The sequence below is a fragment of the Sunxiuqinia rutila genome (genome assembly GCF_050589705.1).
Lineage (GTDB): Bacteria > Bacteroidota > Bacteroidia > Bacteroidales > Prolixibacteraceae > Sunxiuqinia > Sunxiuqinia rutila.
This window is the reverse complement of sequence record NZ_JBNGOT010000002.1, coordinates 344,989-402,659: the sequence shown is the minus strand read 5'-3', so window position 1 is coordinate 402,659 and position 57,671 is coordinate 344,989. Positions and strand designations below refer to the sequence as shown.

Below are 57,671 nucleotides of genomic sequence, written 5' to 3'. Positions count from 1 at the left end.
ACTCGCAATTCTTTGAGAAAGATTTATCCTTAGTGGACTGGTTAGGCCAATACAGTTCTGACACCAGCGAGCAGTACTTACGCGGTTATTTGGGCAAAATGTTGTTCTCAGGCGAAGAGATCTTTAAAAATACCAAAGTGTTGTCGGGAGGTGAGAAGATGCGTTGTATGATTGCCCGCATGATGCTGGCCAATGCCAACCTGATGATGTTGGATACGCCAACCAACCACCTTGACCTGGAATCGATTCAGGCATTTAATAACCGTTTGACTCAGTTTAAAGGAAATATCCTGATGTCGTCGCATGACCACGAGTTCATTCATACGGTGTGTAACCGGATCATTGAATTGACTCCAAACGGAATCATCGATAAGCAAATGGAATACGATGATTACATTACCAGCGAAGAAATCAAAGAGAGAAGAGCCGAAATGTACAAGAAATAAAATCCTTCGGGATTACAAAAAAGCCTCGCAATTGCGGGGCTTTTTTGTATGCTTCTTGTTAAGGTGGAGCTAATGATTTTCTATAATTAGCTCAGCTTATTTTTATAGTCGTCATAGCCGAACTGGCGTATCAATTCAAATTCGCCATTTTCCCGGATAATTCCGATGGATGGGTGTTGCACGCCATTGAAAAAAGTTGTTTTCACCATGGTGTAGTGAATCATATCTTCAAACAGAATGGAATCGCCAACCTGCAGTTCCTGATCAAAAGACCAGTAGCCCATATAGTCGCCACTCAGGCAGCTGTTGCCTCCCATGCGATAGGTGGGCTTGTTGCCTACCGGACCAAAGCTGGCGTGGCGAATTCGCGGTTGGTAAGGCATCTCCAGGCAATCGGGCATGTGTGCGGCAAACGAAACATTAAGCATGGCCGTTTGGATGCCTTTATTTTCAACTACATCGAGCACCGAAGCTTTCAAAAATCCGGTTTCCCATGCAAAAGCGCTACCGGGTTCCAGTATAACATGCAGATGCGGGTAGCGGCTTTTAAAGCCTTTTAGTAGCTCAATTAAGTGCTTGGTGTCGTAATCCTTGCGGGTCATCAGGTGTCCGCCGCCCATGTTCAGCCATTTGACTTGCTTCAGGTATTTGCTAAATTTTTCTTCCACGGCAGCCAGCGTTTTTTGCAGATCATAGGGGCCCGATTCGCACAAAGTATGAAAGTGCAGTCCTTCCAGTCCTTCCGGAAGCTGATCGGGCAATTGTTCGGCAATTACGCCCAGCCGTGATCCTGGAGCACAGGGGTTATACAGTTCAGTTTCTACTTCCGAAAATTCGGGATTGATGCGTAGTCCGGCTGAAATTTTATGTCCGGATTGTGCCAACTGAGGCTGAAAACGTTTCAACTGGCTCAGCGAATTAAAGGTGATGTGGCTGGAGCAATTCATCAGCTCAGTAAACTCTGCCGGATCGTACACCGGAGCATACGTGTGTGCCCGGCTGTTCATGTGTTCAAGGCACAAACGGGCTTCACTCAGCGAGCTGGCAGTGGCTCCTGCAATGTATTCTTTAACTACAGGAAAGGCGCTCCACATGGCAAACCCTTTGAATGCCAGGATAATTTCAACGCCGGCAGCATCCGCAACTGAGCGAATTAGCTTCAGGTTTTGACGAAGCAACTGCTCTTCCAACACAAAGCATGGGGAGGGTATATTTTTAAATTGAGTCATGTCAAACAATCAATGGTTATGGGCTGTAAAATAAGTAATTTTTTAGGGGATTCTTCAAGGCTTTTTATTGCACAGTACTTAAAAAGAAACTAGGGCAATAAGGAAAAATACCAATGCGTAAGAATGGCTGACCAACTTTTGGAAGCATCGGCTTAAATCCGGGCAGGAGGAGCCTTCGGTTGTTGATTCTTAGAACCGATAAAAAACCTTGTTTCTTCGAATCACTTTGTGCATCAATAGAAATAAGAGAGTTCCAATTGCTCCGCCAACAATTGTTCCGAGAATGTCTTTCCAGTCGAAAACACCTCTGGGAAGGATAGGTTGCACAATCTCATAAAGGATATATCCCAGTGTAAAAAAGGCAATTAGTCGCAGCCCTTTCTTTTGAGGTGGATTGAAGATGGCCAGCCCAAAAAATATTTGAACGATTATTCCTCCTAAATTTCCAATAGAATCTGCCAGTCCAAAATCATTGATGTTGTTTTCATAAATGTATGGCCGGTATATTTCACGTCCAATTTCAGTAATTGCAAAGACCAGCAAAAAAGCCATGAAACAGGCAATTCGGTGCGTGTCTAAGGTCTTAATTTTTTCGTAGTCGATGAAGTAATTATCCTTTGATTTCATGACGCAATTTTAACGTTCCAACATGATTGTATAATCGATAAAAACAGGTGTACGGCAAATCGAAAAGCATGTTTTAATCAATCTTTTTCATTTCAACCCAAAAAGGGAATATGTTTTTTGAACCAATAGCGTAAAATGGGATCAAATCGTAATCCATTTCTGAAAGGAAGACGTTTTTCATCTCGATGATATCTGTATCCTCCCTTTCATTGTGCATTTGCTTGACTATTGTATTTGCTTCCAGGTACATCCTCCCATTGGCTTTAACCGGTTTAATAAATTTGAATTTTATATCATAATGTCCTTGCTTGATGCTAACTCTCCATTTGCCATATATTTCTTCCTGCGCCCAAATGCCCCGCTGTCCCGACGCATCATTCCGATTGAGGATTATTGGATTTTCTTGTTCACTTCCAACAATAATTCGTGGCTGGTTTAGAAGGTTCTCAGAGCGAATCAATTCTTGATACGTTTTGTCAAGTTCCGTTTTAAGTTGCTTTGCGATACTTTCATTTTTCCCAATGATGTTATTTTGCTCATAGGGATCTTCTTCAAGATTGAATAGCTCAAAATTGTTAATGGTGGCGTTATAACCTGTTTTTCCAACCAGTTTGTAATTTCCTTGTCGTAAGGCCATATTGTAGTAAGGCTCGGGGTAGCGTCTTGTCCAGTAAAAAAATAAAGGCCTTTCTTCCCAGTTGGATTCGTTACCCATAATGAGGGGAAGCAGGCTTTTCCCATCAATAACTTTTTCTGGAGGCAAATCAACCTGGCATAGCTGTGCCAGGGTAGGCAAGATATCAATATGAGCGGCCATGGTTTCAATCTCCTTGTTTTTTTCAAACATTGAAGGATAACGAATGAAAAACGGCACTCGGACGCCTCCTTGGTAAACATCGCCTTTACGACCTCGCATGCCAGCAACATATCTTCTTTGCTGCGGCCCATTGTCAGTCATGAAAATAATTAGCGTATTATCTGAAATACCTAAGTCATCCAGTTTTTGCAGAAGCCTGCCAATATTATCATCGATGTTGGTGACCATGGCATATACTTTACGGGCATCTTCCTTATTTTGCTCACTCATTGGCAAAAAAGGCCGTTTGTCGTCTTCAAAATTAGCAGAGGGATCAATGTCTTTGTATTGCAAGTAATATGCTTCAGGAACCTGTAAAGGCGTATGTGGTGCATTAAAAGATAGGTAGCAGAAAAAAGGTGATTCTTTGTTTTGTTCAATGAAATTGATGGCTTGTTTTGTAAAGATATCGGAGCAATAGCCTTCGTAAGCTTCTTGTTTATTGTTGTGCCAAAGCACAGGGTCGAAATAACTTCTATCGCCTTTGAAGTAAGTGGTAATATCACCAACTTGTCCCATTCCTCCTGAAAGATGAATCAATGATTCATCAAAACCTTGATCGCTTGGTCGACTGGGGTAATTATCGCCCAAGTGCCACTTCCCAAATATCCCGGTTTTATAATTGGCTTGTTTCAGCATTTCAGCAATGGTGAACTCGCTTGATGCCATGATTGCTCCGCCATTATAAGTATCTCTTACACCAGTTCGTAATGAATAGCGTCCGGTCATCAAACTTGATCGGGTTGGCGCACATACAGGGGAAACATAAAAGTTGTTGAAGCAAATACTTTCTTGAGCCAATTGATCAATTACGGGCGTTTTAACGTGAGGATTCCCGGTGATGCCTAGGTCGCCATATCCCTGATCATCGGTTATGATTAGGATAATATTGGGTTGTGGATTCTCCTGAGCCATACTAACTGTATGAAGTAGGGACAAACAAAAGGATGTGGTTAAAAGAAAATTCGTAATTTCCATCGTTTGATTTTATTTACGGTTACTTGTTGGCTATTTGAATGTCATGGTAGCTGCTCCAAAAGCATTTTAGATTGCTATGGGGAGATAATTCAACGGAAAGTGAAGAATTTTTGTTGGTGTTAAGAGCAACAAGTAGTTGGGCACTTCGTTTTGGCATTGTGTTCGTTGTTTTTTCTATTTACTAAGGTAACGAATTTTGCTGTTCCCGAATTGACGTTGTTCGTTTTTTACCAGCTGCTTTAAAGGGTATCGCCGGGGCTCTCATTTAGAGTTAGGCTTGCTTACAGAGCCTATCAATCGTATTTGATAGCATTGCTTGACGGAAGTTCCCAATTGGAAATAGCCTCCAGAAGCGGAAAGCGCAGTATTATTTTGCAACTTACCAATTAAGTGTTGGCGCCAGAAAAAACTACTGCGTACTGCTTTAGAGATTATTTTTAAGCAGTATGAAGTAGTGCTTAAAATAAAGCAACACCGGACTTATAGAAAAAACAATTCCGGTTCTTTTCGCACGGAGCTGCAATTCTGAATTAATCGCTCAGAAAATTCGATGAAGATTTGGTGTGTGAATGATTTTGCCTTTTCCGGACAGTGCTTCACACAACTGTTACAGCGAATGCATTTTTCAGCATGAATCGTTCTGTTGTCTGTTTGATCAATCGCTTCCATGGGACAAATTTCAACACAAACACCACAGTCTGTACATTTTTCATTCGTTTCCGGAGTCATTAGGGGCATTGGTTTTCGTTCTTTGTAGGGAACGTTTCCCTTTACCGTTAGCCGATGATTCTTGAGCTTAGGCAGCTCGTCTAATGTGGCTTTGATTTTTTGTCCAAATTGAAAGGCCGCGCTTAGGTCTTCAGCATCAGGCCGGTTGGTAGCCACTTTTTCGGTATAGGAATGTTCGCCAATAAAAGCTCCCGCAGCAATACCTTTAAACCCCCTTCTTTCAAAGAGATCTTTCAGTTCGAGCAGTGCATCATCGTAGTCACGGTTACCATAAACAACGGTGAAAATAGCGGGGGTATTCTGCCCTTCAAATGTTGAAAAAAGCTCCTCCATAAATTCTGGAATACGGCCCGCATAAACCGGCACAGCTACCAAGAGCAAGTCATCGCTGTTAAAGCTGAGTTTACGGTGTTGGTTGCGATCCTTTTGAGCGGTTAAGTTGTAAGTAAGTGCGGGAACGTCCAGACCTGCAGTAATTTGTTTGGCTACTATAGCCGTTGTTCCGGTTGGACTAAAGAAGAGGGTATGAATTTGGGTTATCATTGTACAATTGATTTTTTTGCCAAAGTTAACCGTTTTCCTTGCTTATGTAGGTTTAAGGATAGTTTCCCTTGAAGTGATCCATTATGAACTGCCAGGGTTGACCTGGCCGGATTGGTAACTAAAAAATGACCGAAGATCTTTTCTTCGGTCATTTCTCTATTTAGCTTTTGAGATCAAATCTCTTTCAGCTCATCTCAGTATAACTGTATATTTTCAAAGGGATTCTTTAGTTATGCTGCTATTCAATTTTGTCAATTTTTAATACCCAGGCTTCGCTGTGGGTTTGTTTCTTTCGGATTGATTCTGGGATTTCAACCACAAAACCTTTGCCCACTTTCTCCCATTTAAGCTTTTCTTTACTGCCCAGTAAGCTGATGGTTGCCTGTTTGGCAGGAGCAATGGTGGACATCCAGATTTTAGAAGGGAGTGATGGTTCATCCTCGTCGGCCAGATAAATGGCATATACGGCTTTGGTGTGCCGGTTTTGGGTCAGCGCTACTTTGCCCTCTTTGTAAGGAGCAATGGCGCGCGAACTATAAATTGCCTCTCCGTTGATGGTCATCCATTGGCCAATTTGTTCCAACAATTCATAAGCTTCAGGATCAAATTCTCCTTCCGGGTTTGGGGCAATATTTAGCAAGAGGTTTCCTCCTTTTGAAACAATATCGACCATGGTGTGGATTACCTGATTGATGGATTTATATTCCCGGCTTTCGCGCCACGACCAGCCATCTGCTGAGGCTGTCAGGCAAGTTTCCCAAGGCACCAATAAAGCTTCTTCCGGAACTTTGTTCTCAGGAGTAATGTAATTCTGGTGAGGTCCTTCTACTGCGCGGTCAACAACAATCAACCCCGGTTGTTTTTTTCGTGCTTTGGCTGCAATTTCTCCCATCCGAAGGTCCTGGCTCTGCAGGTTGAACTGCTTAAAGCCTTTCATTGAGCGGTAGGCCCACAATTGCTGTTCGGTATAAGGCTGCACCCAGCCACCATCAAGCCAAAGGATGTCGATAGGCCCGTAGTTTGTCATCAACTCGTCAATCTGGTTGTGGGTGTATTGAACAAAGTTTTCCCAGCGTTCCGGATAGCGGGCAATGCTATAGTTTGGGTTGCGGTCGGCTGTGGCATTCTCCGGCCACCAGAAATAAGGCGAATTCCAGTCAGGTTTTGAAAAATAGGCGCCAATCATAAATCCTTCGGCACCAAATTCCTTGAAGATTTCCTGAGTAACATCGGCCTTGGGGTTGGTGTGAAAAGGCGTTTTAGTATCTGTGATTTTGTAATCCGAATATTGGGTGTCATACATGGCAAAGCCGTCATGGTGCTTGGTGGTGAAAACCACATACTTCATTCCGGCTTGTTTGGCCTTTTGCGCCCATCGCTTGGGGTTGAATTTTACGGGGTTGAAGGTCGTTTGAAGATTGTGATAGTCCTTTTTGTATTCTTCGTAATTGTCGTTGTTGCGAAAGCGTTTGATCCATTCTTCATCCTCGCCACAAATTGACCAGGATTCGATGATACCCCACTGGCTGTATGTGCCCCAGTGCATCATCAACCCAAACTTCAAATCCTGCCATTCTTCCAGTTTTTGAAGTACCAGCGGATCTGTTTCAGGGATGTATTTTTGTTTTTCTTCCTGGGCAAAAGCATTGGTTGTAAGGACAATTAAAGCCCCTAATGAGAGTTGTTGACAACGTTTTAAAAAGCTTCTGAATTTCGACATAATGAAAATCGTTAGATGAATTGATTAATAGTGGCGGACAAGGTATAAAATAAAGGTCATTTTGCTATGCTGCTCTGTCCTGAATTTTAAAATTTGAGTATTCAACTATTAATCGATAGGGGCTGCAAGTTGTCTGGAATTATCGATAGCATTGCTTCCGGCTGCGGTCAATCCTTTTAGTGACCGAGCCGGAAACAAATGCAGTCGTTTATTTTTCCTTCCGGTTCTTTCGGAACTTCTTCCAGAAATGACGAAAGACAAACACGATGATCCAGAATGGCCATAACTTGATCATAAGCAGGGTGAAATCAACAAATACGTACCAGCCCTTGGACAGCGATTGTTTGAAGCGTTCGAAAAACTTATCGCGGTTGGCCGGTGTGTATTTATAGGCCCTTTGCTTGGTAAGCTCCAAGTCAAGCGTACTGTAATTCACCTGGTCATTTAAGTACTTCAGCTGGCCGGTTGTACTTTCAATTTCTTCCTCCAAGCCACGTATCTTTTCTTCAATCTCCAGAATTTCTTTGACGTTTTGTGCTTGTTTCAACAAGTCCTGGTAACGATTCAGGTAATTTTGCTTGTTTTCCAAGCGCGTTTCCAGATCAATGAAGCGGGCTGTTACATCACGGGCATCAATGGCTTTGTATTGAACCTCGCCATTACCTTGCTCAAGGGCAGCAATGAAGTCCTCAAAATGTGCGCTCGGAATACGGATGGTCAGATTGTAGGACGATTCCCACTCGGAATTGTTAAAGCGCTCATTGGCGTAGTAACCGCCAAATGCTTTTACCGTAGTGTCTGTGCGTGTTTTGGCCGCTTCCAGGTCGTTAACCTTCAGGCCCAGGCGACCATCTTTAATGATTCGCTTTTTAACGACTTCCTGTGTAGCCTGTTCAGGCAGGGGAGTCGCAGGCGAACTGTTCAATTCTTGTTTGGCTACCGGCATGATGGCCTGTTCGGTATCCGCAAGTTCGTACACGGCCTGATCATGTTGCTGAAGGTTACAGGAAATCATGAAAAGAAGCAGAAAGGTGAATGACATAAAGGTTTTCATTGGGTATCGTTTTAAGTTGTTGTTCGTTTTTGTGGCCCAAAACCGTTGTTTTAAATTCGGGGACTTGCTTTTTTTATACTAAAATAGCGAATTGTGGCTTATAAATTTGAACCACCTTCAATTTTCGTTCTGTTAGGATAAGCATTCCTTATTTTAAGGAAAGAACGGAGGCTAATTAGCTTGTTCCTTTGTGGGTAAAATTCTATTTTAGCTAGCTAAAACTTGAAAATCAAGGTTCATGAGGCTGCGTTTCCTGCTGTTGTTGTCGGTTGTTTGCTTTACGGTGTCTGCGCTTAGTCAATCGGCAGACGATTTTAACGAGGTACTGGACATTCCTCTTTTCTATTCGGAAATGAATCCCGAGAGTCCGGTGGGCATTTTTTCCCTGGACCTTCCGATGTATTTTCCTTCTAAAATAACTGCGAAACATGAGTTGTCGGCAGCTTTTACCATGGCCAACAGCTGGCATCCGCAAGCCCGCTTTATGTATCCCAAAAATTTGACGCCAAGACACCAGCAAGACCTGGAAGAGATTTACATGTCTCAGCGGCCCGAGTACTTCGAGCTTATGGGCATTGAAACCGATGATAAGTTGTTTCAATCGGATGGGGTCTTGAATCATCTTAAACTGACGTACCTGACCACCTGGACCAGCAAGCACAGCCTGGTTGTTAATTTCAACATTCATCAGCTAACCGGAGGGCGGTCGCCCATTAACTTTTTCGTTAGCGATGGTTTTATTGAAGAATTTCATTCCAATGTGGCCATCGAAGATAACTACGGAAGGCGCTTGTATCCTTTCAACCGGGCTTCCATTCAGTTTGATGATGAAACCGGAAGGTCGTTTCGAATAGACAAGGGCGATGTGTTTGCCAGTGTGCTGGATGCCCATTATTACCGGCAGCTATTCAGCCGTGCAAATGAGCATTGGCGCTTTGATTCGCAGCTTGGCGCTCACGTATCGATCCCTTTAAACGAGTTTCATCCCTACCTGATTCCGGGGCTTTCGGCTGCTGTGCGCATGGACCTTCGGCTGGGGCTGAAAAGCTCGCTGAGCTATGCGGTGCAAGGGGGCTTAACGGACCAGACTTCATTTAAATTGGGCGAGGGAGTCCGGGCTATTGATAACCAGTACCGCAAGCATTGGCATAATTACCTCGCTTTAAATCTGATGTCGAAAAAGAAAAACACCCTGGTCATTGGCTTGCTGGTAAACTACCAGGATGCGCTGATGAAGGGAGGCTCTTATTCCTGGGATCAGACGGATTATGAGGAAATTGGGATAGATGTGCTGAAGGAGGGCGATGTTTGGGAGGGCGAGCCCATTGAACAGGAATTCTACTTGTCGAAAACCACGCCGGCAGCCCTTTACTATTACTCGCTGAAAACTTATTTTATGCTCGGTTTTCATAAGAATGGCAACGCCTTTACGATCTATTGCGGCGAAGACCTGTTTTCGGTGAATAATGCGCCTGATATTCAGTTCAGCTTTCAGTACCGCTTTTCTCCTTTTAAAAAGAAGGATTGAGAGGAGGTTTCAAGTTTCAAGTTTCAAATTTCATGAATGGTCGCCGCATGCGATGCAATTAATTGACCCCCAATGACAATTAATGACTACTAATGACGATTCTTGACCTTTTAGCCAGTGATAATGTCCAATTTGTTTGTCAAGTTGCTGTACCCGGAAGTTCCAGGTTCCAGGTTTCAAATTTCAAGTTCCAGAAATGACGGAGGCATACGATACAATTAAATGACAACGAATGCCCCCAAATGACAATTAATGACTAGCAACTCCCTTCTGCCTTTCTCCTGCAATCATCCCAACTTCTTTTTTTGAACAAGCCCGCACTTTCCATGTTAATTAGGTTTAAACTTATTTTGAGATGGCAGATATTAAGGATCGGAGGGAACGTTTACCCCGCTGGATGAAGTCGCCGCTTCCCAGTGGTGAGAACTACTCAAAAGTAAAGCGATTAATTGCAGAGCATCAATTAAACACCATATGTACCAGCGGAAATTGCCCGAACAAAGGGGAATGCTGGAATGCCGGAACCGCCAGTTTTATGATTTTAGGGGACAAGTGTACCCGGAACTGCCGGTTTTGCTATGTGAAAAACCTGATTCCTGATCCGGTGGATTGGGAGGAACCACAACGCCTGGCAGAAACCATTAAAACCCTGGGCTTAAAACATTGTGTGATTACTTCGGTTGACCGGGATGACTTGCCCGATGGGGGCGCTAAATTCTGGGCAACAACCATTTCGGCCATAAAACAAACAAGCCCGGGAACAACCATTGAAACGTTGATTCCGGATTTTCATGCGAAGAAAGAGCTGGTGCAACAAGTGATTGACGCCGGCCCCGAAGTGATTTCGCACAACCTGGAAACCGTGAAACGACTCACCCCGAAAATCAGAAGTACCGCCCGTTATGATCGGAGCCTGAAGGTGATTGCTTACATTGCTGAGGCCGGTTTGGTGGCTAAGTCGGGCATTATGCTGGGGCTGGGCGAGACACCGGATGAAGTGCTGGAAGCCATGGATGATTTGAAAGCAGCCGGATGCAAGGTGCTGACCTTGGGCCAATACCTGCAACCTGCGCCCAACCTGATGAAAGTGGTGGAGTACATCACCCCCGAACAATTTGAAACCTATAGAAAAGAAGCTTATAAACGAGGTTTTCGTTATGTGGAGAGCAGTCCGCTGGTCCGCTCTTCCTATCACGCAGAAAGGCACGTCAATGCCTGAAAAATTAGTTTATGGAAAAAAATCTACACCAGGTCCGGGAGATCGAACAGCTGACTCCGGAGACCTTCCTCATCCATTTGGATCGACAAAATTTTGAGTTTAAACCCGGACAATACGTCATTTTGCGTAATCCGGAGACCGGTGAAGGCCGGGAGTATTCAATCTACAGTTCCACCAGGGAAGACCGGCTATCCTTCCTGGTTCGGGAGATTAAAGACGGCGATTTTTCCCGTTTTCTGAAACACCTGAAACCGGGTAGTTCCTTGATGGTAGAAGGCCCCCGTGGTTTTTTTATCCTCGACGAGCAATCACTCAATGGGCATCCGCTGCTGTTTATTGCCACCGGAACGGGGATCAGTCCGTTTCATTCGTTCGTAAACAGCTACGACAAGCTGAACTACCAGGTGTTGCACGGCGTTCATTTTGCCGATGAAGCTTATGGCCGGAGCGCTTTTGCCGAAGATCGGTTTTGCTTGTGTACTTCGCGCGAGGATAAGGGCGATTACTTTGGCAGGGTAAGCTACTACCTGAAAGAAAAACCGGTTGATAAAGAGCTGATTTGCTATCTCTGCGGAAATTCGGATATGATTGAAGAAGTGACCAATATGCTGGAAACACACGGTATTTCGCCCGAAAATATTCGCACCGAAGTCTTCTTCTGATAAGATTGTTGGCTTACTTTAAGCCATTTTCATTCGCTTGCTGGCAGCTATTTTCTATTTTTGTTAGCGTGAAATCCTTTAGCAAGTATTCATGATAAACATTTCAATAGATGATTCGCTGAGGCAAGCTTGTCCGGCTATTCAGCTGGCTTGCATTTACAGCGAGGTGACTGTGCATGCGCAAAACCAGGCCTTGTGGCAGCTCATTGACCAGACCTGTGATGAGCTGGCTGCGCAAATGAAAACCGAAGAAATCCGGCATTTGCCGGCTATTGCAGCGGCGCGTCAGGCGTACAAAGCCTGTGGGAAAGATCCGGCGCGTTACCGTTTGTCGGCCGAAGCCTTGTTGCGCCGGGTGCTTAGTGGCAAAGGACTGTACCGGATCAACAATGTGGTTGACTTGTTGAACCTGGTGTCTATTCGAACCGGATTTTCCATTGGTGGTTACGATGCCGATCGGATTAGCGGAGCCATTCGGATGGGAATTGGCCAGGCCGGCGAACCCTACGAAGGACTGGGAAGGGGCGTGTTGAATATTGAAGGAATGCCTGTTTTTCGTGATGATATCGGGGCTTTTGGAAGCTCGACCTCCGATTCGGAACGTACCGGAGTGACCGAGCAGACCAAGCATTTTCTGATGGTGCTGGTTTCGTACGACACCAATACGAAGTTGCAGGAAGCCAGTGAAATGGCGCAGGCCTTTTTAGCCGATTTTGCCGAAGGTAAAGCAATTGAAAACACCCTGATTTCGTTGTGAGATGAAATACATTTGTAAGTTCTTGTTGAAATTGTGGGGCTGGAAAGCCATGAATGGCATAATGCCCCACAAAAAAGCCATCATTATTGGCGTACCGCACACCAGTGCCTGGGATTTTGTGATTTCCTATTTGTACTATACCTCTGTTGGGGGTGTGGCGCATGTGATGATTAAAAAAGAGTTTTTCTTTTGGCCATTGGGCTTTTTCCTCCGCAAGATGGGGGCTTTGCCTATCGACCGGTCCAAGGGAGCGACGGTGGTGAAGCAGGTGATTCATGAAATGAACAGCCGGGAAGAGATGCACCTGGCCATTACGCCCGAAGGCACCCGACAGCTGAACAAACGGTGGAAAGCCGGTTTTCATACCATTGCGCGTGCAACGGGAGCAACCGTATACCTGGGCTTTTTCGATTTTGGACGGAAAGAGATTGGCTGGCTGGAAACCCTGCCTTTAACCGATGACGCTCAGGCGGATATTCAGCGTATGAAAGCGTATTACCGCCAGCGCGGAGTTGTTGCCAAATACCCCGAACTGTTTACGGCCGAAGAGTAGAGGGCGAGGGCGGTTGTCAGTTTTCAGTTGTCGGTTGACGGTTTTCAGTAAAACCAGGACTGAGTTATTTCGACATAAAAAATAAAGGATTTGCCGGACGAACCGGACAAATCCTTTCCCAAACGTGCAATCTCTCCTCTAATCATCCTCTTCCTATGCACAACACTATGTTTTTAAGCCGTGGCTTTCTTTTTCTTTCGACGTCGTTTCACCGCTTCGTTGGTTGTTTCAATCACCTCGGCAATGCTGTTGACAAAATTGCCGTAAGTGCCGGCATCAACGGCTTGCATGGCCCGCAAGTAGGTAACCAGTTTCTGGTTAATCAGCTCAATAAGCTGCAACTTGAGGGTGGTGGCATTGACCTCGTTTGATTCGCGTGCTTTTTCGAATTCATAGGCTACGCGGGCTGTTTCAAAATTGGCTTGCGAATCGCTTAGGCGTGCAACACATTGGTCAAAGCCCGACAGTTTGGCCGCGGCTTCCTGAATTTCGGGTTTTGCCAAATCACCCAAAAGCGATTGAATCAGGCTTGATTCCGACCCGTAGTTTTCGGTAATAAGCGATGTGAGTCCGTAGTGTTCCAACACCTCGTAAACGACCGATGCTGGCTGGTTGATCTCCGGATTGGGGTGATGAACCAGCCCCAGTACCAGGTAGTGAAGCGAGCGGATATTCCCGTCGCGAATTTCATCCAGTCCTTCCAGTTCCGATTCGGTTTTCATGCGTTTAATGGCCCTTATAAGCCGATCGGATTCGGTTTGCAGGTCGCCAAAAATTGTAGCCAGGTGAGTATCTTGAGTAAGACCAGCATTTTGATACATGCTAATCATGCGTGAACTGGCGTCACTTACTTCAGTAGCGCGACTTTGATAGATTAGTTTTTTAATCATAAGTTGCTCTTTTGGTGGTCCATGCTTGCTTTCGGCTGTCTTTTCCTCGGGGTTTATTCCGGGTAAAAACACCCTACTGAATTTTTTTCTAATAAAAAGTTACAATAAAAATCATTATTGCATCTCATTATAATGAGGTGTTTTTCAGCATTAAATGAGTGTTCACAAGCTTTTTGTGCCCCAAAATGCCTTGGGTAACCGGCATCCATGCCCCAAAAATGGGGTGGGTGCGTGGATAAACATCCATGCGTTTCCTGCGCGGTGTTTCTTGCTTTAGATAAACATCTATAGCTTGCTTTGGTCTCATGGAGACAATGGACGTTCATCCATTTCTTGTTTGCTTCTTGTTTCTATCTTTGGATAAACGTCCAAAGCTTTCTTTTTGCTGGTTGGGGCATTTTACGTTTATCCATTGGCTCACCCAAGCCTGAAACCGCCTTTGGAGATGGGGTTATTCTGACGGAAAGCAACAGTATGATGATCTTTTGTTCAACAAGTAGCTCTGTAACATAAAATGGATGCTTTTTTGATCACTTGGTTTTCGTAAATTGTTCCTCCAAGAAGTTACCGCTGATAACCAGTAAATAAACCAGACTAAAACAAGCACCCTATGAAAAGACTGAAGTACGCCATGCTGCTGGCCTTGATTATTTTTTCGATCAACTCGCAAGGAGATATCATAATTACCGAGCAACCAACCAAGCATAAGCATATAATTACAAATTTGACGGATTATCCGGATGTTGTTGTTTTTGTAAAGTATGGACTTAAAGGTGTGCCGATACTTGCGAACATGGGGTTTGCCAGAGTCCCCAAAGATGGTGTGATTAAGAAACATCTTTATAGCGAAATGGAGCTTTACGCTGTCAAGAAGGAATATCTGGAGAATAGGGAGGATGAGGATATTGATTGGAAGGACAAGCAGAATGTAATGCGCTCAAGCATGACCATCTTACCAGACTATGAGAAAACTGGGTTGGAGAATATACCTGAAGTAAAACATGAATATGAAATCATGGGATTCAAGGATACTTCGATGGTGGTGTTTAAAACCAAAGAGATTTACCGGTATAATGAAAGTCTACATCAAGCGGATTCCATTCAATATTTTAAGTATGAGGGCGACTTAGCCAAGCTGCAAAAAAAGTTTAATTGATGCATTCCGCGAAGTTTTTCCCGCTCACAACTTTCGTAACCACATACGCTATTGCCCACTTGGTGGTCGATGCGGCCTGTGCATTCTTATTCATTGGCGTGCTTGAATTTAGTGAACACATTGTTTTCAGCATGTTGCTGTACAATGCGCTTGCCTTTGTTTTGCAGGCTCCATTCGGACTTCTGATTGATAAAAAGTTAAACCCCAAACTGGCTTCGATATTGGGGTTGTTGCTTGTCGCCTTGTCCTTTCTGTTCTGGAACAGGAGCTATGTGGCTTTAAGCATTATCAGTATTGGAAACGCCTTATTTCATGTCGGCGGTGGGAGTTTGGTTTTATCCCTGAGGAAAAAGAAAGCGACATTTTCCGGGGTTTATGTGGCTCCCGGTGGAATTGGTTTGGCTTTGGGTTCTTTTTTAGCCATCTCAAAGCCGGGAACAAACCTTGTGCTTTTTCCATTAATCTTGCTTATTCTTAGTTTCCTCCTGTACTTTATTAAAACTCCTGGTTTCAACCGTACCCGCAAGGAGCAAAGCCTTTCCAATTATGGTGTTTTACTGGTTGCACTAATAATGATTCCGATTGCAGTACGCTCACTGATTGGCTTATCGATGGAATTTCCATGGAAAGAAAATCAGTATTGGCTTTGGGGGCTTATTGCGGCACTAGCGCTGGGGAAAGTCTTTGGAGGGGTTTTGGCTGATCGTTTTGGACTGTTAAAAGTTGGAGTGGGAGGCTTGTTGGTTTCAACACCCCTGCTTGCTTTTTTCTCAACGGTGCCCTTGCTTGGACTTGCAGGGGGCTTTGTGTTTAATTTCACCATGCCAGTTACTTTGATTGCCATCTTAAGTGTTATGCCCCAAAATAAAGGCCTGTCGTTTGGATTAACCACCGTTGCGCTGTTTATTGGTGCTATTCCAACAATACTGGGCACCAACAGCTGGCTAAAAGATGATCTGGTTGTATTTGCATTCATAATGCTGTCTGCACTTGTGTTGTACGGGGTATTAAGCTTCTACGGAAGCATAAAGACACTAAAGGTTTAGCATATGGACTACAATTTCTTGTTTCTGAAAAGTTTGGCAATGACGGTTTTAATTGAAACTTCTGTGCTGGTAATCTTTTTCCGGTTGATCCTCCGGGCTGAACAAACTCGGATTTCCAGCTTACTGTTTACCGGATTTATTGCAAGCTTCGCAACATTACCCTATTTGTGGTTTATTATTCCGAACTATATCGACAATAACATTTGGTACATAACAATTGGTGAGTCTTTTGCTGTGCTGGTTGAAGCTTTAATCATTTGGGCAATACTGAAAAGAAAATACCCTACAGCATTGCTTGCCTCATTGGCCTGTAATACGGTTTCATTTGGAACGGGCTTACTGCTAAGCTGGCCATAAGTATTCAAGGGTATGAAAGAAGTTTTGTATAGCGTTCCGGCATCTTTGTTTGCGCCATCACCCGAGGCTTCAAAGCCGGGGGAGCTGCAACAAAAGAACACGGTTTTCGTTACTCGTACTACCTGGTTTTACAGGAATTGGAACAGGTTAAAGCAAGAAAGGAGTCAGTATGAAGTACCGGGTGCATCGGTTGGAGGTAAAGAGCAGCAACATGCAGGAAAAGCTGGAGCAGTTCCTCAATCAAATGGAGGGTGAGCTTGTTTCGGTGTTTCCCAATGTGCGTCCAACGTTTCAGCCAATGGGGGCTACCTCGAAAATTGATTTTCTGTTGATTGTAGAAAAGCTCAAGTAAGGAAGGTTTTATTGGGCTTGAATGAGCAGGCAAAAAAAAGCCCCGCTGGGCGAGGCTCTTTATTACTTGTTATGGTGTGGTGTCGGACTTAGTTGTTAAACCAGCCGTCAACCAACTCTTTGTGTTCGTTGTACCAAGCCAGGGCTGCTTCGTCTTCCTGTCCCGGGTTGCTTTCAATAGCTACCATCAAGGTTCCCAGCAAGTCATCGCTCATTTTGAAATTGCCGAAGAAAGTGGCCAGTTCCGGATTGGCTGCTGCCCATCCTTTGGTAGCAATTACCGAAATGGATTCTGCTTGTCCCATGGTTCCTTTCGGATCTTCCAGAATTTTCAGATCGTAGCGGGCAAATTTAGTATGAGGTTTCCAGCCGGTTACAGCAATCCATTCGCCTTTGTCGTAAGCTCTTTTCAGCGAGGCCAACATACCGGCTTCACTTGAAGTAACTAACTCGAAATCCAGGTTATAGTCTTCAATCACGTTTTTCGTGATGCCCATAATTCCGGCTCCGGGATCAATACCAATGATTTTACCATCGAATTTTTCTTTGACGCTGTTCAGCTCGTCCAGCGAGTTGATTTCAACATACTGAGGAACGACTAATCCCAGACGACCGTCGTCGTAAACCGCACCTAGGTGCTCCACTTTGTCGCCAAATTTTTCCATGTAGCTTTTGTGGGTAATGGGTTCCCACACTTCCATAAACAAATCGGCATCGCCTTTGGCCACTGCGGCAAACACCGGAGCTACATCGGCAGTGATGAGTTCCACTTCGTACCCTTTTTCTTCCAGCACCACTTTGGCCAGGTGAGTGTTGGCAATACACTCAATCCAGTTCACCATCGCAATGGTTACTTCCTTGTTGTCTTCTTCGCTGGCGTTATTTTTACTTCCGCCAGTACAGCTGGTGAAAAATACGGCTAATGCAAGAATAAATCCGAATAAACTAGTCTGTTTCATATTATTTCTTTTTTTGATTTTGACCTAAATTTTGTGTAATACGGTCGAGGATGATTGCCAGCAGTACCACTGCCAGTCCGCCTTCAAATCCAAGACCAATGCGTAGTTGGCTAATTCCCTGAAGAACGATTTCTCCAAGTCCTTTCGCTCCAATCATACTGGCAATAACCACCATGGAAAGCGACATCATAATGGTTTGGTTAACACCTGCCAAAATGGTTGGCATGGCCAGGGGTAATTGCACCTTTACCAGTAACTGGCGTGGGGTAGCCCCAAAAGCTTTGGTGGCTTCAACAATGTCTTCAGGCACTTGCTGAATCCCCAAAGAGGTGAGTCGTACCACCGGAGGCATGGCAAAGATGATGGTTGCAAAAGCTCCGGGCACGGTTCCCAATCCGAAAAATAGCACGGCCGGAATCAGGTAAACAAAGGCCGGCATGGTTTGCATAAAGTCCAGAATAGGCCGGATTATGCTGTTGGCCGTTTTGTTTTTGGCACTCCAAATTCCAAGCGGAATACCAATAGCCAACGCAATAATGGCTGAAGCCAGCACCAGCGAGAAGGTTTGCATGGTTTCTTCCCAAAAGCCGGTGAAATAGATAAATACCAGTCCCACCAAGGTGAGGACGGCGTTTTTGCGACCGGCTTTCCAAAGCGCCAGGGCCGTAAACAAGGCAATGGTAATGTAGAACGGAATACCGGTCCAGAAGGCTTCAATCAGCTCAATGAGTGAGCTCATACCGGTGTTAATGCCATCAAAAAGCCCTGAGAAATTATCCGTTAGCCAGTTGACCCCACTTTCAATGTATTGTCCTATAATCATAATTCAATTGCTTTTTGGATGATCTCGTTAATTTCTCCCTTATCCTTTCCGGTGGTCTCTGCAATCAGCGAGGTTGGAGAAACAACTCCAAGCAGGTGATTTTCTTCGTTGACAACCGGAATGGGCAGATTCGTTTTACTTAACAGCGGAAGCATGTCTTCCACAGTTTCATCCGGGTTAACCGTCATGACCGAGTCGCGAATGATGGATTCAATGGTTTTGATCTCTTTTTTCTTGAGGTCAACCACATCTTCAAGCTTTACGAAGCCCAGGAAAGTCCGGTTGGTACGAACGACGGGCATGGATGATAAGCCCAGGTCGCGCATGGTGCGTAAAACCACGGCCGGGCCATCTTTTTTCAGACGAGCCACCTTTGGTTTTTTAAACATGATGGAACCAGCGGTAACAATTTTACTGCGGTCCACATTCTCCACAAACGACTCCACGTAGTCATCAGCCGGGTTGGTGATGATCTCTTCGGAAGTACCTACCTGAACGATCTCACCATCTTTCATAATGGCAATGCGGTCGCCCAGCTTAATGGCTTCTTCCAAATCGTGGGTGATGAAGAGAATGGTTTTTTGCATCTTCTCCTGCAACAAGAGCAATTCATCCTGCATCTGCGAACGAATCAGCGGGTCAAGCGCCGAGAAAGCCTCATCCATCAGCAAAACCTCCGGTGAGTTGGCCAATCCACGGGCCAAACCAACGCGCTGCTGCATACCTCCGGAAAGCTCACTTACCTTTTGGTTTTCGTAGCCTTTCAGGCCAACCAGGTCAATGGTTTCCTGTGCTTTTACTTCGCGTTCTTCCTTCTCAATTCCCTGCAACTCCAAACCAAAAGCCACGTTGCTTAATACGGTTCGGTGGGGCAGCAGGCCAAAGTGCTGAAAGACCATCGCCAGTTCTTTGCGGCGAATATTCAGCAACTCTTTGTCGGACATGTTGGTAATTTCTTCGTTGTTAACAAAGATTTTACCCGTGGTGGGGTTGATCAATCGGTTGATGCAACGGAGCAGGGTTGATTTCCCGCTCCCCGAAAGCCCCATGATTACAAATATTTCACCCTCGTTGATGGTCAGGTTGGCATCGCGCACAGCCACATTACATCCGGTAGCATCCAGAATCTCGGCTTTGCTCTTCCCTTGGTCGAGCATCTTCAGCGCTTTGGCCTTTCCCTTTCCGAAAACCAGCGAGAGTTTTTCAATTTTAATTTTTTCCATACTTTTCTTTTAGAAATAATATCCAAAGTTGATGTTAAGACGCTTCATCCATTCAGCATCAGCATCGCCAACTCCCAGACCTTCTCCAAAGTTTGGAGTTAACCAAGGTTGGTTTTTTCCCATAGCGTAGTCGATGTACGTGTAAAGCGGTCCGGCAGAAATCAAGATTCCAGGAATCAGGTGGTGCATGTCGGCATAGTCTTCATTGACTTTGTCGATAAGTGTATAGTCTACGTGGGCTTGAATGCTGTTGATTGGTCCAAAGTCCACCGGGAAGCTTTTTGCAATACCAACGGCATAGGCATTGGCTTTGGCGGCTACATCATAAGGGGTACCATAAGCTCCCATTTGAACGATGTCCAGTTTCTCGCCGTTGTCCGCTTTCGCAGCGTAGTTGTAGTTGATGTAGGTTCCTTTGAAACTCCATCCTTTTCCCCAGCCAGCTAACACGTGAGCGGCAAAGGCAGTACTTAATTCGGCTTCGTCCAGCACGCTGTTGTAAATACCTCCAGCTTGTCCGGATAGTCCCACTTCAACCTGATCGCTGATGTGGTAGGCTGCACGTACGTTTACCTGGTTCAACTCACGAATGTGAGCCTCTACTGCAGTCGCACCAATTCTACCGGCACCGGGAATAATGTCATAAGAATAACGTCCTGGTCCTGAGTTTCCGTAAGTTACCGCTCCACCAGCAGTTGGGCCTTCGGGCTCTGCCTGGCGGTAGTAAGCAAAACTCAGGTCAAGTTTATCTATCCCCGTATAGTCAAATTTGATTCCCATGTCGTAGTCATCTTCCAGACCAACATAGTATTGACCCTGAAACCACCAAGAGTGTGATGCATACTTGGTAATACCAAAGGGGACTTGATTAACACCTAACTTCATGTATAAATCTTCGTTGATTTCATAGCCCAGGTAGCCATGGTGGATGAAGTGTGTTCCGAAGGTTGGGTAGAACCGATACTCAAAGCTCAGATCAATACCTCCTGCTGAACCATCCACGTTTAAGCGCCAAGTGTCCCAGGTAAACTCAGGTTGTGTTTTGTTTTCAACCCAGCTTTTGGCAAACACGTTGAAGCGAACAGCTCCACCTACCTTAAAGTAGGATTCTTTTTCTTGTGCCTGACCTGAAAAACTAAACGCAAAAAGACATAATAATAAAGCACTTAACTTCATCACAGACTTAAATGATATCTCCATAACTAATTTGAATAAAAATGATTTTTGATTTTTATAATAATTGTAAGTCGAATTCGTTGGGGATTGTTTCTGCACGACAAAAGTATAAAAAATAGGCAGTTTAGCAAACCAAATGGGAGGTCGGACAAGTTGAGCTTCTTATGCAGAGCCTTTGTTTTTACTAGCTTTTTATTTTTTGAAGTTTTCGTTTTGATCGGATGATCAGGTGTTTGTGATAATAGATTTGTAAAGCCTTAGGCGGAGTTATCCGAAAAAATGCTTTTGTAATCTTAATATGAAATTAAGATTGGGGTTAATTGGTTCTATAGAAACGATATTTCTGCAGGTATGGATTTTTGTTGAAATATTGCTTCATTAAAGGATATGAGCGGTTTACGATGAGTTCGGTTTTGATTGGTGAAATCGTACAGCGAGGACATATATAACAATGCCAGGTAATTCGCTGTTTGGGAACTACCCGGCATGGCCTGATTTAAAAAGAAAAGAAATGTGCGTTTGGGACTATTTGAGCGAACGTAATGTCAATTTACGGAATTCGACTTCGGCGCCTTCTGCCTGAATGGCCAAATGTCCTTTTTGGGCTGTGCAGTGGTAACCTTCATTCACCAAGTCGCCGTTCACCCACACCCGAATGCTGTCTCCCTTGCACTCGATCGTCATTTGGTTCCATTCACCCAAAGGGAGTTCCGAATCATCGGTCAGGTTTTTGATTCTTCGTTCTTTTCCTTCTGTAATTCCCCAATTTGCTTTGGGGCCTCTTCTACTTTCCATGTCAGGAACGCTAATATCTTCCACAATGCACCAAAAATCTCCGGCATCGCCGTGCTGCATTTGTACTTCCATCGATTGAGGGAACATTCCATACAAGGCCCGTGGCGTGGATGCATGAACCAATATGCCACAATTACCAGGCTTGCCGGCAAAACGGTATTCAACGTCTAATTGATAATCGGCATATTCGTCATCGCTTATCAGGTGTCCGCGCGGATCGCCAAGACTAACCAGCAAGCCATCGCGCACGATGAATGGAGCAATGGTATCGGGGTTGGTATCCATGGCCGGTACATCCATATGCCAACCGTCCAGGCTAGTGCCGTTAAAAAGTTGCTGGGGTTGATTGCAGGCTCCAAAAGCTATAACGAGAAAAAGTAAGATCAGGTGTTTAGTATTCATACGTTTCATTATTTTGATCCCTAAATTAAGGATTATAATTCAAGCCAACAGTTTTAAACAGCTGAAAATGATCTAGTCGCGCACACGAACTCGGGACAGTTCACGCGTAAAGTATTTGTTTTGGTAAATGAAAAAGCCGATGGCTGACAGCACTGCCACGGCAATTCCTGTGGGGTAGGCAATATCCTTTGATAATGAAAAGCCCTCTGGAGCAAGCAATAGATAAGTTACAATTACAGCGGTCATGAAAATAGCGGGGATCAGTGTTATCCAGTATAATTTGCGTTCCTGTAAAAGGTAGATGGAGATGGTCCACAAAACAACCGTTGCCAGGGTTTGGTTAGCCCAGGCAAAGTAACGCCAGATGATGCTGAAATCAATTTGAGTAAGCAAAAAACCAATGGCAAATAGCGGAACACTTACTAGCAGTCTGTTTTTGATGGGCCCCTGTTTGAAATTCATAAAGTCGGCAACAATTAAGCGTGCGCTTCGAAAAGCTGTGTCACCTGATGTAATCGGAGCAGCAACAACCCCTAAGAGGGCTAGCAGACCTCCCAAGGTGCCTAAAAGAGAATTGGATATTTCATTGACGATAAAAGCAGCATTGCCTTGATTTGCGGTCATAACTTCATTCAGTTCCCTAATACCTCCAAAGAAACTCATGCTGATAGCTGCCCAGATTAAAGCGACAACCCCTTCGGTAATCATGGCGCCGTAAAATACGCGGCGTCCGTATTTTTCATTAGTGACACAGCGAGCCATTAAGGGAGACTGTGTTGCGTGAAAGCCGGATATAGCACCACATGCAATGGTAATAAACAGCATTGGAAAGATGGGAAAATCATTGGCCTTAACATGAAAGTTTTGAAGGTTGGCTGTATTGAGTTCCGGTATATGATATCCTTTGACAAAAAGTGCAATAATGAGTCCAACAGCCATGAAAACCAAGGCAAAACCAAATACGGGATAGATCCGTCCAATGACTTTATCGATGGGCAGCATGGTGGCTAGCAAGTAATAGGCAAAGACCACCCATACCCAGAAGGTCATGGTTGCGATGTCGGGGGTTATATCCGCCAGAATCTTAGCTGGTCCCATAATGAAAACAGCACCTACAATTATCATGAGGAAGACTGTAAACAAGCGCATGAATTGCTTGGTGCCTTTTCCCATGTAGATGCCAACAATTTCGGTAATGCTTAATCCTTTGTGTTTGATCGAAAGCATGCCTGAAAAATAATCATGAACGGCTCCGGCGAAAACAGAACCTAACACAATCCAGATGAACGCAACAGGTCCCCACATGGCCCCGGCAACAGCTCCAAAGATGGGCCCAAGTCCGGCAATGTTCAAAAATTGAATCAGGAATATTCGCCACCAGGGAAGCGGCATGTAATCAACACCATCATTCATGGTGTATGCAGGCGTTTTCCGTTGCGGATCAATACCTGCAATTCGTTCAATTAGTTTGGAATAAAAGAAATAGCCAATGAGCAGGACTGCCAAGGAGATAAAAAAGGTAATCATAGAAATTGTTAGTTAGGTTCTTGTATTATCAACTGCCAAAATTAGCAAAAATATTGCTGCCTCATCTGCTGTCCGGGCTGTTTTAGCAAGGTTTTCCGAACCCCATGAAGCAGCAATACTCCATGCAGGATTAAGGAGCTTTTGTTAATACCTGTTTCTTGGCTAGTAACTGTCTTTCTAACTTCGAGTAGGGAACTTCCTGAACTGCGTGGTTTCCGTCGATAGCCATTACGGCAGCGACTGCAGCCGACTGTCCCAGGATCATAAAGACCGGTTCCATACGGATGGAGCCAAAAGCAATGTGGCTGGAAGACAAACAAACCGGAACCAACAAGTTGGTGCATTCTTCTGGCTTGGGCGTGAGTGATCCGTAAGAGATGGAATAGGGGCCTGGAGGATGAACGCCAATGTCGCCTTCGTTTTGAACAAAGCCTTCCGGTGTAATGTAGCGCTGCACATTATGCGAATCCATAGCGTAAGAGCCCATACCTACAGGCTTGGGGACTTCTCGTTTTAGGAGCACGTCATTCTCGGTGGTTACATATTCCCCAATCATCCGGCGGGCTTCTCGAATATAAAGCTGATGCGGCCAGTTGTCGTTGTCTGTGAATTCATCTTTAGCCAATCCCCAGCTTGCCATTTCTGTCCGTATTGCTTCAGGGACGCGAGGATCATTAGCAACAAACCATAGTAAGCCCATTTGGTAGTCATTGTGTTCCTGGATGATTTCACGGCGACGCTCGTAGCTTCCTTCTGGATAATCATAGTTCATTCCAATATTATCGCTGCTAAAAGGACCGTGGTTGTTGGTGTCGGTTTTTTTGTTTGGAATGGGATCGAACTTGTTGAACCAATCCTTACGTCCCGTTTCAAAAACACGCAGGAGCAGTTCATATTGGCTTGGATCGTAGTTGTCCGGTTTAGGAAAAGGGAGGCGGTTTTCGTCATGGTTCGTCATACACATTCTAAAACAGTAGGCTTGGATTTTATCATCACCCGCTCCATATTCTCCGGGCGGCTCTGTTGAAATGCGGGGAAGCACGCCACTGTTTGGATCATCCGGAATTTTGTAGGGCGAAATGTTTGCTTTAAACCAGTGCTGGTGGTGCAAAACTCCGGTTTGCACACCGTTCCATCGCTCATTGTAAGTGTCTTTGCTTTCGCGGCCAACATGATAACTCACTCCGGCTTCGGCCATCAGATCACCTTCGTAGGTGGCATCAATAAAGACTTTCCCTTTAAACGTTTTTCCGGATAAGGTTTTAAAGCTGATGATTTGCTGGCCGTCTTTGTTTACGCCATTTTCCCGGTCAAGCCATTCATCCCGATAGACGGTTAAGTTGTTTTCTTTGACAAAATCTTCAAATACTTGTTCTGCTACATGAGGTTCAAAAATCCACATCGTGCGGTTTTCTCCATCCATGGCTACCGTGCCTTGTCCTTTGTTTCCATACTCCGAATGTTTTTGCCAAACCCAGGCAGCAGAGTCGTTGTAGTGGAGCCAAACTTTGTGATAAAATTCACGCGCAAGTCCTCCAATGACTGATTTGTTGCCCGTATCGGTATAGCCCAAACCTCCTGAAGTTAATCCGCCTAGGTGTTTATCGGGAGAAACAATTAGAACAGACTTTCCGGATTGACTGACTTCTACTGCGGCAATGACTGCTGCCGAAGTTCCTCCATAGATGATCACATCGGCTTCATAAACTGGAGTCGTTGATTGCTTTGGTTGGCAACTCCAAAGAAGGGCGGATGCTAAGAATGTAAGTAATGCATATTTCATTTCATGATTTGTTTGAGGTTGATGTTGGTTGTGTGGTTAATGTGGAAAAGCGAATAAGTATGTGGTCGTTAGTATCTAAATGAATAGAGCAGGGGATAGCTCCCCTGCTATTTGAGCGTTATTTGCTGACGTGCTGAAGCACTTGCTTGTCGCTTAGTAGTTTTGCTTTCAGATCAGTGTAATTCACCTGCTGAATAGCGCAATTCGCATCGATTGCCAGGGAGGCTGCTGTTGCTGCCGATTGTCCTAACACCATAAAAACAGGTTCCATGCGGATGGAGCCAAAAGCAATGTGGGTTGAGCTGACACAAACAGGAACCACGAGGTTAGAGCACTCGTTTTGCGAAGGAACAATGCTACGGTAACTGATTGGGTAGGGCTTAAAGCCATGAGCTTCAACATTACCTTCGTTTTGAACATAGCCATTGGCATCGACGTAACGTTGTACTTGATGTGAATCCATACCGTAGGCAGCCATTCCAATAGCATCTTCAGCTGTTTCAAAGCCTTCACAGTTGTGTTGAGTCATAATGTAGTCACTAATCATGCGACGGGCTTCGCGCACGTAAAGTTGCTGTTGCCAGCCGTCTTCACGCTCGTACTCATCTTTACAAGTTCCCCATTGCGATACCGCATCGCGTACTTTTTTTGGGATGCGTGGATGATAAGCCAAAGTCCACATAAGCCCCTGCTGGTAGCTTCGGTGACGTTCTACAATCTTATCGCGTTCAGCGTAGGAGGCTTCCGGATAATCGTAGTTTTGTCCAATAAAGTCAGTTGAAAAACCTTTCTGATTATTGGTATCTGTTTTTCGATTGGGCATTTTAGAGTTGATCCACGGAACCAGGGGATCGCCATAGGAATACATTTCTTCGATTGGCCCATCAGCAGCTTCATAGTTCCGGAAAAGCAACTCATACTCCAATTCATTATATCCTTCCGGTTTCTTGAAAGGGATTCTGTTTTCAGGATGATCTGTCAGGGTCATGCGAAAGCAATAGGCCTGTATGCCTTTGTCTGCATCTCCTTCAACGCCTGGCCCGCCTTCGTTTATAAAGGGAAGAAGTCCGCTTGAAGGATCGCCTTTTACGATGTAGGGATCAACGCGGCTGATGAAGTTGTGATGTCTAGAGTTTATAGATACTGTTCCTCTTAGTGTTACATTGAAGTTATTTGTCTGCACTCCGTTTAGAGTTTCACCATACTGTTTGTTCGATTCGCGTCCGTAGGTGTAGTTAACACCAGCTGCAGCCATTAAATCGCCCTCGTAGGTTGCATCAATAAACATTTGCGCTTTGTAGCTAGCTCCGTTTTCCATTTCAATAGCCACAATCCTGGTGCCTTCTTTCTTGACACCAGTTTCACGATTTAGTCGCTGGTTGTAGACGATATCTACCTTTTCTGACTTGAGCATTTCGTGGTATACTTTTATAGCAGCAGAAGGTTCAAAGGTCCACATGGCATCTTCATTCTTTTTGTTTCGTGCTTGTTCATAATCTTCAGCACGTTGCCATCTCCAGTTTGCCGGTTCCGAATAATACTCTTTGATGTTTTGATAGAACTCGCGAGAGATGCCACCAATCACTTGTTTGTTGCCGATGTCAGTCGCGCCCAAGCCTCCTGTGGTTAGGCCTCCAATTCGGTTGGTCGGTTCAATCAGCAGAATTGATTTTCCCATCCTGGAACTTTGGATGGCAGCCGATACTCCAGCCGAAGTTCCTCCGTAGATGACGATGTCATAGCTTCGTTTTTTCGCAAAAGTATTTCCTGATAAGGAGGCAAATAAGATGAAAATGATTAAAAAGTGGAATATTTTCTTTCCTGGATTCATGATTGAAAAATTTAGTTAGACATTTATGTAAAGGTTGTTAAAATTGCGACTTCTATTTTACAGAAGTCGCAATGATTAGAACTGTTAAGTTAATTCCCGTAACCGGGGTTTTGCTCCATTGCGGTATTCGTATCTAATTCAATATAAGGAATTGGCCAGAGATAATCTCTGTTTTTATTGAAAAAGCGTAACTCGACAACCCCTATTTTTTTCATTGTTTTCCCAGCTTAAGAAAACCGACAGGTATTGTTGGCTTTGCTGTATAAGTAATAGGGATAACTCAGGCTGATCCCCTAGTTGGCCTGTAAAAAAATGAAATAAACAGATATGTCTGTTTATTAGTTTTTTATGAATAAGAGATAATAGAGTTCTCCTCCAATGTTTCGATTTTCAAGGGCTTCCCGAATTTTTTTCAAGGCCTGTGTCAGATGATTTTCAACCGTTTTGGGCGATAGCTCTAAATCAGCGGCAATTTTCTTAATGGATTGTTCTTGTTGACGCTTTCGGATAAAACTCTCTTTTTGCCGAGGAGGTAGTTGATTGATAATTTGATTGACTTGGTCCAGTAAGGATTGGTAGTTGGTTTGCTCATCCAGCCGATTACTGAATCCGCTTGCTTGATTGATGATTACGTGCTGATAGGCGCGTTGCAAATTGAGTTTCTGGAAAAGCTCGCGAATGTGGTTGAAGGCAATTTTGAAAATATAGGCTTTGAAAGAAAGCTCCGGGTTAATCAATTCACGCTTCTTCCAGATTTTGTAAAAGACTTCCTGTACCACTTCTTCGGCCTCCATCTCGGACTTTAAATAGCCCAACGCAAAAAAGTAGAGTCGTTTGCCGTAGGTATTAAATAAAGTATCAAAAGCTTTAGCACTGCCATTTTTTAGTTCGTATAACAGTTCTTTTTCAGTATGTTCATGCAGCTCTTTCAAGTTTAGGAGTTGGAAAAGTGTGTTTGGTTGAATTACTTTTTGTTCGGAGTTTTTTCTTCCGGATATTCAATACGAACATGGTAAATGTTTATCAATTTTTCAAGAATTGTATCTTTAAAAATTCGAATATCTCGTAAGGTTAAATCAGCGTTTTCCAGCTGACCAGCCTCAAGTTTATCCTTAACCATTTTCTCAATTAACTCGCGAAGGTTGTCCTGTGTTTTTTCCTTCAAGGCCCTTGCAGCTGCTTCAATGCCATCGGTAAGCATAACCACGCTGGTTTCTTTACTTTTGGGCGGTGGACCTGGGTAAGTAAACTCGCGTGGGTCAACATCTTCGTCAGGGTGATCGTTCTTATACGTGGTATAAAAATACTTGGCTTGTGTGGTGCCATGATGACTACTGATAAAATCAATAATCATTTCAGGAAGCTTATGACGGCGGGCAATTTTCACCCCATGGGTAACATGATCGATAATAATTTTGGCACTTTCTTTATTGTCAAGACCACTGTGCGGACTCATTCCTGCCACCTGATTTTCGACAAAAAAGGCAGGTTGGTTGGTTTTCCCAATGTCATGGTACAACGCACCAGCGCGAACCAGGAACGGATTTCCGCCAATTCGTAAAATCACTTCTTCAGCCAGATTAGCAATTTGCATGGAATGCTGAAAGGTTCCCGGAGCTTCCTGGGCCAGTTTACGCAACAAAGGCTGATTGGTGTCTGAAAGCTCCATAAGTGTTACATCCGATACAAAGCCAAATAACTTTTCAAAAATGTAAATCAACGGATAAGCTAATAAAATAAGTAGTGCATTGCCGCCAAACCACTGCAATTCTTGCCAGGGGATAGACTCAATATTGCCTTCCTGAATCATGCTAAGAGCCAAGAATACCACAGCATAGCTGAAAAACACCCAGATGGCAGTGAGGATCAAATGTGATCGGCGATGCAGCTTATCCAAACTAAAAACAGCAATAATGCCGGCAACTTGATTCAAGAAAATATACTCGAAATTATTGGGGGCGAAATAACCGATCAGGAGCGAGGTTACCAGCAGGGTGAAAATGGCCGTCCGCGAATCGAAGAAAATGCGTAGTAGGATTGGTAGAATAGCCAAAGGAACTAGATACAAGTCAATAAAATCGCGGTCGTTCACAAAACGCGAAGTGAAAACCATCAGTACGATCATGACAAGAATAAAACTCAGGCGTCGTTTCTGATTAAAGATCTCGGGCCTGAAATGGTAGAGATAGAAAATAAGAACCAGCAAGCAGGAAATAATCAGGATTACCTTTCCAATTATTAAAAGGTAGCGTTCAATATTTTGTCCGCGCTTGGTTTCGTAGGTCTTCTTCAATGAATCCAGAATCACAAATTTGTCAGGCGTAACGATATCTCCTTTAAAAATAATTCGTTCACCGGTTTGAACCATGCCTTGTGTGATGGAAACTTCATTCAGCTGTTTTTGTAGTTCGCTGGTATTTAGTGCTTCATCATAGGTTGCGTTCGCAATGAGAAAGTCACTCAGGTTAACAGCCTGATTAAAGGTTTCAAAGCGATCACCAATGCTGGCGCGAACGGTGTCGCTCAGTCCTTGGTAGGCCGATTTTAGCGTATAAAGTTCGGAGATGGGCACCCGGGTGGCAACCTTATCCTGAATTAAAATGACTTCCTGTTTATTGGTTAGCGCCGGATGATTTGCCGGTGCCTGTTCAATCAGCCCGGTCTGGTAAAGGTCCGATAAAAATTGGGTCAGATTTTGAATTGCGGTAGAATCAACCTGGTAATTCTTTAGCACCTTGGCCAGGTTGTTTGTTTGGGCAATGCCCTGCAGGGTATCAACCTTTAAATAAGGAATGTATTGGCTTTTAACGGAGTCCTGCTCAAGTTTTACCTCTTCTTCACCCTTTAAAATCGCAAAGTTAAACGGAGCTACCAAGGTTTCATGTCGCCAGGGAGCATTTTTCTGAAACTCATATTTAAACCGACTTTCACCGGGAATAATTAAATAAAGCAGAAAAACAGTTGCGATAAATACGAAGGCGATGTAAAAAAAGTGGTAATAGCGGGCCAGGCGCGTTAATAACTTTTTCATAAATACTTTTTTAAAGGCTTTCAAAGACTACCCAAAACTAGTCTTGATGAGTTATATTTGAACTCTTAAAATTAGTAATTTCTTTCATGAAACTTGCCATGAGAAAATATTTCTCCTCCACAAAGAGTCCGGTACACTTCGGATTGGCAGGTAACATGTTGGTATGAAAAGTAATAAAAAACAAATGAATTACGGAATTTCCGGACTAAGTATCATACCCTTGCGCAAAGACCCCTCCGAACGAAGTGAAATGACCAGCCAGGTATTGTTTGGGGAACATTTTGAAGTACATGAACAATTTATGGGCTGGTGTCGGATTACCATGGGCTATGATGGCTATGAAGGATGGGTTGATCAAAAAATGATTACCGAGTTAAATGAGCGGGCCTACCTGAAGGTAATTAACTCTCCTTTTGCTGTTTGCACTGACATTTTCAACCTCATTCCAACAGAGGGCGAACAAAACATGATGATTGTGGCAGGTAGTACTTTGCCCTGCTGGCGGCCCTACAAAAAAGAATTTTCGATTAATCGGGATGTTTATCAGATGAATGGAAAATTCATGTATCAACAACCAGCTGATGAGCGAAAGTTGATCATTCAGCAAGCCTTAATGTATTTTAATGTGCCTTATTTATGGGGCGGGCGTTCGCCTTTTGGAATTGATTGCTCCGGCTTGATTCAGATAATTTACAAACAAGCCGGCATCCAGTTGCCCCGCGATGCCAGTCAGCAAGTTCATTGTGGAACGGCTTTTTCGTTTGTGGAAGAAGCTCTGCCTGGCGATTTGGCGTTTTTTGATGACGAAGAAGGCAACATTATTCATGTGGGAATTATCTGGGAAAAGAACAAAATCATTCACTCTTCAGGGAAAGTCCGGATTGATAATGTAGACCAGTTTGGCATCTTCAACGTAGAGACCAAGCGCTATTCGCACAAAATGCGCGTAATGAAACGGATAATTGACTAACCAATCAAGGCCTGTCGATGGACAGCTTGGTCTTGACCAATTTCATAAAAAATGACAGCAAGTTATACTTACAAATACCCGAGGCCATCAGTTACTACTGATGCACTTATTCTGAAAAAGAAAACCGCAGAAATTTTACTTGTTCGTCGGGCAATCGATCCGTATCGAAACCACTGGGCTTTACCGGGCGGTTTTGTGGAAATGGATGAATTGCTGGCGGATGCCTGTAAGCGGGAGCTGAAGGAAGAAACTGGCCTGGAGGTGGGGCTTTTGGAGCAATTCCGGGTATACGATCGGGTAGATCGCGATCCGAGAGGACGTACGCTTTCTGTTATTTTTTATGGATTTGTAGAGCCTGATGCCGAGGTTAAAGGCGGCGATGATGCTGCCGAAGCCGCCTGGTTTAAGCTGGATCAATTGCCGGAACTGGCTTTTGATCATGCTGATATTATTCTCGACTTTTTGCGCTTACTGGGTCAGTCGGTCTGAATACTTTTGAGCAACACTTCGTAGCTTTCTGATCCACAGTTAAAAAGCAAGTCTAAACAGCTAAGGTTGGGTGTAAAACCAAATTTGTCATCAAAAACCTGGGTGTAGGTTTGCGCCTTAAATTGCGGGTCGGGAAGGGCCTTTTGTGGTTTAGGGTGAATGCCTTCCCGGAAATTCAGGCAGTTGTCTGGCACTTCCTCAAAATCCTTCGTTAGTTTTAGGTTTGGATTCAACTCCAGAATATCGAGTACAGTTTTAAGAATCTCCTGGTTAAAATCGAGCAGAAAGTCATATTGCTTTTCAAAAAAGGGTCGAAAATCATCCTGAAGCACTTCAAAAAATGGCGACGACTGGTAAGCCGAAACAATAGCTTGCCAATGGATATGCTGCCAATTGGTGTCGTACGAAATCCGAATATCTTTAATCAACTGCTTTCGGCTTCGTCCTTTTTCAACCGGAAAGATCAATGATTCCGGTCCATTCGCAGCTAAAATCACAGTCCGATTCCGATAGGTTTGCTTGGTAAAGTTTTCAGCTGTTTCAATCCAAATGGTTGGATGCGCTATCAATTTAGAAAGGTACTGCACAGGTGGAAAATACGCTGTGCTTAGTAAAATATCAGGTGTTATCATTCCCCTTACTCCTTAAAGAAACTTTCGTCGTTATCGTCGGTCATCTCAATGCCTTCAATGTGCGGTTTTTCGGCCGGTGCTGACACATTTTGCTCCAGTTCCTTGATTCTTTTTTGTTTTTCTTTCAGTTGGCTTTTCAGCTTCCATATTTTAGGATAGCTGAGCAGAAAGGCCAGAACAACCCCCAGTATTAAACAAACGATTAGTGCCAGTACCAAAGAAACCTCCTGCACATTCCAGAAAAAGACATGCAGATCGATGGTTGTTGGATTCTGTAAGGTGAAAATGACCAGCAATAAAGCCAGTATCAATAAAAAAATAATTCCTGCAGACATACGCTTTGTTTTGAGGGAAATTACGAAAAAAAAGGATAATGAAGCAAATCTTCACTATCCTTTTTTAGTCCTAAACGTTTTGTTTAATGTACAAACGAAAATAGTCTTTTCCAGCGAATACTTCCTGGCAAACTCTTTTCCTTGTCCAGCGAAAGCCAGATGAAAACAGCTTTTCCAACAACGTGATCTTCAGGAACAAATCCCCAGTAGCGGGAATCTGCCGAATTGTGTCGGTTGTCGCCCATCATCCAGTAGTAATCCATTTCAAACGTATAGTTGTCTGTGGCTACGCCGTCAATGTAAATGGTACTGTCTTTTACGCTGAGGTCGTGATTTTCATACAGACCAATAATCCGTTCGTAAAGGGGCAGGTTTTCGATGGTCAGGTTAACCGTTGCTCCTTTTTTGGGAATGGTCAGTGGCCCAAAATTGTCCACATTCCACTTGAAGTTGGCACTGTGCGGGAAAATATTCTGGTCCCAGTTGCCTGCGGGCATATTTACCCGTTTAATGGAAGTTATGTTGTTTAGTTTTTCCAGTTTCTCAAGGTATTCATCCGTTAAAGGATAAAGGTATTGCGAACCGGAAAAAACCTGTTGGTCGGCTTTGGAAATGCCAATATCCTCAAGTACCCGTGGATTAATCGGAGTTCCGTTTGTGGTAATGATGTAATCGTATTGCACGCCGGGGAAATCGGTTTGAGGTTTGCCATTTACATACAACTCACCTTCTTTCAGTTCCAATACATCGCCAGGAATTCCAACACAGCGTTTGATGTAGTTTTCACGCTTGTCTACTGGTCGGCTGATGATTTTCCCAAACGTACGCTCATCATTCCAAATCCGGTCGCGACCATAGCTGCGTATCAGTTGGTAATAATCCTGAGTAGGCATGTTTAGCGCCACTGTATCGCCATGCGGAAAGTTGAAAACAACAACGTCGTTGTTCTTTACATCGCCAAATCCTGCCATACGCTTGTATGGATTCTGAATCCATTCAACGTAGGATTTTTTCGTTTTTGAAAGCGGCATGGTGTGATGCACAAACGGAAACGAGAGGGGCGTATTGGGCAGTTTGGGCCCGTACGATGTTTTACTTACAAAAAGGAAATCGCCAACAAGCATCGATTTTTCCATGGATGAAGTTGGGATGGTGTAAGCTTCAATAAAAAACATGCGGATAAAAGTGGCAGCTATCACTGCAAAAATGATGGCATCAACCCATTCAACCACTTTTGTTTGTTTCCCGTCAGGCGGGTTTTTCTTTTTCCAAAAGGCCCAATGTACCTTTTTGGTGATGTATATATCAAAAATAATCACCAGGCCTATAAGCCACCAGTAGCTTGTCATCCAAATCACCCAGAGACTGTAAAGCAGGGCAACCACGATGAACTTGAACCATTTGTTCGTTAAAATTTCTCTCATCAGTTTTTAGGTATGTTAGAGGTTTAAAAGATCATTCATGCTGACCAGCCCTTTCTTGCCGACACTGAATTCGGCAGCTAACACGGCCCCTAAGGCAAAACCATGCCGGCTTTTCGCACTGTGCTCAATTTCAATATAGTCAATCTCGGATTCATATTTCACCCGGTGAATTCCAGGAACGTCACCTTCCCGAATGGCTTCAATATGCAATTCATTAGCCGATTGAGGAGCGTCCAGGGTCCAGCTGTCTTTTCCAGGATAGGCTTCAAACAGGTCTTCAGCCAGAGTAATGGCAGTTCCGCTTGGAGCATCCAGTTTTTTTGTATGGTGAACTTCTTCCATACTAACATCGTATTCAGTACGGTTTTTCATGAGTTCAGCCAACTTCTTGTTCAGGGCAAAAAACAAGTTAACCCCAAGGCTGAAGTTAGAAGCATAAAAGAAGGTTCCGTCCTGCTTTTTCATTTCTTCCAGCACTTCGGCTTTTTTGTCCAGCCAGCCTGTTGTTCCGCTAACAACGGGAATTCCACTGGCAAAACAAGTTTTATAATTATTGAGCGCCGAAGCCGGAATGGTAAATTCAATCGCGGCATCAGCTTTTTTTAGATTTTCTACCGTGAGCTCGTCTTGGTTGTCCATATCAATGGTTAAAACAATTTCGTGTCCACGCTCTTTGGCAATGGCTTCAATCGCTTTACCCATTCTTCCGTAACCAATTAATGCAATTTTCATTTGTCTGTATTTTTTGTTGTCAAAATAACTTCAAAACAGTTTGATCTTCTGGTGCTTTGTAAGCTTTGAATGTGCTTTGTTTTCATTGTGTAGCCGGGGTGTTTTTTAAGATGATTAAAATCGTCAGGCTTTTACCCCGCCATATTTTGAAAGCATACAAAGATATAAATTACACGATAAATGTATAATTCTCACCGGCTGGATAAAACAATTTTCGTCAAACAATCAGAATTGAAGGGAGAAACAAGCCCAATTGCAAGATGAAATAATGGTTTAAGCTTTTGAGCAGCAGCCGGCAAAAAAACTTACTTATTAGCGGAAATTTGCTTGTTCTCAGGAATAGCCAAAATAAGGGCGTTTACGGCAAAGGCTGATATGATAATCCAGTTTCCATAGTTATTTTCCCAGAACCCAATGGCCAGTTTTCCGCTTAGCGCAACAAGGCCGCCAATAATCATGGCCCAGATACTGAGCCGCTTGTTAACTTTAAGATTGGTGAGCGCCGCAACCAGGGGAACAATAAAAGCCCCTGAATAAAAGGCCAGCGCCAATAGCAACGTACCAATGATGGAAGTAACCTTGAGGGCCAGCAGGATACTGATGATGCCACAAAGCAAGATGAAAAAGCGTGTGTTTTTCAGAGAGCGCGCGTTGTTGATGTCAGGGTGAATCAGTTCGCTTAAAATCATGGAAGAAGTAAGCAAGGTGGTATCGGCCGATGAAAGGACGGCTGAAAGCAGAGCTGCGGCCATTACGCCGGCAATCCAGTCGGGCAAATACAAGTTAATGATTTCAATCAAGGCTGCCGACTCTTCCAGCTGTCCTTTGGGGAGGTGACTGAATGCGAAGACCCCGATATACGCAAGAATGAAAGCAAATGGAAGTAAGACAGCGGCAACGATCCGAACGCTTTTTCGAGCTGTTTTTTCGTCCTTGGCACAGAAAACACGCGAATAAATATCGGGGCCAACGACAAACGTGCTGGAAAAAGTCAGGACTAAAATCAGCAAGTCAATTTGAGAAAATTGAGGGTTGAAAGGAAAGGATTGACTAAAGGCCGGAACCTGTTCGGGCGCATTCCATAAAAGGAAAGCAGTTAGGATAACACCAAAAAGAATGATGAACGATTGGAACAGGTCGGTTTTAATGATGGAGATTTGTCCGCCAATCAAGGTGTATAAGATAAAAACAGTACCAGAAAGCAATACCCCGGTTTCGTAGGGCAGGTTGAAAAAGCTAAACAGTATTTTGGCCGATGCAATGATTTGTGCAGCTACAATTCCAACCCAGGCGATGGGGATGATGACTGAGGCCGTTTTTCGGGCGGTTTCGCCATAAAACTGCCCAACCAGGTTGGTGAGCGTGTATTTACCCAGCCGGTTGACTTTGCCTACTAAAGGCACCAAAAGCCACAGGCCCAAGGAGGCTGCCACTAAATACCAGGCAGCGGCCCAGCTTTGATCCTTGGTCAGGTTGACGGTGCCTAAAATAGCCGATCCTCCAAGAACAGTAGCCAGCAAGCTTCCGGATACTTGCCAGAATCCGGAGCGTTTCCCGGCAATGAAGTAATCAGTAGGTTGCTTGATCTTCAGCCAGGAATAAATGCCTAAGGCAACAATGAAGATAAAGTATAGGATGAGAATGGTGACTTTCATTTTGAAATTTGTACAAAAATAAGAAAATAGAATCGTCCGCAATAGCTGAATGTTATTTCTGAAAAATTCAGCTATTGCAGTAGAGTGGTTTATTATGAGAATTTATATATTTAACACAAATATATAAAGCGCATATATAATGGGAGGTATTTCTAAGGAATGGACGGGGGCAGTAGCGATTCCAATTGTTTTATTATCTTTGAGTTTGTCTGATAGTTATGGGTATGAGATTGTTCAAAATGTAAAGCAAATGAGTAATGGCATGATGAAATGGCAAGAGGCAAGCATCTATCCGGTTTTAAAAAAACTTGAGAAAGAAGGTTTTGTAAAATCCTACTGGAAAGTTGAAGGTAAGGAACGGCCCCGGCGCTATTACACGATTATGGATGAGGGAAAAAAGCGACTGAATGTACAACTGACGGAGTTGAAACTGATCAATAACTTATTTGATATGCTTATGGGGGAGCAGAAAAAGGATTGATTGCGTCTTAATGTGTTGCCTGTTTTCCAATCGACTCACTTACTCCACCCTCACTAATTTAAACGATAAATCTGTTTTATTGATACCTTCTACCTCGTAAAGAGCTTTAAAGTTCTCCGGATCAACGTGTTCTGGTTTTTCAACCACCAGCTGTCCCAAATAATCCGGGTCAGTCAGTTGGTCAACCACCGAAATATTGCCGATATCCTGGGTGGAAAGAAAAAGAAGTAAGCGGTTGCCGGCATAGCCTTCGGTGTTGATAACCAGGGCATAATCCTTCTCCTTGCTGCTGCTGTTGTTGGGCTGGTAAATTTCGGCACAGGGATCACTGGAAAAAATAAACTGTTTCGTCGTGCTGCCAACACCAAACGAGAAGTTGATGTCGTTTACAATGTTTTCGAATAAGCCCATGTTTTTATAGTTACCCACAAAAATAATGTTGTTATTCTTCAAATCATCAGGCTGTAAGTCCGAGGAAAGCTTGACCTGAATGGAGGCATCCGTTTGCGCAAAAACCTTGTAGATATGGCTTTGACAAAAGGCGGCCATTTTTGATAAGTAGGTCAGGTGCGATTTGGACAGGCTAAAAACCAAGTCCGGATTTTTATCCAAAAGATGTTCAAATTCAACTTCGGAGTTGATGCTGAAATCACGATAAACGCCAACATTTCCGGTGGGTAGCTGGCCTGAAAAAACAAAGTAGTCGCCCAATACCAGCAAGGTTGGCTTTTCGTTTTCAGCAAAGGTTTGCCAAATCGGAAGTTCCTTCCACGGATTGGTGTTTTGCCCTTTTTGTTTCATAAAGAAGTAACTCAGGACAATCAATGCCGTCAGGCAAATCAGGAAAGGGGTCAGAAAAACATACTTGACGGGTTTACGGTGGTCTTTTCGCGAGTCAAACCGAACCCGGTATTTTCCTTTTTCAACCACAAAGATCAGAGAATCCTTGCTACCCTCATGGGTGTAATAGTCTTTTAGTTTTTTGCGAACATTATGAATGTAAACACGGATGTTGGAATCCTGCTTGTCATTATCGTCGTACTTTTTGCCAAAAAGTTCAACACCAATGGTAAATTCCTTCGGATTTTTACCCTCCAGCGTAGCTTCAGTCAGGTAATTTAGTAAGTCACAGCTGATCTTCGACTTCACAAAATGTCTGCTGCTGGTGATCTTTTTTAAGTATTTGTTTATGAGAGGTCTGTTGGTTGTCATTGGTGGTGTTATAGCTAAGTTATAACTGTTATAAAACCCGTTTTGGATCAGCAAATATACCTGAAATATATCTATTTTTATAAATTCGTTATCGTTCACGACAATTTACAAGAAATTAAATCAATAATACAGTTATGAAAATTCGATTGACAACACTTTTGGTTTTTATGAGTTCCTTTTTGTTTGCCGGTCAGGCAGACGGATGGGAGTACCTCTTTAACGGGAAAGACCTGTCGGGCTGGAAACAGCTGAATGGAAAAGCAAAGTACGAAGTGGTTAATGGTGTAATTGTGGGCACCACTGTTGCCAATACGCCCAATTCGTTTCTGACGACAGAAAAGGATTATGGCGACTTTATTTTAGAAGTGGAGCTTAAAGTTGATGACCGGATGAATTCCGGAATTCAGTTCCGGAGCTTGAGCAAGGCGGATTACAACAATGGACGCGTGCATGGCTACCAATGCGAAGTTGATCCTTCGGCACGGGCATGGAGTGGGGGTATTTACGATGAAGCCCGCCGTGGCTGGCTATATCCTTGTACTTTTAATCCGGAAGGAGGAAAGGCTTTTCGCAATGGCGAATGGAACCTGTATCGGATTGAATGTGTAGGAAACGATATGCGTACCTTTTTAAATGGCAAGCCTGTTGCGCACTTAATTGATGATATGACCCCAAAAGGATTCATTGCTTTGCAGGTTCACTCCATCAATAAAGCCGACCAGGCCGGCCGTCAGATTAAATGGCGGAATGTACGCATCAAAACAAAAGATGTGAAACTGACGCTCATGGACGATGTGTTTGTGGTAAACATGTTGCCTAACCAACTTTCTGAAACTGAGAAAAAGCAAGGATTCGAATTGTTGTTCGATGGCCAAACAACCAATGGATGGGAAAGCGCTTCGGCTGACCAATTTCCCGATAAAGGCTGGGTAGTGAAAGATGGTGAGTTGGTCATTTTGTCAAAAAATGAAGTGGCAAAACGTCCGGGCGACATTGTTACTACCGAAAAATTCAAGGCGTTTGATTTTCAGTTTGAGTTTAAACTGACCAAAGCGGCCAATAGCGGAATTAAATACCGCACCGGAAACAACGGACCAAGCATTGGACTGGAGTACCAGATTTTGGACGATGCCAATCATCCTGATGCCAATCAGGGAGCAGTTGGAAACCGGAAAATGGCTTCGTTGTATGATTTAATTCCTTCAGAAACCGAGGGCCGTTTTGTGAAGCCGGTTGGTCAGTGGAACCGTGGTCGCCTGGTAGTTTATCCCGACAATCGGGTGGAGCATTGGCTTAATGGAGTTAAAGTTGTGGAGTACACCATTGATTCCAATATTTTTCGCGCCTTGGTTGCCCGCAGTAAATATTCAGAATACAAGGATTTTGGTTTGGTGGAAGAAAGCCCGATTCTTTTGCAGGATCACCAGGACGAAGTGCATTTCAGAAGTCTGAAAATTCGAAAACTATAAATCATACAAACAATGACTAAACGAACAAGTGGACTGCTTGTCCTATTGATTGCCGTGATGACTCTAGGGGTTTCCTGTCAATCGGCACAAAAACCGGCAACCGAGGATGTGAAAAAAGAAATCAAATTTAAGTTGGGCGTGGCTTCCTATTCGCTCCGAAAATTTGATACCGACAAAACACTGGCGTTTACCAAGCAATTAGGGGCTGACTACATCGCTTTTAAAAGCTTTCATTTAAAGTTGGACGCTACAGATGCCGAAATTGCTGAAGCCGTTAAGAAAAGCAAAGCAGCAGGCGTGGATTTATACGCTGGAGGCGTTATTTATATGAAAACGGAGGCTGAAGTAGATCAGGCATTTGAATATGCTAAGAAGGCGGAAATGGACATGATTGTTGGCGTTCCTTCGCATGAATTGCTTCCCTATGTTGAAAATAAAGTGAAAGAATACGACATCAAATTGGCTATTCACAACCATGGGCCTGGCGATAAGCTGTATTCAAGTGCTGAAAGCGCTTATGTATTGATTAAAGACATGGATCCACGCATGGGCTTGTGTATTGATATTGGCCACACCAAGCGTATTGGTCGTAGTCCTTCGCAAGATGTCAAAGACTTTTATGACCGGGTGCTGGACATTCATATTAAAGATGTCACCAAGGCAGACCATGATGGTTCAACCTGCGAAATTGGGCATGGAGTCATCGACTTCGATCAGTTTTTGAATGACTTGGTCGATTTGGGTTACGATGGCGTTGTCGCGCTTGAATATGAAAAAGATGGCGATGATCCGTTTGTTGGCATGGCCGAATCAATGGGCTATGTCAAGGGAATTTTAGCAACAATTGAATAAACCTAATCACAAATAAATCAAAAGAAAATGAGTTCAAACAGAAGAGATTTTTTACGAAAAGCAGCGGTCGGAGCTGCGGGAATTACTTTGGGTGGATCAGCCATGGGAATGTCAGCTAAAAGCTACTCCCGGATTATTGGAGCCAACGACCGGTTACAAGTAGCCTACATGGGCTGTGGTCGCCGGGTTGGTGCGTATTACAATGCGGTAAAAGATAAAAACAACAATATTGATCTGGCTTACATTTGCGATGTCATGAAAAGTCAGCGCGAAAAGGTAGCCAAAGACCTGAATGGCAAAGTAAGTGGTAAAGCCAAGCTGGTCAGCGATATTCGTGAAGTGTTTGCTGATCAGAAAGTAGATGCCATTTTCAATGCAACACCCGATCATTGGCATGCTCCCGGAACATGGATGGCCATGGAGGCAGGCAAACATGTGTATATTGAAAAGCCATGTAGTCATAGTCCGCGTGAGGGCGAGTTGCTGGTGCATTTCCAAAAGAAGTACAACAAAGTGGTACAAATGGGGAACCAGCAGCGTTCAGCTCGCGAATCAATTGCCATTATAAAAGCAATTCATGATGGTGAAATTGGTGACGTTTACCGTGCTGTTGCTTTCTATTCGAACCAACGGGGCGAAGTTCCGGTTTCTAAAAAAGCTCCCGTTCCCGAAGGGTTGGATTGGGAATTGTGGCAAGGACCGGCACCGCATGAAGCTTATCGACACGACACCTGGGACTATAACTGGCACTGGTACGGATGGAACTGGGGAACAGCTGAAACGGGGAACAATGCCACTCACGAATTGGATATTGCCCGCTGGGCGTTGCAGGTTGATTACCCTGAGCATGTTGATGTGCAGGCAGCCAAACGTCATTTCCTGAACGATGGCTGGGAAATGTATGATACCATGGATGCCAGCTTCCGTTTCCCCGGAAACAAAATAATTGTGTGGGATGGCAAAAGTCGTAATAGCTACAGCACCTATGGCTCAGGGCGCGGAACCATCATTTACGGCACTGAAGGTTCTGTTTATGTCGATCGTGGTGGCTACAAATTGTTTGACCGTGGAGGCAAACTGGTGCGCGACAGCAAATCGGCCAGCAATGAAGCCGGTACAGCCCTTGGTGGCGGAGGTGACATGACTGACATGCATATTCTTAATTTCTTCGATAACATCAGGGGAAAATCCAGCTTGTTAAATTCACCGATTGATATGGGAGCGAAGAGCCAAATGCTGACTCACTACGCCAATATCGCTTACCGCACTGGAAAATCATTTGATGTTAACACGCAAAACGGACATATTTATGACCGTGATGCCATGAAATTATGGGATCGGGAATACCAGCCTGGTTGGGAACCCAAATTATAAATAGAAAAACGAATTGTTTTGAAAGCTTCCGGTTATCCGGGAGCTTTTTTTGTGTCTTGCTGAAAAAGAGTTATTGAATTTCCGAATAATTATAGTTTATATTCTGGCTGCTTTTTTCATTTCAGAAAGATAGCGGATGGGCACCTTCCCTCCTGGTTTTACAGAAGTTGAGTCGTTGATGTTTCTCAAACAGGGTGTAAGAATCGTTTGTTATCTACTTTTTTGCAGGAATTATTTTTTCGTATTTGTCAGTATACCAGTCTTTTGTTGATTTTCTAGGTATCATAATACTTGTTAATAAATGTAACTATTTAGAACCTTGTTAAATTTGCAAGGTGGCTATGCGGTTTGGTCTTTCCTTAATAAATTTGAGAGCGTTTGATTTAACTAACAGAAAAACCATGAGAAACCGCTTGACAACCTTACTCTTTTGTGTACTTTTTTCCTTAAGTGCCCTTGCCCAACAACCTACTCAATGGCGGGGCGAAAACTCGGAAGCCAAATACCCTGCCCCCAATTTACTGGCATCATGGCCTGCTGATGGCCCTGAAGTGCTTTGGCACTATGATGCGCTGGGCACTGGTTACTCCACACCGGCCTTTGCCAACAGTAAAATCTACTGCACAGGCATGGAGGATGAAATGGGGTATCTGAACATTTTCGATGAAAAAGGAAACTTTGAAAAGAAGGTTCAATATGGAAAAGAGTTTGAAGTCAGCTATCCCGGAGCACGACCAACGCCAACGATTGTCGGAGATTTGGTCTATATCTCAACCGGGTATGGCGAATTGGTTTGCTTGAACTGGCAAACCGGAAAAATTTTATGGAATAAAGAACTGGGAGCTGATTTTGGTGCCGAGAACATTCGCTTTGGCTTTACCGAGTCGGTGGTTGTTGACGGCGAGAAAGTATATTTTACGCCAGGGGGTAAGGAATACAATGTTGTGGCTTTGAACCGCATGAATGGAGACTTAATTTGGAAGAGTGCCGGTAAAGGACAACTTTCAGCATATTGTACTCCAAAGCTGGTTAAACTGCCTCAGCGCCAGCTGCTGGTAACACACACGGGCGATCAGATTATTGCTGTAGACACCGAAGATGGAAAGCTGCTATGGAATTATCCCTTTCCAAATCAATACAACATTCATCCCAATACGCCCATTTTTGAAGATGGTGCCTTGTTCTTCATTACCGGTTACGGGCAGGGATGCGTGAAACTGGCTTTAAACGAGGATGGTTCGGCAATAACAAAAGTTTGGAGTACCGAAAAAATGGACAACCAAATGGGAGGAGCCGAAATTGTTGACGGTTACGTTTACGCCTCTGGTCACAAGTCACGTGGCTGGTTTTGCTTCGATTATACGACCGGACAGGAAATGTGGAACTCGAAAGAAATTGGTAATGGCGCAATCATCATGGCAGCTGATAAGTTTATCATCTATTCCGATCGGGGAGAGTTGGCCTTGGTGAATCCAAATCCGGAGAAACTGGATATTGTCTCAGCAACCAAAGTGCAATACGGAACGGCTCAGCACTGGGCACATCCGGTGGTTCATAACGGCGTGCTGTATGTCCGTCATGGAAAGTCTCTGATTGCTTACAAAATATCCGCTTAGTTTTCAAAATATACGGAAGATCTGGCCTAAACCCAATAAAAAACTAACAAATGAAAAAGATACTGATTCTCCAGCTGGCGCTATGTTTAAGTGTGTTTGTTGAAGCACAAGTTTACCAATTTCGTGGGCCCAATCGCGATGGTAAGTTTCCGGAATCCGGTTTATTAAAGGAATGGCCCGAAACCGGACCTGAGCTCTTGTTGCAGCTTGAAGGTATTGGGAAAGGCTATTCATCGGTAATTACCAATGGAGATTACATTTACGCAACGGGTATGATTGATACCTTGGATTACCTGACTTGCTTCGATTTTGAAGGCAATCAGAAATGGCAAGTGGCTTACGGCGAATCCTGGAAAAAGTCGTTTCCGGACACCCGAAGCACGCCAACCATTGAAGATAACCGCATTTACATCATTAGCGGAATTGGAGAATTGGTTTGTTTGAATGCTGAGACCGGAGCGATTAACTGGAAAGTGAATGTCGATCGGGATTACAAATCGGAGTGGCATATTTGGGGTGTTTCAGAATCGCCACTGATTGTTGATAACAAGGTGATTTGCACGCCTGGTGGACAGGAAACTTCCGTGGTGGCCTTTGATAAGCTAACCGGTGAAGAAATCTGGAAAACAACAAGCGTTGGCGGACAACGGGCTTATGCTTCGGCAACAACCCTCAATTACCAAGGGAAACACTATGTTTTGGCGGTTACAGCCACCCATCTCATTGCGCTGGACCCGGCAAACGGCGAAGTAAAAATGACTTATCAATACTATGAGCATGACAAGTGGTCGGACCAGCCCGGCCTGATCTGGACCAACGTGCCCTTGTGCAAGGACGACGAAATATTCTTATCGATGGGATATGATTATCCGGCCAAAATGCTGAAGATAAACGGTGATAGAATGGCTTTTGAAGAAGTGTATACCGACACTGTTTTTGACAATCACCACCATGGAATGATTGAATTGGATGGTTACATCTATGGATCGAACTGGGAAAACAATCGCAAAGGAAACTGGCTGTGTAAAAATTGGGAAACAGGCGAAATTGCTTACGATACGCCTTGGAATACCAAGGGAGCAATGGTTTATGCTGACGGACTATTTTACATCTATGAGGAGCAACGTGGAAATATTGCTTTGGTAAAACCAGATCCTGCTGGCTTCGAGGTGATCAGCTCATTCCGAATTGAAAAAGGGGCAGGTCCGCACTGGGCACACCCGTATATTTATGATGGCAAACTATTCCTGAGGCATGGCGATGTGCTGATGGTATATAATATAAAGGCTTAGTGTGAAGAAATCGCTTATACATTCAGTTGTTGGATTAGCTGTTCTTGCGGGATTGGCCGCTCTGTTTTTTTGGTTGTCGAAAGACCCAACCGAAAACTTGCAGGTAAGCTTACCAGGGGCCGATAATCGGCAGGAGGGAAACTTGGTGCAGGAGATCATTCAGATTGGTGAAAACTTCAATTTATTTGATCATCAGGCTCCGGAAATGGAGGGAACCTGGTCCCGGTTTCGGGGGGAGAATTTTGACAACATTGTTTCTGAAAAACAAAACCTGAAAGACAGTTGGGCCCCGGATGAACCGGAGATTTTATGGTCGGTAGAATTGGGCGAAGGGCACGCCGGCCCTGCGATCTACAAGGGTGAGGTGTATGTGCTCGATTACGATGAAGAAACCCGTGAAGATGCTTTGCGCTGCTTTTCACTGATCGATGGACAGGAAATCTGGCGTCGGTCGTATGGCGTACATGTTAAGCGGAATCATGGGATGTCGCGAACGGTTCCAACAGTTACCGAAGATTATGTGGTTTCGATTGGTCCGCGTTGTCATGTGATGTGTGTTGAACGCAAATCGGGCGATTTGGTGTGGGGCCTGGATATGGTAAAAAACTATGGAACGGAAATTCCGCAGTGGTACACCGCGCAATGCCCCTTGGTAGATGGCGACAAGGTAATTTTAGCGCCGGGCGGAAGTACAATCATGATGGCGGTCGACATTCATTCGGGTGAGATTTTATGGGAATGCCCCAACACCATGCAGTGGAAAATGTCGCATTCGTCCATTTTGCCTATGGATTTCAATGGACGTAAAATGTATGTGTATAGTGCCGATGGCGGCGTTTGTGGAATAGCTGCCGATGGGGAAAACGAAGGCGAAGTGCTTTGGCAATCTAATGCCTGGAACCATTCAGTGGTGGCCCCTTCGCCGGTTATTTTCGACGATGGACGAGTCTTTCTAACGGCGGGCTACGGGGCCGGTAGCATGATGATTCAACTGGTGCCGGAAGGTGATGGATTTGCTGTTGAAGTGCTGACAGAGTATAAACCCAAGGAGGGATTGGCTTGTGAACAACAAACTCCCATTTTCTGGAAAGGACACCTGTTTGGTATTTTGCCCAAGGATGGGGGAGCCAACCGGAACCAGTTGGTTTGCGTCAGTCCGGATGATGTGCAGACGATGGTTTGGACATCGGGAAAGGAGGCCCGTTTTGGCCTGGGACCCTATATCATTGCAGATGATAAAATGTACATATTGGATGATGATGGCACCTTGACAATGATCAAACCGGATACGAACAGATACATCCAGTTGGCACAAAAAAAGATACTGGATGGACACGATGCCTGGGGCCCCTTGGCTATTGCCGACGGGCGGCTTTTGATGCGTGATTCAAAAACGATGGTTTGCCTGGATATTAGTAAATAATAAGGGGTTAGGGGATTTAGAAATTGAAACAACTAAGGACACATGAAATACAAAAAGCTGGTTAATTTGATTTTAGTGTTGATGGCTGCAGGCATTGCGATTATTATTGCGCGTGATTTTGTGGTTAATCGAAGTGGCAAGCACATTGAGAATCCCTATGCCTTTGATGTTAGTGAATACACAACCGTTGATCCTTCGGCAATTATTTACAAGGAACAAAAAGTTTTGCAACTCAAGGTCAATCAGCCCAAAGGAATTGCTTATAAAGATGGGGTTATTTATGTGATTGCCGACAGCAGCCTGATTCTTCTGAATGAACAGGGGCAATTGCTGCAAAATATACAGCTGGATGCTGAGCCTACTGCCATTGCGGTGGCAGATCAGCTTTGGCTGGCCTTGAACAATCAGGTTATTTCCTTTGATCAGAAAGGACAGGAAATCCAACGCTGGCCGGCATACAATGACCGCTCGGTAATTACTTCGCTGGCTGTTTCACCCCGGTATGTGTATGTGGCGGATGCCGGAAACCGGCTTATTTACCAATGTTCGCCAACGGGTGAGTTGATTCAGGAAATTGGGGCTGAAAACGAGCAGAAAGCAGTGCCCGGATTCGTTATTCCAAGCCCGTATTTCGACATTGACCTGAATGAAGAAGATTACCTGTGGGCGGTTGACCCGGGAAGGCATAGTCTGGAAAATTTCAATGCTGATGGCTCCATGCGCAGCTCATGGACCGTTTCATCGGTTCAAACCGAGGGGTTTAGCGGATGTTGCAATCCGGCACATATGGCCATGATGACCGAGGATCGGTTTGTTACCAGCGAAAAAGGAATTGTGCGGGTAAAAGTTTACGATCAGCACGGGGAATACCTTGGCGTGGTGGCTGCTCCCAACCAGTTTGATGAAGATTCTCCGGCTCCGGACGTATGTGTGGATGACAACGGACGAGTGATCTTACTGGACTTCAGTCGCAAACAAGTGCGTATCTTTCAACCTAAAGAAAACGAGGAATGAATCGAAAAGAGTTTATAACAAAGGGGTTACAGCTGGGGATATTAACCGGGATGGTTGGAGGAACGCTGTTTCTAGTTAAACGCAACAAGGTCGATTTTAGCTGTTCTGCAGAGGGCGGGTGCAAATCTTGCTCCTTGTATAATGGGTGTGATTTAGATAAAGCCAAACAAAGCAAAAACGATGAGCGATAAGCAAGAACATCAGAAACCGAATCGGCGTGAGTTCATCCAAAAAGGGATGAGACTGACTTTGGGCGCGTCGTTGGCAGGTGTTGCCGGTTTTGCTGCCCTCAAGGTTAGTGCCGATGATTACGTATGGCAGCTCGATCCGTTCAAGTGTGTGTACTGCGGGCGTTGTGCCGACTATTGTGTGGTAACACCTTCGGCTGTAAAATGTGTGCATGCCTACGATCTGTGCGGGTACTGCGATTTGTGTGGTGGATACCTCAAACCCGATGCGAATGCCCGGTCAACTGCGGCAGAGAACCAATTGTGCCCCACAGCAGCCATCAAACGAAAGTTTGTTGAAGATCCTTATTTCGAATATGAAATTGACGAAGAATTATGTTTCGGATGCGCGAAATGTGTGGAAGGCTGCACCTCTTTTGGCAACGGCTCCTTGCACCTGCAGGTACGCCATGATTTGTGTGTGAATTGCAACGAATGTTCCATCGCACGCGTTTGTCCGGCAGATGCTTTTGAACGCGTGCCGGCAAGTAATCCCTATAAAATTAAGGGCGATTTTTCGCAAGGAACAGCCTCGTCCAACCCGGCCTAAACAATGAAAAACCAATGAACCGAATCTCTAAAATACTATTTACTCTTACAGCTTTGCTGCTCAGCCTGCCTGCCTGGGCACAACAGCGGTTTCCCAAGCCTGAATTTGAAACGGGTTATGTGCAGCCAATCACTTCGCAAGCTGCACCGCGTGCCTTGTTTTTAGAATACCTGGATGTTTTTATGCTTATTGCCACCTTGGCGATCGCCACGTGGTTTGTGGTGAAAAAGCGCTCGCGCCGAGGGGTGATGTGGACCTCTGTGTTTGCCTTGCTTTATTTTGGTTTTTTCCGCGAGGGCTGCATTTGTGCTATCGGCTCCATTCAGAATATTACTTTAGCGTTGTTCGACCCTGCATATGTGTTGCCATTTACTGCACTTGCTTTTTTCGTTATCCCTTTGGTGGTAACTCTTTTCTACGGACGGACTTTTTGTGCCGGAGTTTGTCCCCTGGGCGCTATTCAGGATTTGGTTGCCTTTCGTCCCATCGAAATCCCCAAATGGCTGCAAAAGGTACTGGGAATGATTCCTTACCTGTATCTGGCCTTAGCCGTGTTGTACGCAGCCACCAAATCGGAATTTCTGATTTGTCGCTACGATCCGTTTGTTGGGCTGTTCCGCTTCGATGCCGAATTTCAAATGTTGTTGTTGGGCGGTCTATTTCTGCTGGTCGGCATTTTTGTAGCACGACCATATTGCCGCTTCTTTTGCCCTTACGGTGTTTTGTTGGGTTGGATGTCTGCCTTCTCAACCAAGCACATGAAAATTACACCCAGCAATTGCATTCAATGTAAACTGTGTGCCAACTCCTGTCCGTTTGGGGCTATTGATGAGCCTGTAGAAGAGCAGGGAAGCCGGCGTTCGAATGTACAACGCCTGATGACTTATTTGATTTTCATTCCCTTGTGGATTGGTATTGGGGGTTTGGCCGGTTCAATGCTGCATGTGCCTTTGGCTAAGTTCAATAAAACTGTGTACCTGGCCGAACAATTGGTAGCACATCCGGAACTAAAGCAAGATACCGAACACATTGATGCCCGGGCATTCATGCAGTCCGGAAAGTCGATGGATCAGCTGGTTACTGAAGCCAAAGAAATCCGGAGTCAGTTTTACTGGGGAGGCTGGATACTGGGAGGCTTCATGGGTTTGGTGGTTGGCCTGACCTTACTGAAACTGGCATCGCACCGAACCCGAAACGATTACGAACCTGATAAAACGAACTGTTTAAGCTGCGGACGATGCATGGATTATTGTCCAGTGAAGAAATAAAATGAAAAAGATGAACCTGACCCTAAAAGATAAAATGAGTCTGGCCAGAGGCTTAGCTTGGTTTGCTGCCCTTTTTAGCTTGATTGTGAGTATAATGCTGATTGCGAACTATTTGCAGCTAAAATCAGTCGATCCGCTGGAAAGTCCGGCCTTGCAATCCTTGGTTGAGCGCTTGCACGACAATCCGAATGATGAGGTGCTGAAAGAAAATATTCGTTCGCTCGATTTGTTGATTCGGAAAGCGTATTTCACCAGCCAGTGGCAAATTCGAACCGGTGCGTATTTGTTGATTTTTGGTGTACTGCTATTTGTGCTGGCTGTTCGCTACCTGAAATCACTTCGTCCGGGGCTGGAGGAAATGGAGAGCATTGAAAAGGATGCTTTTCTGGATAAGCAGCTGGCACGAAAGTGGCTTGTTTACTCCGGAATGGGCCTGTTTATTCTGGCTTTGGGTGCAGGTTTTTTGTCGAATAATGTACTGGATAGCTATGAGCCGGCTGTGGTTGCAGAAAACCAGTCACCATCCGATGTTGAAGTGATTGAAGTGCTGCCCGTTGCTGAAAATCCGGCAGAAGTGGCTGTTGAAAGCACAAGTCCGGAAGACCTTAATACGAAAGAGCAAGCAGCTTCTGAAGATATTCAGAAAACGGAACCTGTGGCTGAAAAAGTGGACGAACCAAAAACAGAGCCGGTTAAGGCTCCGGCCAAAGCCAGTGCGGCTATTCCCAGTCAGGAGCAGTGGCGGGCCAACTACCCGTTTTTCAGAGGGCCACAAGCCGATGGCATTGCTTTTAAAGCAAACACGCCTGAACAGTTCGACATCGCTTCGGGAAATGGTGTGTTGTGGCAAGTGAAAATACCCAAGCATGGCTATAATTCACCCATTGTGTGGAATGACAAGCTGTTTGTTTCCGGAGCAGACAATGAGGCCCGGGAAGTTTATTGCTATCAGGCATCAACAGGAGAATTACTCTGGCAAGCCAAAGCCGATCAGATTCCGGGTTCACCCGCGAAATTGCCTAAAGTGACAGAAGATACCGGACTGGCAGCTCCAACCATGGCAACCAATGGGGCAGCGGTTTTTGCCCTTTTTGGTACAGGCGATTTGCTGGCTCTTGACTTCTCTGGAAAGCGTTTGTGGGCTAAAAATCTGGGCGTACCTGATAATCATTACGGGCATTCATCCTCGCTGATCATCTACAACGACAAACTAATTATTCAATACGATACCAATCGCGGAGCCAAAGTGATGGCTTTAGCAACAGCTGATGGATCTTCTCAATGGGAAACAGAACGTGATGCACGCATTTCGTGGGCTTCGCCGGTATTGGCTGAAGTGAATGGGAAGACGCAGGTGGTTTTAACCGGTGAGCCTTTGGTGGCGGGTTATGACCCGGAAACAGGCGAAGAGCTCTGGAAAATGGATGTCATGATGGGCGAAGTTGGTCCCTCGGTAGGCTATGCTGATGGCGTGGTTTATGCCGCGAATGAGTATGCAACATTAGCAGCCATTAAGTTGGGAGAAACGGCGGAACTTATTTGGGAAGACAGCGAGTATTTGCCTGAAGTAGCTAGCCCCTTGGCGGTGGATGGTTTTCTGATTATTGCAACCAGTTATGGCGTGGTAGCTTGTTACGATGCCAAAGACGGCACGAAATATTGGGAGCAGGAATATGGTGACGGGATTTATGCTTCACCGGTATATGCCGATGGGAAGGTGTATGTGATGGATATGGGAGGTAACCTGCATGTGATCAAACTGGGCAAGGAGTTCCAGTTGGTTGCGGAATCATCGCTGGGTGAAAAATCGGTGTGCTCACCGGTATTTGCGAATGGTAAAATGTATTTGCGTGGTTTCGACCAGTTGTATTGCATCGGAAAATAGATTGAAATGACAGAAGAAACTCAACATATCATTCACTGGGTTGACGAAATCGTACAGCAAAAGGGGAATACGAAAAAGGCGTTGATCCCCATCTTGCAGGCTATTCAGAATGAATTTAATTATTTGCCGGAAGAAGCCTTGAAACATGTATGCGAAACGACAGAAATTACCCCGGAAAATATAACAGGTGTGGCCAGCTTTTATTCGCAATTTCGGATGCAACCTGCCGGACAGCACTTGGTTAAAGTGTGCGTGGGAACGGCTTGCCATGTGAAAGGAGCCATGCAGGTGTACGATGCTTTTAAGCGTCACTTCAAATTAACAGGCTCGGAAGAAACGGATGCTGAAGGAAAATATACGCTGGAAAAAGTGGCCTGTCTGGGCTGTTGTACGCTGGCCCCTGTCGTTCAGGTTGACGATGTCACTTACGGGCATGTAACTACTGACAAGGTGGGCTCGGTTATTCAGGATTTTGAAAGCCAGGTTGGCAAAGTGGGCAACAAAAGCAAATTCCGGCATGCCGATGGGAGCGAGTTTCAGGGTGAGATTCGAATTGGCTTGGGTTCTTGCTGTGTGGCCAGCGGCAGCGAAGATGTTAAAAAAGAAATTGAACGAACCATTGAGGGCACCGGCATCAACCTGCAACTTAAAAATGTTGGTTGTGTGGGAATGTGTCATCAGGTTCCCTTGGTGGAAGTTATTGATGAAAACAAGCAAAGCAAGCTTTATGCGAAGGTTAAGCCCAATGAAATAGCCGACATTGTCAACACGCATTTTAAGTCGAAGAGCCTGCTGGGACGGGTTCGGAATAGGGCCTACAACCTGCTGGAAAAATTACAAACGGATGAAGTATGGGAAGGCGTTGACCGCTATGCCATTGACGTGCGTGATGAAATGGTTTCCAGCTTTTTGGACCGTCAGTTGCCCATTGCCACGGAACACCGCGGGGTGATCAATCCGTTGGATATGGATGAATATCGCAGCTATGGTGGTTTCGAAGCCTTGCAGAAAGTACTACAAATGAACCGGGAGGAGATCATTCAAACCGTCAAAGACAGTGGCTTGCGCGGACGCGGTGGTGCGGGTTTTTTAACCGGCTTGAAATGGGAATTGGTAGCCAAAGAGCAAGGGGAAAAGAAATACTTGATTTGCAATGGCGATGAAGGTGATCCCGGTGCTTTTATGGACCGAATGCTGCTGGAATCGTACCCCTATAGGGTGATTGAAGGAATGCTGATTGCGGCCTATGCTGTACAGGCTACCGACGGTTATTTCTACATCCGTGCGGAATATCCATTAGCAGTTACCCGCATTCGGCAAGCGCTCATTAATTGCCGGGAGCAAAATTTGGTTGGCGAAAATATTCTTGGTGCAGGCTTCAATTTCGATATTCAGATTTATGAAGGAGCTGGTGCTTTTGTTTGCGGCGAAGAAACTGCTTTGATGGCTTCCATCGAAGGAAATCGCGGTTTCCCAACCATTCGGCCACCATTTCCGGCACAAAAAGGCCTGTGGGGACAGCCAACGCTCATAAACAATACAGAAACTTTTGCTCAGGTATCCTACATCATCCGAAAAGGGAAGGAGCATTTTAATGCCATTGGAACCGAGAATTCCAAAGGAACAAAGGTATTCTCGCTGACCGGAAAAGTGAATCGTGGCGGACTGATTGAGGTGCCAATGGGGATTACTATCCGGCAAATTGTGGAGGAAATTGGGGGAGGCGTGCAGAACGGAAAAAAATTTAAAGCCGTTCAGGTAGGTGGTCCTTCAGGTGGTTGTATTCCGGCTTCCTTGTACGATACACCGATTGACTACCAATCGCTGATCGAAGTGGGAGCCATGATGGGCTCTGGAGGTTTAGTGGTTCTGGATGAAGACGACTGTATGGTTGATATTGCCCATTACTTCCTGTCATTTACTCAGGAAGAATCGTGCGGGAAATGTACCTTTTGCCGTGTAGGAACCAAGCGCATGCTGGATATCCTGACTAAAATCACTTCAGGAAAAGGGAATAAGAAAGACCTGGAAGAACTAAAATATTTGGCTGACTGGACCAAAAAGGGTAGCTTGTGCAACCTTGGAAAGTCGGCTCCAAACCCGATTATTACCACCCTGCACTATTTTTACGAAGAATATGAAGCACACATCGAAGGTCGTTGTCCGGCAGGAAAATGCACGAAGATGATCAGTTATTCAATCAACGATGAGTGTATTGGTTGCACCAAATGTGCTCAGAAATGCCCGGTGGAAGCGATTAAGTTTGAGCCTCACAAGAAGCATTCGGTTAATATGGATTTATGTATCAAATGCGATGCGTGCCGGCAGGTTTGTCCGGTTGATGCCGTGGATGTGAAATAGACTAATTTAATTTAATAGAGTATATAGAATGAAAAATTTGATGGTATTTGTGATGTTGATTTTATCGGTAACATGTATGGGAACGACAACAAGCCTGGAGGACATGAAATATTTGAACGCAGATGCGTTTCAATTAATAGGAAAAGGTTTTGAAGATACGCCAACCCGTTACTCCAGACTTCCCGCAAGCCTGGAGGGAGTAACCCGGCCACCGGTTTGGTCTTTGTCTCAAAACTGCAGTGGGCTGGCAATTCGCTTTAAAACCAATTCAACGGCAATCGCTGCTCGCTGGGAAGTTACAGGAGACGTATTCATGAATCACTTTACCATGACCGGCATTAAAGGGATGGATTTGTATTGTTTGAAAGATGGTCAGTGGCAGTTTGTCAACTCAGCACGTCCAACCGGTAAGGAAACAACTGCCATGATTATTCAGAATATGGCTGGCGAGATGAATGAATACATGCTTTATTTGCCACTTTACGACGGGTTGAAAAAGCTTGAAATTGGTGTTGAACCGACAGCTCTTATTGAGCAGGCACAAGTTGATTCGCCTAGAAAAGGGAAACCGGTTGTTTTCTATGGAACCAGCATCACTCAAGGCGGATGTGCTTCGCGTGCGGGCATGTCTTACCCCAACATTTTATCACGCATAATGGATAAGGAAATTATTAATTTGGGATTCAGCGGAAATGGTCAGCTTGATTTGGAAGTGGCTGAGGCGATGGCTACCATTGATGCATCATGCTTTGTGATTGATTGTTTGCCCAATGTTTCAGTCGCTCAGATGAACGAGAAATATGCCCGCTTCATCGAGATTGTACGGGAAAAAAATCCGGAAACACCAATCTTGCTTGTCGAAACAATTCTTTTCCCTCACAGGCATTTTGATCAGTCTGTTTTCACCCTGCTTCAGGATAAAAATGAAACCTTAACCCGAATTTACAAGGAACAAAAAGCCAAAGGTGATCGGAAGATTTATTATCAAAAAGCCGATGACTTGATTGGGGATGATCAGGAAGCCACTGTTGACGGGGTACACCTGACCGATCTGGGTTTTAAACGCATGGCTGAGAACCTTTATCCGGTGATACGAAAATTGATCAAATAGCTTATTTGCTGATTGACAGAATTCAATATAAACCGAATGGTTAAACTTAAAATCAATAATCAAGTCCTGGACGTTCCGGAAGGCACCACGCTTTTGGAAGCGGCTCGTTCGCTGCAGATTGACATCCCAACGATGTGCCATCTGGAAGGAACCGGGCATTTTACATCTTGCATGGTTTGTTTGGTCAAGGATTCACGCAATGGCCGGTTAATGGCTTCGTGCTCCATGCCAGCCATGGAGGGCATGGAAATCATTACAGACGATGCCGAATGTCAAGAGTCGCGGAAAGCTTCGCTGGAACTGCTGCTGAGTGAGCATGTTGGCGACTGCGAAGCGCCTTGTCAATTGGTTTGTCCGGCGCATATGAATATTCCGTTGATGAACCGGCTGATAGCGGCAGGTAATGATGCGAAGGCCATTGAAGTGGTGAAGCGTGACATTGCTTTGCCCGCCATCCTTGGACGCATCTGTCCAGCACCTTGCGAGGCGGGTTGCCGCCGCAAGCAGCTGGATGAGCCGGTTTCCATCTGTCTGCTGAAAGGCTTTGCTGCAGACCAAGAACTGGACAAAGGTGTTGTGTCGGTTCTGCAAGAAACAAAAACAGACAGGAAAGTAGCGATTATTGGTGCGGGCCCTGCCGGTTTGGCTGCCGCTTTTTATCTGAATAAAGCAGGGCATCAGGTCGTTCTTTTTGAAAAGAATGAGAAGGCCGGAGGTGATTTACTTCAGATTAAGGAGGAAGTTCTGCCTACCAAGGTAATGGAGGCTGAATTGGCCTCCATCCTGAATTCGAGGATTCAAATTAACTACAATTCAACAATTGGTACTGCAGAATTTGAGCAGCTTCAGCAAGCGTATGATGCCGTGGTGCTTGCTGTTGGCGCACAAACTGACCAATGGAAGGACAAGGGCTTGCTGTTGTCAAAAAACGGGATTCAGGTGGATAAAACGACTTACCAAACATCCATCGACAAAGTATTTGCTATAGGCAATGCTTTGCGACCTTCCAAGCTGGCTGTGCGTTCGGTTGGACAAGGCAAGGAGCTGGCCTGGGTGCTGAATGAATGGTTTGAAACCACGGAGTTGAAGGGTTACCCCAGCCGGTTTAATTCTAAATTCGGCAAACTGAACGAACCGGAGTTTGCTGAATACTTGAAAGAATCGGTGGATGAAAAACGTTGGCAAGCTAGCAGAGGAAAAGCGACAGGTTTCACGAGGGAAGAAGCTGTTGCTGAAGCCCGACGTTGCCTGCACTGCGACTGCCGAAACCCTGAAAGCTGCAAACTGCGCGAGCTTTCAGATCGTTATGGTGCTGAGCAAAGACGTTTCCAGTACGATGAACGTTTTGTGATTCGCAAGGAATTCGCGCCGCAAAACATTGTTTATGAACCGGGCAAGTGCATCAAGTGCGGTATTTGTGTGCGCCTTACGCAACAGTACCAGGAAACTTTTGGTTTTTCCTTTATTGGTCGTGGATTCGATGTTCGAATTGGTGTACCATTTTCAGAATCGGTAGAAAAAGCCTTGGAAAAAACGGCTGCTTTGGTGGCCGAGAAATGCCCAACTGGAGCATTAGCAAAAACTGACACCGAGGAACAATTATAAAACGGCTAAAGCTTCCAAAATTGTTTTGGGATAAGAAATGAAAGGCCGGAAAATGATGAAAGCAAATCAGCAATTGAAACAGAAAAGACATGAAGGGTAAACTTGTAATTTTCTTACTTCTTTTAACCAATAGCCTGTTTGCACAAAGCGAATGGCCCATCTTTCGGGGCAACCAGCAGCTAACTGCTTCGGTTGAATCTGAGCTGTCAAGCTTATTGCAGCTCATAGCCTCCTTTCAAACCGACGATGATATCAAGGCATCGCCGGTGGTAAAAGATGGTGCGGTGTATTGCGGATCTACCGATGGATTTTTTTATGCATTCAAGCTAAACGGAGATTTATTGTGGAAATTTGATGCGGAGAATGCCATTGAGGCGCCGGCCATTTTACTGGATGGCAAAGTCCTCTTTGGATCGCTGGATGGATGGCTTTTTTGTTTGAATCAAACTGATGGCGGGTTGGTGTGGAAATACAAAACCGACAACCAAATCATTGGTTCGGCCAACTGGCACAAAGGAGCAGAGCAAACCGTGGTGGCCGTTGGGAGCTATGATTACTTTCTGCATGGAGTTGATCTGAAAGACGGCCATAACCTGTGGAAATATGAGTCAGATAATTTCATCAACGGGACACCGGCCTTGTATAAAAACAAGGTTGTTTTTGGTGGCTGTGATGGCTTTTTGCATTTGGTCAATCTGGAGACCGGACAGGTAGAAAAGAAGATTGAATTGTCAACTTATGTTGCTTCATCGCCAGCCATTGTGGAGCATGAAGCGTATGTTGGGGATTATGATGGACGCTTTTTTGCCGTTGATCTCGAGGACGGAAGTGTAAGCTGGACTTACGATGATCCGGAAAAGAATTTGCCATTTATTGCTTCTCCGGCTGTTTCGGCCAATTACATTGTTTTGGGAAATGAAGACCGGCAACTCTATTGTTTTCAACGAAAAGATGGTAAATTAGTCTGGACAAAGCGTTTATCCAATCGAATTAACTCCTCTTCTGTAATTGTCGGTAGCAAGGTTGTTACTGCTACGATGGACGGCATGATGTTCATGCATGCCCTGGAAACGGGAGAAGAGCTTTGGAGTTACGAAATAGGAAGTCAGATGGTAAGTTCGCCGGCATTTTATCAAGGAAAAATCATCATCGGAGCCAATGACGGGCGGATTTATATTTTGGGAGAAAAATGATATTTGGCCGATAGCATGCGTGTTACTCTGAATTGTATTCATGAGGAATGCCATAAGAAAACAGAATCTGGAACGTGTTTGAAATGACTTCAAAATAAAAGCAAAAAATCATGAAAATCGCACACATCATTCCAGGATCAGGGGGCAGTTTTTACTGCGGTAACTGCCTTCGCGACAGTAAATACATGAAAGCCCTGCAGGACTTAGGACAGGAAGTGATAAAGGTACCGCTCTACCTGCCTTTATTTGA

53 protein-coding genes (2 of these 53 only partly in view) are annotated in these 57,671 nt (G+C 44.6%); 28 read left to right on the top strand and 25 right to left on the bottom strand.

Annotated elements, in window-relative coordinates:
- Positions 1-446, top strand: the 3' portion of a protein-coding gene (locus tag ACRD6K_RS03485; RefSeq protein ID WP_299577858.1) for an ABC-F family ATP-binding cassette domain-containing protein. It extends 1,171 nt beyond the left edge of the window; only the last 446 of its 1,617 coding nucleotides appear in the window; the start codon falls outside the window, past its left edge; its stop codon occupies positions 444-446.
- A gap of 86 nt (positions 447-532) precedes the next feature.
- Here ACRD6K_RS03485 and nspC read toward each other — a convergent pair whose 3' ends face one another.
- The 6 genes from nspC to ACRD6K_RS03455 form a co-directional block, all read right to left on the bottom strand.
- A complete protein-coding gene (nspC, locus tag ACRD6K_RS03480) occupies positions 533-1,675 on the bottom strand; it encodes a carboxynorspermidine decarboxylase (RefSeq protein WP_430972097.1) in 1,143 nt (380 codons plus the stop codon).
- Between the two features lie 189 nt (positions 1,676-1,864).
- Positions 1,865-2,302 carry a VanZ family protein gene (locus ACRD6K_RS03475; protein WP_430972096.1) on the bottom strand — a complete coding sequence of 146 codons (438 nt, stop codon included), beginning with the start codon at positions 2,300-2,302 and terminating at the stop codon, positions 1,865-1,867.
- Positions 2,303-2,375: 73 nt separating this feature from the next.
- Positions 2,376-4,136, bottom strand: coding sequence for an arylsulfatase (locus ACRD6K_RS03470; RefSeq protein WP_430972095.1), 1,761 nt, complete (start codon positions 4,134-4,136; stop codon positions 2,376-2,378).
- 480 nt (positions 4,137-4,616) lie between these two features.
- Positions 4,617-5,408: an EFR1 family ferrodoxin gene (locus tag ACRD6K_RS03465; RefSeq protein ID WP_430972094.1), complete on the bottom strand. Its 792-nt coding sequence runs from the start codon at positions 5,406-5,408 to the stop codon at positions 4,617-4,619.
- Between the two features lie 238 nt (positions 5,409-5,646).
- The gene (locus tag ACRD6K_RS03460) at positions 5,647-7,128 is read right to left on the bottom strand and encodes an alpha-L-fucosidase (protein ID WP_299577853.1); all 1,482 of its coding nucleotides are present in this window, start codon (positions 7,126-7,128) and stop codon (positions 5,647-5,649) included.
- A gap of 208 nt (positions 7,129-7,336) precedes the next feature.
- On the bottom strand, positions 7,337-8,182 hold the full coding sequence (locus tag ACRD6K_RS03455; protein ID WP_430972093.1) for a DUF4349 domain-containing protein: 846 nt from the start codon (positions 8,180-8,182) through the stop codon (positions 7,337-7,339).
- Positions 8,183-8,420: 238 nt separating this feature from the next.
- Here ACRD6K_RS03455 and ACRD6K_RS03450 point away from each other — a divergent pair, with 238 nt between their 5' ends.
- The 5 genes from ACRD6K_RS03450 to ACRD6K_RS03430 all read left to right on the top strand — a co-directional run bounded on the left by ACRD6K_RS03450 (position 8,421) and on the right by ACRD6K_RS03430 (position 12,901).
- The gene (locus ACRD6K_RS03450) at positions 8,421-9,710 is read left to right on the top strand and encodes a hypothetical protein (RefSeq protein WP_430972092.1); all 1,290 of its coding nucleotides are present in this window, start codon (positions 8,421-8,423) and stop codon (positions 9,708-9,710) included.
- Between the two features lie 355 nt (positions 9,711-10,065).
- Positions 10,066-10,929: a lipoyl synthase gene (lipA, locus tag ACRD6K_RS03445; protein ID WP_430972091.1), complete on the top strand. Its 864-nt coding sequence runs from the start codon at positions 10,066-10,068 to the stop codon at positions 10,927-10,929.
- A gap of 11 nt (positions 10,930-10,940) precedes the next feature.
- Positions 10,941-11,591: a ferredoxin--NADP reductase gene (locus ACRD6K_RS03440; protein WP_299577849.1), complete on the top strand. Its 651-nt coding sequence runs from the start codon at positions 10,941-10,943 to the stop codon at positions 11,589-11,591.
- 91 nt (positions 11,592-11,682) lie between these two features.
- Positions 11,683-12,348, top strand: a complete 666-nt coding sequence (locus tag ACRD6K_RS03435; protein ID WP_430972090.1) for a B3/B4 domain-containing protein — start codon at positions 11,683-11,685, stop codon at positions 12,346-12,348.
- A 1-nt stretch (position 12,349) separates the two neighbouring features.
- On the top strand, positions 12,350-12,901 hold the full coding sequence (locus ACRD6K_RS03430) for a 1-acyl-sn-glycerol-3-phosphate acyltransferase (protein ID WP_430972089.1): 552 nt from the start codon (positions 12,350-12,352) through the stop codon (positions 12,899-12,901).
- Positions 12,902-13,074: 173 nt separating this feature from the next.
- On the opposite strand, the gene ACRD6K_RS03425 is transcribed toward ACRD6K_RS03430, so the two are convergent.
- Entirely contained in the window at positions 13,075-13,791 is a 717-nt protein-coding gene (locus ACRD6K_RS03425; protein WP_430972088.1) for a DUF6261 family protein, read from the bottom strand.
- Between the two features lie 127 nt (positions 13,792-13,918).
- Positions 13,919-14,098, bottom strand: a complete 180-nt coding sequence (locus ACRD6K_RS03420; protein WP_430972087.1) for a hypothetical protein — start codon at positions 14,096-14,098, stop codon at positions 13,919-13,921.
- Between the two features lie 303 nt (positions 14,099-14,401).
- On the opposite strand from ACRD6K_RS03420, the gene ACRD6K_RS03415 reads away from it, so the two are divergent.
- The 4 genes from ACRD6K_RS03415 (at position 14,402) to ACRD6K_RS03400 (ending at position 16,702) form a co-directional block, all read left to right on the top strand.
- Entirely contained in the window at positions 14,402-14,947 is a 546-nt protein-coding gene (locus ACRD6K_RS03415; protein WP_430972086.1) for a hypothetical protein, read from the top strand.
- Positions 14,947-15,993 carry an MFS transporter gene (locus ACRD6K_RS03410; RefSeq protein WP_430972085.1) on the top strand — a complete coding sequence of 349 codons (1,047 nt, stop codon included), beginning with the start codon at positions 14,947-14,949 and terminating at the stop codon, positions 15,991-15,993. Before ACRD6K_RS03415 ends, ACRD6K_RS03410 begins: the two co-directional genes overlap by 1 nt.
- A gap of 3 nt (positions 15,994-15,996) precedes the next feature.
- Entirely contained in the window at positions 15,997-16,350 is a 354-nt protein-coding gene (locus tag ACRD6K_RS03405) for a hypothetical protein (RefSeq protein ID WP_430972084.1), read from the top strand.
- A 169-nt stretch (positions 16,351-16,519) separates the two neighbouring features.
- The gene (locus tag ACRD6K_RS03400; protein WP_299577844.1) at positions 16,520-16,702 is read left to right on the top strand and encodes a hypothetical protein; all 183 of its coding nucleotides are present in this window, start codon (positions 16,520-16,522) and stop codon (positions 16,700-16,702) included.
- An 88-nt stretch (positions 16,703-16,790) separates the two neighbouring features.
- Here the strand turns inward: ACRD6K_RS03400 and ACRD6K_RS03395 are convergent, their stop codons facing one another.
- From ACRD6K_RS03395 to ACRD6K_RS03345, 11 genes are all read right to left on the bottom strand, one after another.
- Positions 16,791-17,660, bottom strand: a complete 870-nt coding sequence (locus tag ACRD6K_RS03395; RefSeq protein ID WP_299577843.1) for a glycine betaine ABC transporter substrate-binding protein — start codon at positions 17,658-17,660, stop codon at positions 16,791-16,793.
- A gap of 1 nt (position 17,661) precedes the next feature.
- Positions 17,662-18,483, bottom strand: a complete 822-nt coding sequence (locus tag ACRD6K_RS03390; RefSeq protein ID WP_299577842.1) for an ABC transporter permease — start codon at positions 18,481-18,483, stop codon at positions 17,662-17,664.
- The gene (locus ACRD6K_RS03385) at positions 18,480-19,706 is read right to left on the bottom strand and encodes a quaternary amine ABC transporter ATP-binding protein (RefSeq protein ID WP_430972083.1); all 1,227 of its coding nucleotides are present in this window, start codon (positions 19,704-19,706) and stop codon (positions 18,480-18,482) included. The genes ACRD6K_RS03390 and ACRD6K_RS03385 overlap by 4 nt, the downstream gene beginning before the upstream one ends.
- Before the next feature lie 9 nt (positions 19,707-19,715).
- Positions 19,716-20,906 carry a hypothetical protein gene (locus ACRD6K_RS03380; RefSeq protein WP_430972082.1) on the bottom strand — a complete coding sequence of 397 codons (1,191 nt, stop codon included), beginning with the start codon at positions 20,904-20,906 and terminating at the stop codon, positions 19,716-19,718.
- 501 nt (positions 20,907-21,407) lie between these two features.
- Positions 21,408-22,079, bottom strand: a complete 672-nt coding sequence (locus ACRD6K_RS03375; protein ID WP_430972081.1) for a 3-keto-disaccharide hydrolase — start codon at positions 22,077-22,079, stop codon at positions 21,408-21,410.
- A gap of 72 nt (positions 22,080-22,151) precedes the next feature.
- Entirely contained in the window at positions 22,152-23,606 is a 1,455-nt protein-coding gene (locus ACRD6K_RS03370; RefSeq protein ID WP_430972080.1) for a carbon starvation CstA family protein, read from the bottom strand.
- Positions 23,607-23,736: 130 nt separating this feature from the next.
- The gene (locus ACRD6K_RS03365; RefSeq protein WP_430972079.1) at positions 23,737-25,389 is read right to left on the bottom strand and encodes an FAD-dependent oxidoreductase; all 1,653 of its coding nucleotides are present in this window, start codon (positions 25,387-25,389) and stop codon (positions 23,737-23,739) included.
- A 118-nt stretch (positions 25,390-25,507) separates the two neighbouring features.
- A complete protein-coding gene (locus tag ACRD6K_RS03360) occupies positions 25,508-27,220 on the bottom strand; it encodes an FAD-dependent oxidoreductase (protein WP_430972078.1) in 1,713 nt (570 codons plus the stop codon).
- An 89-nt stretch (positions 27,221-27,309) separates the two neighbouring features.
- A complete protein-coding gene (locus ACRD6K_RS03355) occupies positions 27,310-27,435 on the bottom strand; it encodes a RagB/SusD family nutrient uptake outer membrane protein (protein WP_363322874.1) in 126 nt (41 codons plus the stop codon).
- 123 nt (positions 27,436-27,558) lie between these two features.
- Positions 27,559-28,152 (bottom strand): RNA polymerase sigma factor, encoded by a 594-nt coding sequence (locus tag ACRD6K_RS03350; RefSeq protein WP_430972077.1) that lies wholly within the window; start codon positions 28,150-28,152, stop codon positions 27,559-27,561.
- Positions 28,153-28,184: 32 nt separating this feature from the next.
- Positions 28,185-30,251, bottom strand: a complete 2,067-nt coding sequence (locus ACRD6K_RS03345; protein WP_430972076.1) for an HD family phosphohydrolase — start codon at positions 30,249-30,251, stop codon at positions 28,185-28,187.
- Between the two features lie 163 nt (positions 30,252-30,414).
- Here ACRD6K_RS03345 and ACRD6K_RS03340 point away from each other — a divergent pair, with 163 nt between their 5' ends.
- Both ACRD6K_RS03340 and ACRD6K_RS03335 read left to right on the top strand, forming a co-directional pair.
- The gene (locus tag ACRD6K_RS03340) at positions 30,415-31,221 is read left to right on the top strand and encodes a C40 family peptidase (protein ID WP_430972075.1); all 807 of its coding nucleotides are present in this window, start codon (positions 30,415-30,417) and stop codon (positions 31,219-31,221) included.
- A 51-nt stretch (positions 31,222-31,272) separates the two neighbouring features.
- The gene (locus ACRD6K_RS03335) at positions 31,273-31,710 is read left to right on the top strand and encodes an NUDIX hydrolase (RefSeq protein ID WP_299577832.1); all 438 of its coding nucleotides are present in this window, start codon (positions 31,273-31,275) and stop codon (positions 31,708-31,710) included.
- Here ACRD6K_RS03335 and ACRD6K_RS03330 read toward each other — a convergent pair.
- The 5 genes from ACRD6K_RS03330 to ACRD6K_RS03310 form a co-directional block, all read right to left on the bottom strand.
- A complete protein-coding gene (locus ACRD6K_RS03330) occupies positions 31,698-32,342 on the bottom strand; it encodes a WbqC family protein (protein WP_430972074.1) in 645 nt (214 codons plus the stop codon). The two genes, ACRD6K_RS03335 and ACRD6K_RS03330, sit on opposite strands and share 13 nt — an antisense overlap.
- Before the next feature lie 5 nt (positions 32,343-32,347).
- The gene (locus tag ACRD6K_RS03325; RefSeq protein ID WP_430972073.1) at positions 32,348-32,677 is read right to left on the bottom strand and encodes a LapA family protein; all 330 of its coding nucleotides are present in this window, start codon (positions 32,675-32,677) and stop codon (positions 32,348-32,350) included.
- 83 nt (positions 32,678-32,760) lie between these two features.
- Positions 32,761-34,101 carry a signal peptidase I gene (gene lepB, locus ACRD6K_RS03320; protein ID WP_430972072.1) on the bottom strand — a complete coding sequence of 447 codons (1,341 nt, stop codon included), beginning with the start codon at positions 34,099-34,101 and terminating at the stop codon, positions 32,761-32,763.
- Between the two features lie 15 nt (positions 34,102-34,116).
- A complete protein-coding gene (dapB, locus tag ACRD6K_RS03315; RefSeq protein ID WP_299577828.1) occupies positions 34,117-34,833 on the bottom strand; it encodes a 4-hydroxy-tetrahydrodipicolinate reductase in 717 nt (238 codons plus the stop codon).
- Between the two features lie 305 nt (positions 34,834-35,138).
- Positions 35,139-36,488 carry a sodium:solute symporter family protein gene (locus ACRD6K_RS03310; protein WP_430972071.1) on the bottom strand — a complete coding sequence of 450 codons (1,350 nt, stop codon included), beginning with the start codon at positions 36,486-36,488 and terminating at the stop codon, positions 35,139-35,141.
- Positions 36,489-36,627: 139 nt separating this feature from the next.
- On the opposite strand from ACRD6K_RS03310, the gene ACRD6K_RS03305 reads away from it, so the two are divergent.
- Complete coding sequence (locus ACRD6K_RS03305; RefSeq protein ID WP_430972070.1) at positions 36,628-36,969, top strand: PadR family transcriptional regulator; 342 nt, start codon at positions 36,628-36,630, stop codon at positions 36,967-36,969.
- A 39-nt stretch (positions 36,970-37,008) separates the two neighbouring features.
- On the opposite strand, the gene ACRD6K_RS03300 is transcribed toward ACRD6K_RS03305, so the two are convergent.
- Entirely contained in the window at positions 37,009-38,181 is a 1,173-nt protein-coding gene (locus ACRD6K_RS03300) for a hypothetical protein (RefSeq protein WP_430972069.1), read from the bottom strand.
- Between the two features lie 134 nt (positions 38,182-38,315).
- Here ACRD6K_RS03300 and ACRD6K_RS03295 point away from each other — a divergent pair, with 134 nt between their 5' ends.
- The 15 genes from ACRD6K_RS03295 to ACRD6K_RS03225 form a co-directional block, all read left to right on the top strand.
- Positions 38,316-39,650 carry a 3-keto-disaccharide hydrolase gene (locus ACRD6K_RS03295; protein ID WP_430972067.1) on the top strand — a complete coding sequence of 445 codons (1,335 nt, stop codon included), beginning with the start codon at positions 38,316-38,318 and terminating at the stop codon, positions 39,648-39,650.
- Positions 39,651-39,662: 12 nt separating this feature from the next.
- On the top strand, positions 39,663-40,502 hold the full coding sequence (locus ACRD6K_RS03290) for a sugar phosphate isomerase/epimerase family protein (RefSeq protein WP_430972066.1): 840 nt from the start codon (positions 39,663-39,665) through the stop codon (positions 40,500-40,502).
- A gap of 27 nt (positions 40,503-40,529) precedes the next feature.
- Positions 40,530-41,876 (top strand): Gfo/Idh/MocA family oxidoreductase, encoded by a 1,347-nt coding sequence (locus tag ACRD6K_RS03285; RefSeq protein WP_430972065.1) that lies wholly within the window; start codon positions 40,530-40,532, stop codon positions 41,874-41,876.
- Between the two features lie 401 nt (positions 41,877-42,277).
- Positions 42,278-43,492 carry an outer membrane protein assembly factor BamB family protein gene (locus ACRD6K_RS03280; RefSeq protein WP_430972064.1) on the top strand — a complete coding sequence of 405 codons (1,215 nt, stop codon included), beginning with the start codon at positions 42,278-42,280 and terminating at the stop codon, positions 43,490-43,492.
- Between the two features lie 50 nt (positions 43,493-43,542).
- Entirely contained in the window at positions 43,543-44,784 is a 1,242-nt protein-coding gene (locus ACRD6K_RS03275) for an outer membrane protein assembly factor BamB family protein (protein ID WP_430972063.1), read from the top strand.
- A gap of 1 nt (position 44,785) precedes the next feature.
- Entirely contained in the window at positions 44,786-46,207 is a 1,422-nt protein-coding gene (locus tag ACRD6K_RS03270; protein ID WP_430972062.1) for an outer membrane protein assembly factor BamB family protein, read from the top strand.
- 42 nt (positions 46,208-46,249) lie between these two features.
- Positions 46,250-47,221 (top strand): NHL repeat-containing protein, encoded by a 972-nt coding sequence (locus tag ACRD6K_RS03265; RefSeq protein WP_430972061.1) that lies wholly within the window; start codon positions 46,250-46,252, stop codon positions 47,219-47,221.
- 180 nt (positions 47,222-47,401) lie between these two features.
- The gene (locus ACRD6K_RS03260) at positions 47,402-47,998 is read left to right on the top strand and encodes a 4Fe-4S dicluster domain-containing protein (protein ID WP_299577818.1); all 597 of its coding nucleotides are present in this window, start codon (positions 47,402-47,404) and stop codon (positions 47,996-47,998) included.
- 14 nt (positions 47,999-48,012) lie between these two features.
- On the top strand, positions 48,013-49,266 hold the full coding sequence (locus ACRD6K_RS03255) for a 4Fe-4S binding protein (RefSeq protein ID WP_430972060.1): 1,254 nt from the start codon (positions 48,013-48,015) through the stop codon (positions 49,264-49,266).
- 10 nt (positions 49,267-49,276) lie between these two features.
- A complete protein-coding gene (locus ACRD6K_RS03250; protein ID WP_430972059.1) occupies positions 49,277-51,151 on the top strand; it encodes an outer membrane protein assembly factor BamB family protein in 1,875 nt (624 codons plus the stop codon).
- 6 nt (positions 51,152-51,157) lie between these two features.
- Positions 51,158-53,512 carry an NAD(P)H-dependent oxidoreductase subunit E gene (locus ACRD6K_RS03245; protein ID WP_430972058.1) on the top strand — a complete coding sequence of 785 codons (2,355 nt, stop codon included), beginning with the start codon at positions 51,158-51,160 and terminating at the stop codon, positions 53,510-53,512.
- A gap of 28 nt (positions 53,513-53,540) precedes the next feature.
- A complete protein-coding gene (locus tag ACRD6K_RS03240; protein ID WP_430972057.1) occupies positions 53,541-54,623 on the top strand; it encodes an SGNH/GDSL hydrolase family protein in 1,083 nt (360 codons plus the stop codon).
- Between the two features lie 36 nt (positions 54,624-54,659).
- The gene (locus ACRD6K_RS03235; RefSeq protein ID WP_430972056.1) at positions 54,660-56,228 is read left to right on the top strand and encodes an FAD-dependent oxidoreductase; all 1,569 of its coding nucleotides are present in this window, start codon (positions 54,660-54,662) and stop codon (positions 56,226-56,228) included.
- 89 nt (positions 56,229-56,317) lie between these two features.
- A complete protein-coding gene (locus tag ACRD6K_RS03230) occupies positions 56,318-57,421 on the top strand; it encodes an outer membrane protein assembly factor BamB family protein (RefSeq protein WP_430972055.1) in 1,104 nt (367 codons plus the stop codon).
- A gap of 110 nt (positions 57,422-57,531) precedes the next feature.
- Positions 57,532-57,671: the start of a glycosyltransferase family 4 protein gene (locus ACRD6K_RS03225; RefSeq protein WP_430972054.1), read on the top strand. It continues 1,165 nt past the right edge of the window; 140 of the gene's 1,305 nt are visible here — the first part of the coding sequence; its start codon is at positions 57,532-57,534; its stop codon lies off the right edge, out of view.

Bases quoted from the DNA above. Each gene is read 5' to 3' on its own strand.
- ACRD6K_RS03475 (WP_430972096.1), bottom strand. From the start codon at position 2,302: ATGAAATCAAAGGATAATTACTTCATCGACTACGAAAAAATTAAGACC.
- ACRD6K_RS03290 (WP_430972066.1), top strand. From the start codon at position 39,663: ATGACTAAACGAACAAGTGGACTGCTTGTCCTATTGATTGCCGTGATG.
- ACRD6K_RS03365 (WP_430972079.1), bottom strand. From the start codon at position 25,389: ATGAAATATGCATTACTTACATTCTTAGCATCCGCCCTTCTTTGGAGT.
- lipA (WP_430972091.1), top strand. From the start codon at position 10,066: ATGGCAGATATTAAGGATCGGAGGGAACGTTTACCCCGCTGGATGAAG.
- ACRD6K_RS03275 (WP_430972063.1), top strand. From the start codon at position 43,543: ATGAAAAAGATACTGATTCTCCAGCTGGCGCTATGTTTAAGTGTGTTT.
- ACRD6K_RS03360 (WP_430972078.1), bottom strand. From the start codon at position 27,220: ATGAATCCAGGAAAGAAAATATTCCACTTTTTAATCATTTTCATCTTA.
- ACRD6K_RS03435 (WP_430972090.1), top strand. From the start codon at position 11,683: ATGATAAACATTTCAATAGATGATTCGCTGAGGCAAGCTTGTCCGGCT.
- ACRD6K_RS03450 (WP_430972092.1), top strand. From the start codon at position 8,421: ATGAGGCTGCGTTTCCTGCTGTTGTTGTCGGTTGTTTGCTTTACGGTG.
- ACRD6K_RS03465 (WP_430972094.1), bottom strand. From the start codon at position 5,408: ATGATAACCCAAATTCATACCCTCTTCTTTAGTCCAACCGGAACAACG.
- ACRD6K_RS03330 (WP_430972074.1), bottom strand. From the start codon at position 32,342: ATGATAACACCTGATATTTTACTAAGCACAGCGTATTTTCCACCTGTG.
- ACRD6K_RS03375 (WP_430972081.1), bottom strand. From the start codon at position 22,079: ATGAATACTAAACACCTGATCTTACTTTTTCTCGTTATAGCTTTTGGA.
- ACRD6K_RS03420 (WP_430972087.1), bottom strand. From the start codon at position 14,098: ATGAGACCAAAGCAAGCTATAGATGTTTATCTAAAGCAAGAAACACCG.
- ACRD6K_RS03390 (WP_299577842.1), bottom strand. From the start codon at position 18,483: ATGATTATAGGACAATACATTGAAAGTGGGGTCAACTGGCTAACGGAT.
- ACRD6K_RS03425 (WP_430972088.1), bottom strand. From the start codon at position 13,791: ATGATTAAAAAACTAATCTATCAAAGTCGCGCTACTGAAGTAAGTGAC.
- ACRD6K_RS03470 (WP_430972095.1), bottom strand. From the start codon at position 4,136: ATGGAAATTACGAATTTTCTTTTAACCACATCCTTTTGTTTGTCCCTA.
- ACRD6K_RS03285 (WP_430972065.1), top strand. From the start codon at position 40,530: ATGAGTTCAAACAGAAGAGATTTTTTACGAAAAGCAGCGGTCGGAGCT.
- dapB (WP_299577828.1), bottom strand. From the start codon at position 34,833: ATGAAAATTGCATTAATTGGTTACGGAAGAATGGGTAAAGCGATTGAA.
- ACRD6K_RS03400 (WP_299577844.1), top strand. From the start codon at position 16,520: ATGAAGTACCGGGTGCATCGGTTGGAGGTAAAGAGCAGCAACATGCAG.
- ACRD6K_RS03260 (WP_299577818.1), top strand. From the start codon at position 47,402: ATGAGCGATAAGCAAGAACATCAGAAACCGAATCGGCGTGAGTTCATC.
- ACRD6K_RS03255 (WP_430972060.1), top strand. From the start codon at position 48,013: ATGAACCGAATCTCTAAAATACTATTTACTCTTACAGCTTTGCTGCTC.
- ACRD6K_RS03305 (WP_430972070.1), top strand. From the start codon at position 36,628: ATGGGAGGTATTTCTAAGGAATGGACGGGGGCAGTAGCGATTCCAATT.
- ACRD6K_RS03385 (WP_430972083.1), bottom strand. From the start codon at position 19,706: ATGGAAAAAATTAAAATTGAAAAACTCTCGCTGGTTTTCGGAAAGGGA.
- ACRD6K_RS03460 (WP_299577853.1), bottom strand. From the start codon at position 7,128: ATGTCGAAATTCAGAAGCTTTTTAAAACGTTGTCAACAACTCTCATTA.
- ACRD6K_RS03345 (WP_430972076.1), bottom strand. From the start codon at position 30,251: ATGAAAAAGTTATTAACGCGCCTGGCCCGCTATTACCACTTTTTTTAC.
- ACRD6K_RS03245 (WP_430972058.1), top strand. From the start codon at position 51,158: ATGACAGAAGAAACTCAACATATCATTCACTGGGTTGACGAAATCGTA.
- nspC (WP_430972097.1), bottom strand. From the start codon at position 1,675: ATGACTCAATTTAAAAATATACCCTCCCCATGCTTTGTGTTGGAAGAG.
- ACRD6K_RS03340 (WP_430972075.1), top strand. From the start codon at position 30,415: ATGAAAAGTAATAAAAAACAAATGAATTACGGAATTTCCGGACTAAGT.
- ACRD6K_RS03370 (WP_430972080.1), bottom strand. From the start codon at position 23,606: ATGATTACCTTTTTTATCTCCTTGGCAGTCCTGCTCATTGGCTATTTC.
- ACRD6K_RS03355 (WP_363322874.1), bottom strand. From the start codon at position 27,435: ATGAAAAAAATAGGGGTTGTCGAGTTACGCTTTTTCAATAAAAACAGA.
- ACRD6K_RS03300 (WP_430972069.1), bottom strand. From the start codon at position 38,181: ATGACAACCAACAGACCTCTCATAAACAAATACTTAAAAAAGATCACC.
- ACRD6K_RS03335 (WP_299577832.1), top strand. From the start codon at position 31,273: ATGACAGCAAGTTATACTTACAAATACCCGAGGCCATCAGTTACTACT.
- ACRD6K_RS03395 (WP_299577843.1), bottom strand. From the start codon at position 17,660: ATGAAACAGACTAGTTTATTCGGATTTATTCTTGCATTAGCCGTATTT.
- ACRD6K_RS03310 (WP_430972071.1), bottom strand. From the start codon at position 36,488: ATGAAAGTCACCATTCTCATCCTATACTTTATCTTCATTGTTGCCTTA.
- lepB (WP_430972072.1), bottom strand. From the start codon at position 34,101: ATGAGAGAAATTTTAACGAACAAATGGTTCAAGTTCATCGTGGTTGCC.
- ACRD6K_RS03250 (WP_430972059.1), top strand. From the start codon at position 49,277: ATGAACCTGACCCTAAAAGATAAAATGAGTCTGGCCAGAGGCTTAGCT.
- ACRD6K_RS03235 (WP_430972056.1), top strand. From the start codon at position 54,660: ATGGTTAAACTTAAAATCAATAATCAAGTCCTGGACGTTCCGGAAGGC.
- ACRD6K_RS03265 (WP_430972061.1), top strand. From the start codon at position 46,250: ATGAAATACAAAAAGCTGGTTAATTTGATTTTAGTGTTGATGGCTGCA.
- ACRD6K_RS03230 (WP_430972055.1), top strand. From the start codon at position 56,318: ATGAAGGGTAAACTTGTAATTTTCTTACTTCTTTTAACCAATAGCCTG.
- ACRD6K_RS03325 (WP_430972073.1), bottom strand. From the start codon at position 32,677: ATGTCTGCAGGAATTATTTTTTTATTGATACTGGCTTTATTGCTGGTC.
- ACRD6K_RS03410 (WP_430972085.1), top strand. From the start codon at position 14,947: ATGCATTCCGCGAAGTTTTTCCCGCTCACAACTTTCGTAACCACATAC.
- ACRD6K_RS03430 (WP_430972089.1), top strand. From the start codon at position 12,350: ATGAAATACATTTGTAAGTTCTTGTTGAAATTGTGGGGCTGGAAAGCC.
- ACRD6K_RS03415 (WP_430972086.1), top strand. From the start codon at position 14,402: ATGAAAAGACTGAAGTACGCCATGCTGCTGGCCTTGATTATTTTTTCG.
- ACRD6K_RS03380 (WP_430972082.1), bottom strand. From the start codon at position 20,906: ATGGAGATATCATTTAAGTCTGTGATGAAGTTAAGTGCTTTATTATTA.
- ACRD6K_RS03440 (WP_299577849.1), top strand. From the start codon at position 10,941: ATGGAAAAAAATCTACACCAGGTCCGGGAGATCGAACAGCTGACTCCG.
- ACRD6K_RS03240 (WP_430972057.1), top strand. From the start codon at position 53,541: ATGAAAAATTTGATGGTATTTGTGATGTTGATTTTATCGGTAACATGT.
- ACRD6K_RS03455 (WP_430972093.1), bottom strand. From the start codon at position 8,182: ATGAAAACCTTTATGTCATTCACCTTTCTGCTTCTTTTCATGATTTCC.
- ACRD6K_RS03405 (WP_430972084.1), top strand. From the start codon at position 15,997: ATGGACTACAATTTCTTGTTTCTGAAAAGTTTGGCAATGACGGTTTTA.
- ACRD6K_RS03295 (WP_430972067.1), top strand. From the start codon at position 38,316: ATGAAAATTCGATTGACAACACTTTTGGTTTTTATGAGTTCCTTTTTG.
- ACRD6K_RS03280 (WP_430972064.1), top strand. From the start codon at position 42,278: ATGAGAAACCGCTTGACAACCTTACTCTTTTGTGTACTTTTTTCCTTA.